Annotated in this window: 50 protein-coding genes (1 of these 50 running past the window's edge); 17 read left to right on the forward strand and 33 right to left on the reverse strand. The window is 69.6% G+C overall.

Annotation, left to right across the window (positions count from 1 at the left end; genetic code table 11):
• Positions 1–175: 175 nt before the first annotated feature.
• From ACWDTS_RS14720 to ACWDTS_RS14790, 15 genes are all read right to left on the reverse strand, one after another.
• On the reverse strand, positions 176–1717 hold the full coding sequence (locus tag ACWDTS_RS14720; protein ID WP_450118480.1) for an acyl-CoA carboxylase subunit beta: 1542 nt from the start codon (positions 1715–1717) through the stop codon (positions 176–178).
• Positions 1718–1724: 7 nt separating this feature from the next.
• Positions 1725–6698: a polyketide synthase Pks13 gene (pks13, locus tag ACWDTS_RS14725; protein ID WP_450118529.1), complete on the reverse strand. Its 4974-nt coding sequence runs from the start codon at positions 6696–6698 to the stop codon at positions 1725–1727.
• Between the two features lie 50 nt (positions 6699–6748).
• A complete protein-coding gene (gene fadD32, locus ACWDTS_RS14730; RefSeq protein ID WP_197251577.1) occupies positions 6749–8638 on the reverse strand; it encodes a long-chain-fatty-acid--AMP ligase FadD32 in 1890 nt (629 codons plus the stop codon).
• Between the two features lie 188 nt (positions 8639–8826).
• On the reverse strand, positions 8827–9828 hold the full coding sequence (locus tag ACWDTS_RS14735) for an LLM class F420-dependent oxidoreductase (RefSeq protein ID WP_197251576.1): 1002 nt from the start codon (positions 9826–9828) through the stop codon (positions 8827–8829).
• Positions 9829–9975: 147 nt separating this feature from the next.
• Positions 9976–10935, reverse strand: coding sequence for a cutinase family protein (locus ACWDTS_RS14740; RefSeq protein ID WP_197251609.1), 960 nt, complete (start codon positions 10933–10935; stop codon positions 9976–9978).
• 18 nt (positions 10936–10953) lie between these two features.
• Positions 10954–11523 (reverse strand): DUF732 domain-containing protein, encoded by a 570-nt coding sequence (locus ACWDTS_RS14745; RefSeq protein WP_197251575.1) that lies wholly within the window; start codon positions 11521–11523, stop codon positions 10954–10956.
• Positions 11524–11715: 192 nt separating this feature from the next.
• Positions 11716–13578: an alpha/beta hydrolase-fold protein gene (locus tag ACWDTS_RS14750; protein WP_450109064.1), complete on the reverse strand. Its 1863-nt coding sequence runs from the start codon at positions 13576–13578 to the stop codon at positions 11716–11718.
• A gap of 250 nt (positions 13579–13828) precedes the next feature.
• Complete coding sequence (locus tag ACWDTS_RS14755) at positions 13829–14839, reverse strand: alpha/beta hydrolase (RefSeq protein WP_420751719.1); 1011 nt, start codon at positions 14837–14839, stop codon at positions 13829–13831.
• Between the two features lie 281 nt (positions 14840–15120).
• Entirely contained in the window at positions 15121–16932 is a 1812-nt protein-coding gene (gene zomB, locus ACWDTS_RS14760; RefSeq protein ID WP_450118530.1) for a flagellar motor control protein ZomB, read from the reverse strand.
• A 118-nt stretch (positions 16933–17050) separates the two neighbouring features.
• On the reverse strand, positions 17051–17956 hold the full coding sequence (locus ACWDTS_RS14765) for a decaprenyl-phosphate phosphoribosyltransferase (RefSeq protein WP_197252612.1): 906 nt from the start codon (positions 17954–17956) through the stop codon (positions 17051–17053).
• Positions 17953–18450 (reverse strand): phosphatase PAP2 family protein, encoded by a 498-nt coding sequence (locus ACWDTS_RS14770; protein WP_450118531.1) that lies wholly within the window; start codon positions 18448–18450, stop codon positions 17953–17955. Before ACWDTS_RS14770 ends, ACWDTS_RS14765 begins: the two co-directional genes overlap by 4 nt.
• 46 nt (positions 18451–18496) lie before the next feature.
• A complete protein-coding gene (locus ACWDTS_RS14775; protein WP_450118532.1) occupies positions 18497–20425 on the reverse strand; it encodes a glycosyltransferase in 1929 nt (642 codons plus the stop codon).
• A 2-nt stretch (positions 20426–20427) separates the two neighbouring features.
• A complete protein-coding gene (glf, locus tag ACWDTS_RS14780; RefSeq protein ID WP_450118481.1) occupies positions 20428–21648 on the reverse strand; it encodes a UDP-galactopyranose mutase in 1221 nt (406 codons plus the stop codon).
• A 71-nt stretch (positions 21649–21719) separates the two neighbouring features.
• Positions 21720–22514: a MerR family transcriptional regulator gene (locus ACWDTS_RS14785; RefSeq protein WP_450118482.1), complete on the reverse strand. Its 795-nt coding sequence runs from the start codon at positions 22512–22514 to the stop codon at positions 21720–21722.
• 137 nt (positions 22515–22651) lie between these two features.
• A complete protein-coding gene (locus ACWDTS_RS14790) occupies positions 22652–24208 on the reverse strand; it encodes a SpoIID/LytB domain-containing protein (protein WP_450118483.1) in 1557 nt (518 codons plus the stop codon).
• A 309-nt stretch (positions 24209–24517) separates the two neighbouring features.
• Here ACWDTS_RS14790 and ACWDTS_RS14795 point away from each other — a divergent pair, with 309 nt between their 5' ends.
• Positions 24518–26587, forward strand: coding sequence for an N-acetylmuramoyl-L-alanine amidase (locus tag ACWDTS_RS14795; RefSeq protein WP_450118484.1), 2070 nt, complete (start codon positions 24518–24520; stop codon positions 26585–26587).
• Positions 26588–26597: 10 nt separating this feature from the next.
• On the opposite strand, the gene ACWDTS_RS14800 is transcribed toward ACWDTS_RS14795, so the two are convergent.
• Complete coding sequence (locus ACWDTS_RS14800; RefSeq protein ID WP_248673828.1) at positions 26598–27422, reverse strand: HAD family hydrolase; 825 nt, start codon at positions 27420–27422, stop codon at positions 26598–26600.
• A 4-nt stretch (positions 27423–27426) separates the two neighbouring features.
• Positions 27427–28230 carry a lysophospholipid acyltransferase family protein gene (locus tag ACWDTS_RS14805; RefSeq protein ID WP_197250642.1) on the reverse strand — a complete coding sequence of 268 codons (804 nt, stop codon included), beginning with the start codon at positions 28228–28230 and terminating at the stop codon, positions 27427–27429.
• 155 nt (positions 28231–28385) lie between these two features.
• On the opposite strand from ACWDTS_RS14805, the gene ACWDTS_RS14810 reads away from it, so the two are divergent.
• Positions 28386–29936: a Rieske 2Fe-2S domain-containing protein gene (locus ACWDTS_RS14810; protein WP_450108984.1), complete on the forward strand. Its 1551-nt coding sequence runs from the start codon at positions 28386–28388 to the stop codon at positions 29934–29936.
• A gap of 21 nt (positions 29937–29957) precedes the next feature.
• Here ACWDTS_RS14810 and ACWDTS_RS14815 read toward each other — a convergent pair whose 3' ends face one another.
• The gene (locus tag ACWDTS_RS14815) at positions 29958–31178 is read right to left on the reverse strand and encodes an MFS transporter (protein ID WP_450118485.1); all 1221 of its coding nucleotides are present in this window, start codon (positions 31176–31178) and stop codon (positions 29958–29960) included.
• Between the two features lie 199 nt (positions 31179–31377).
• Between ACWDTS_RS14815 and ACWDTS_RS14820 the strand changes: the two genes are divergently transcribed.
• On the forward strand, positions 31378–31794 hold the full coding sequence (locus tag ACWDTS_RS14820) for a PaaI family thioesterase (RefSeq protein ID WP_450109067.1): 417 nt from the start codon (positions 31378–31380) through the stop codon (positions 31792–31794).
• Between the two features lie 133 nt (positions 31795–31927).
• Here ACWDTS_RS14820 and serS read toward each other — a convergent pair whose 3' ends face one another.
• Complete coding sequence (gene serS, locus ACWDTS_RS14825; protein ID WP_450118486.1) at positions 31928–33190, reverse strand: serine--tRNA ligase; 1263 nt, start codon at positions 33188–33190, stop codon at positions 31928–31930.
• A gap of 11 nt (positions 33191–33201) precedes the next feature.
• Positions 33202–33546, reverse strand: a complete 345-nt coding sequence (locus ACWDTS_RS14830; RefSeq protein ID WP_197250643.1) for an ankyrin repeat domain-containing protein — start codon at positions 33544–33546, stop codon at positions 33202–33204.
• Positions 33547–33642: 96 nt separating this feature from the next.
• Here ACWDTS_RS14830 and ACWDTS_RS14835 point away from each other — a divergent pair, with 96 nt between their 5' ends.
• Together ACWDTS_RS14835 and ACWDTS_RS14840 are read left to right on the forward strand one after the other, a co-directional pair.
• Positions 33643–34722 carry a septum formation family protein gene (locus tag ACWDTS_RS14835; protein ID WP_450118487.1) on the forward strand — a complete coding sequence of 360 codons (1080 nt, stop codon included), beginning with the start codon at positions 33643–33645 and terminating at the stop codon, positions 34720–34722.
• A gap of 8 nt (positions 34723–34730) precedes the next feature.
• Positions 34731–35069, forward strand: a complete 339-nt coding sequence (locus ACWDTS_RS14840; protein ID WP_450118488.1) for a metallopeptidase family protein — start codon at positions 34731–34733, stop codon at positions 35067–35069.
• A 109-nt stretch (positions 35070–35178) separates the two neighbouring features.
• On the opposite strand, the gene ACWDTS_RS14845 is transcribed toward ACWDTS_RS14840, so the two are convergent.
• Positions 35179–35307 carry a hypothetical protein gene (locus tag ACWDTS_RS14845; RefSeq protein WP_269437518.1) on the reverse strand — a complete coding sequence of 43 codons (129 nt, stop codon included), beginning with the start codon at positions 35305–35307 and terminating at the stop codon, positions 35179–35181.
• A 173-nt stretch (positions 35308–35480) separates the two neighbouring features.
• On the opposite strand from ACWDTS_RS14845, the gene ACWDTS_RS14850 reads away from it, so the two are divergent.
• Positions 35481–35882, forward strand: a complete 402-nt coding sequence (locus ACWDTS_RS14850) for a nuclear transport factor 2 family protein (protein WP_248673832.1) — start codon at positions 35481–35483, stop codon at positions 35880–35882.
• A 25-nt stretch (positions 35883–35907) separates the two neighbouring features.
• On the forward strand, positions 35908–36885 hold the full coding sequence (locus ACWDTS_RS14855; RefSeq protein WP_197250634.1) for an NAD(P)H-dependent flavin oxidoreductase: 978 nt from the start codon (positions 35908–35910) through the stop codon (positions 36883–36885).
• A gap of 59 nt (positions 36886–36944) precedes the next feature.
• Here the strand turns inward: ACWDTS_RS14855 and ACWDTS_RS14860 are convergent, their stop codons facing one another.
• Positions 36945–37232 carry a putative quinol monooxygenase gene (locus ACWDTS_RS14860; RefSeq protein WP_197250633.1) on the reverse strand — a complete coding sequence of 96 codons (288 nt, stop codon included), beginning with the start codon at positions 37230–37232 and terminating at the stop codon, positions 36945–36947.
• Between the two features lie 130 nt (positions 37233–37362).
• Here ACWDTS_RS14860 and ACWDTS_RS14865 point away from each other — a divergent pair, with 130 nt between their 5' ends.
• Positions 37363–38424, forward strand: a complete 1062-nt coding sequence (locus ACWDTS_RS14865; protein WP_450118489.1) for a phosphotransferase family protein — start codon at positions 37363–37365, stop codon at positions 38422–38424.
• A gap of 21 nt (positions 38425–38445) precedes the next feature.
• Here the strand turns inward: ACWDTS_RS14865 and ACWDTS_RS14870 are convergent, their stop codons facing one another.
• From ACWDTS_RS14870 to ACWDTS_RS14900, 7 genes are all read right to left on the reverse strand, one after another.
• Positions 38446–39204, reverse strand: a complete 759-nt coding sequence (locus ACWDTS_RS14870; protein WP_450118490.1) for an SDR family NAD(P)-dependent oxidoreductase — start codon at positions 39202–39204, stop codon at positions 38446–38448.
• A 64-nt stretch (positions 39205–39268) separates the two neighbouring features.
• Entirely contained in the window at positions 39269–40426 is a 1158-nt protein-coding gene (locus tag ACWDTS_RS14875; RefSeq protein ID WP_197250630.1) for an acyl-CoA dehydrogenase family protein, read from the reverse strand.
• 23 nt (positions 40427–40449) lie between these two features.
• On the reverse strand, positions 40450–41433 hold the full coding sequence (locus tag ACWDTS_RS14880) for an NAD(P)H-dependent flavin oxidoreductase (protein WP_450108992.1): 984 nt from the start codon (positions 41431–41433) through the stop codon (positions 40450–40452).
• A 16-nt stretch (positions 41434–41449) separates the two neighbouring features.
• Positions 41450–42076 carry a TetR/AcrR family transcriptional regulator gene (locus tag ACWDTS_RS14885; RefSeq protein WP_450118491.1) on the reverse strand — a complete coding sequence of 209 codons (627 nt, stop codon included), beginning with the start codon at positions 42074–42076 and terminating at the stop codon, positions 41450–41452.
• A gap of 26 nt (positions 42077–42102) precedes the next feature.
• Positions 42103–42864: a 3-hydroxyacyl-CoA dehydrogenase gene (locus ACWDTS_RS14890; RefSeq protein WP_450108994.1), complete on the reverse strand. Its 762-nt coding sequence runs from the start codon at positions 42862–42864 to the stop codon at positions 42103–42105.
• Positions 42865–42892: 28 nt separating this feature from the next.
• Positions 42893–44086, reverse strand: a complete 1194-nt coding sequence (locus ACWDTS_RS14895; protein ID WP_450108995.1) for a thiolase family protein — start codon at positions 44084–44086, stop codon at positions 42893–42895.
• Between the two features lie 78 nt (positions 44087–44164).
• Positions 44165–44965, reverse strand: a complete 801-nt coding sequence (locus tag ACWDTS_RS14900; RefSeq protein ID WP_450118492.1) for a crotonase/enoyl-CoA hydratase family protein — start codon at positions 44963–44965, stop codon at positions 44165–44167.
• A gap of 176 nt (positions 44966–45141) precedes the next feature.
• On the opposite strand from ACWDTS_RS14900, the gene ACWDTS_RS14905 reads away from it, so the two are divergent.
• Positions 45142–46113 carry an NADPH:quinone oxidoreductase family protein gene (locus ACWDTS_RS14905; protein ID WP_450118493.1) on the forward strand — a complete coding sequence of 324 codons (972 nt, stop codon included), beginning with the start codon at positions 45142–45144 and terminating at the stop codon, positions 46111–46113.
• Between the two features lie 16 nt (positions 46114–46129).
• Positions 46130–46912 (forward strand): enoyl-CoA hydratase, encoded by a 783-nt coding sequence (locus tag ACWDTS_RS14910; RefSeq protein ID WP_450118494.1) that lies wholly within the window; start codon positions 46130–46132, stop codon positions 46910–46912.
• A 39-nt stretch (positions 46913–46951) separates the two neighbouring features.
• Here the strand turns inward: ACWDTS_RS14910 and ACWDTS_RS14915 are convergent, their stop codons facing one another.
• Positions 46952–47584, reverse strand: a complete 633-nt coding sequence (locus tag ACWDTS_RS14915) for a TetR/AcrR family transcriptional regulator (RefSeq protein ID WP_450118495.1) — start codon at positions 47582–47584, stop codon at positions 46952–46954.
• 162 nt (positions 47585–47746) lie between these two features.
• Here ACWDTS_RS14915 and ACWDTS_RS14920 point away from each other — a divergent pair, with 162 nt between their 5' ends.
• Genes ACWDTS_RS14920 through ACWDTS_RS14930 form a run of 3 tightly spaced genes read left to right on the forward strand, consistent with a single transcriptional unit; the run spans position 47747 to position 50209 of the window.
• A complete protein-coding gene (locus tag ACWDTS_RS14920) occupies positions 47747–48055 on the forward strand; it encodes a PE family protein (protein WP_450108998.1) in 309 nt (102 codons plus the stop codon).
• A gap of 40 nt (positions 48056–48095) precedes the next feature.
• Complete coding sequence (locus ACWDTS_RS14925; RefSeq protein WP_450118496.1) at positions 48096–49361, forward strand: PPE domain-containing protein; 1266 nt, start codon at positions 48096–48098, stop codon at positions 49359–49361.
• Positions 49358–50209 (forward strand): ESX secretion-associated protein EspG, encoded by an 852-nt coding sequence (locus ACWDTS_RS14930; RefSeq protein ID WP_450118497.1) that lies wholly within the window; start codon positions 49358–49360, stop codon positions 50207–50209. The genes ACWDTS_RS14925 and ACWDTS_RS14930 overlap by 4 nt, the downstream gene beginning before the upstream one ends.
• 1 nt (position 50210) lies before the next feature.
• Here the strand turns inward: ACWDTS_RS14930 and ACWDTS_RS14935 are convergent, their stop codons facing one another.
• The 3 genes from ACWDTS_RS14935 to ACWDTS_RS14945 all read right to left on the reverse strand — a co-directional run bounded on the left by ACWDTS_RS14935 (position 50211) and on the right by ACWDTS_RS14945 (position 52520).
• On the reverse strand, positions 50211–50873 hold the full coding sequence (locus tag ACWDTS_RS14935) for a histidine phosphatase family protein (RefSeq protein ID WP_450109001.1): 663 nt from the start codon (positions 50871–50873) through the stop codon (positions 50211–50213).
• On the reverse strand, positions 50870–51784 hold the full coding sequence (gene pheA / locus ACWDTS_RS14940) for a prephenate dehydratase (protein ID WP_450118498.1): 915 nt from the start codon (positions 51782–51784) through the stop codon (positions 50870–50872). Before pheA ends, ACWDTS_RS14935 begins: the two co-directional genes overlap by 4 nt.
• Positions 51785–51857: 73 nt before the next feature.
• The gene (locus ACWDTS_RS14945) at positions 51858–52520 is read right to left on the reverse strand and encodes a hypothetical protein (RefSeq protein WP_450109003.1); all 663 of its coding nucleotides are present in this window, start codon (positions 52518–52520) and stop codon (positions 51858–51860) included.
• 84 nt (positions 52521–52604) lie between these two features.
• On the opposite strand from ACWDTS_RS14945, the gene ACWDTS_RS14950 reads away from it, so the two are divergent.
• The 4 genes from ACWDTS_RS14950 to ACWDTS_RS14965 form a co-directional block, all read left to right on the forward strand.
• Positions 52605–53369, forward strand: a complete 765-nt coding sequence (locus ACWDTS_RS14950) for a DUF2470 domain-containing protein (protein ID WP_450109004.1) — start codon at positions 52605–52607, stop codon at positions 53367–53369.
• A gap of 80 nt (positions 53370–53449) precedes the next feature.
• Positions 53450–56494 carry a Kelch repeat-containing protein gene (locus tag ACWDTS_RS14955; RefSeq protein WP_450109005.1) on the forward strand — a complete coding sequence of 1015 codons (3045 nt, stop codon included), beginning with the start codon at positions 53450–53452 and terminating at the stop codon, positions 56492–56494.
• 34 nt (positions 56495–56528) lie between these two features.
• Positions 56529–57338, forward strand: coding sequence for a CPBP family intramembrane glutamic endopeptidase (locus ACWDTS_RS14960; protein WP_450118499.1), 810 nt, complete (start codon positions 56529–56531; stop codon positions 57336–57338).
• Between the two features lie 235 nt (positions 57339–57573).
• A protein-coding gene (locus ACWDTS_RS14965; protein WP_450118533.1) for an LCP family protein crosses the window boundary here: on the forward strand, positions 57574–57671 show its 5' end (the start). It continues 1165 nt past the right edge of the window; only the first 98 of its 1263 coding nucleotides appear in the window; its start codon is at positions 57574–57576; its stop codon lies off the right edge, out of view.

Here is a 57671-nt window from a genome sequence, read left to right on the forward strand (position 1 = left end):
CGGTAGCAGTCCGTCCGATCGGGATGTCGATCATCTCTGTGTCCGTTCCCCGCGTTGGTTGCCGGGTGTCTCACGACCATCCTGGCAACCAACGTGTAGCGCAGGCGAATTCCGAATCCGTGGGCGCATCCACCGGTGACGGAACCTTCCGCGAAGGTTCCGTCACCGGGGAGCGTCAGAGCGGGAGGAGGTGGTGCTTGCGCGGGTTCTTGAAGACCTTCTTGTCGCGCAGCAGGTTGAGCGCGCGACGGATCTCGAGGCGGGTCGTCGACGGCTCGATCACCGCATCGACGTAGCCGCGCTCGGCCGCGATGTACGGCGTCGCCACGTGCTCGTTGTAGAAGTTGATGAGCTGCTGGCGCACGGCCGGGGCGTTGTCGCCGGCGGCCTCGATCTGACGGCGGCCGATCACCGCGACCGCGCTCTCCGCACCCATCACGGCGATGCGGGCCGTCGGCCACGCCAGGTTGATGTCCGCGCCGAGCTGCTTGGAACCCATCACCGCGTAACCACCGCCGTACGACTTGCGCACGACCACGGTCACCTTGGGCACCGACGCCTCGACGTACGAGAACAGGAAGCGACCGCCGCGCTTGATGACGCCGATCTTCTCCTGCTCGACACCCGGCAGGAAGCCGGGGGTGTCGACGACGAACACGAGCGGAATGTCGTAGGCGTCGCAGACCCGCACGAAGTGCGCCGCCTTGTCGGCGGCCGCCGCGTCGAGCGCACCGGACAGGAACATCGGCTGGTTCGCGACGACACCGACCGGACGTCCGTCGACGCGTGCGTAGCCGGTGATGATGTTCGGCGCGACCTGCGACCGGATCTCGAAGAACTCGCCGTCGTCGAAGATCTTCAGCAGGACGTCGTGCATGTCGTAGCCGGCGTTGTCGGCGTCGGGCATGAACGTGTCGAGCTCGAGATCGTCGGGGGTGATCTCCGGTTCGAGACCCGGGTTGATGACCGGCGGCTTCTCCTGCGCGTTCGACGGCATGTAGCTCAGGTACTGCCGCACCCACTCGAACGCCGCCTTCTCGTCGGGGGCGATGTGGTGCACGTTGCCGTATTCGGCCTGCTTGCGGGCACTTCCGAGCTCTTCGAGGCTGACGTCCTCACCGGTGACGGCCTTGATGACGTCGGGGCCGGTGACGAACATGTACGCGTCCTCGGTCGCCACGACGACGTCGGTGTTGATCGGCGCGTACACGGCACCACCGGCGCACTTGCCGACGATGACCGAGATCTGCGGGACCAGCCCGGACAGCGGTTCGCTGCGCTTGCCGATCTCGCCGTACCACGCGAGAGAGGTCACCGCGTCCTGGACGCGGGCTCCACCGGAGTCGTTGATGCCGACGACCGGGCAGCCGACCTTCAGGGCGTGCTCGAGAACCGCCGACACCTTGCGTCCGAACATCTCACCGACGCTGCCACCCAGGACGGTCTGGTCGTGGGAGAACACAGCGACGGGCCGCCCGTCGACGGTCCCGTGGCCGACGACGACGGCGTCGCCGTAGAACGCGTCCGGGTTCCCGGGCGTCCGCATGAGCGCACCGATCTCGATGAAGCTGCCCTTGTCGAGCAGCATGTCGATGCGTTCCCGTGCGCTCGGGATGCCCTTCTTCGCGCGCTTCGCAATCGCGGCCTCGCCCGCAGGCTCCTTCGCGATTTCGAGTTTTTTGCGCAGGTCGGCCAGCTTTTCTGCCGTGGTGGTCACTACTCGTTCAGCTCCTCGTGGCCGCGATCTCGGCCAGCTTCCGGGTCAGGTCGGCCCCCACCTTCGCGATGTACGGCTCGTCCACGATCTGCAGGTGGTCACCACCGACGTGGATCACCTCCAGGTTGCGGACGACCTCGCCCCACCCCCCGTCGGGCTGCCGGGTTCCGAACGCCGGCTCGAGGTCTATCGCGTCATCGTGATACTTGTCGGCCATGTACAGCACCACGTTCCCGTCGTAGGGCTCGAGCCTCGCGGTCTGGATGGCACGGTTGTCGAGCCAGGACGTGCGCTGGTGTTCGATGATCCCGCCCGGGATCTTCGCGCCGCTGAGCTTGAGCAGGTCCATGAGGATGCGGACCTGGCCCTCGTCGTCGGCCTGGGCGAGCTGCTCGTACGGCAGCGGCGCATCGACCCCGTAGGTCTTCTTCGCGAACTTCGCGTACCGCTGCCAGCGCTTGGTGATCTCCTCCGGCGTGTCCTCGACCTTCTCGCCCGCCATGACGGTGTCGATGAGGCCGACGTACCGCACGTCCTTGCCCTCGGCGCGGAGCATCCGCGCGACCGCGTAGGCGAGCACGCCACCGAGGGACCAGCCGTACAGCACGTACGGGCCGTCGCCCTGGATCTCCTTGATCAACGGCAGGTACTCGGCGGCACGCTGCTCGATCGGGCCTTCGGTCCGCTCGAACCCGTACATCGGGGTGTCGGCGGGCAGACGCTTGAGCAGCGGCTCGTAGGCCACGGTGGATCCGCCCGCGGGGTGGAACACGAACACCGGCACGGCGTCGGAACCCTCGGGGCGGGGCCGCAGCGTACGGACCAGGCCGTCGATGCGGTCGGCGGATTCGAGGTGCTGCCGCACGGTCTCGGCGAGCTGCTCGATGGTCTCGGCGTCGAGCACGTCGTCGACGGTGATCTCGCCGTTGGATCGCTCGGTCAGGCGCGCGGCGAGCCGCTCGGCGGTCTCGTCGTCGAGGATCGGCAGCGTGTCGAAGATGCCCTTGGCCGATTCGCCGGTGATCACCGCCCAGGACGCGAACGTCAGACGCTCGGCGGCGTCGCGCGGCGGCACGTGCTGACCGGACGCCTCCGCGACGGCCTGCTGATCGGTGATGTCGGTCCGGGCCGCCTCAGCCGGTGACGCTTCGGCCTTCGCAGCCTCGGCTTCGGCCTCGGCGAGGATCGCTTCGGCCTCGGCGATGACGGTGGTGTCCTCGACCGGCGGCACCGTGACCGCGTTCGCGGCGTCCTCGGCGTCCTCCGCTGCCCGTTCGGCGGCCTTCTCGGCGGCCTGCTGCGCGGCGAGCGCGGCGACCTCCTCGCGGTTCTCGACCGCGTACCGCAGGTACTTGGCGACGTCACGCAGGCTCGCGTCCTTGACGGCGGACAGCTGCAGCTGCGGAATGTCGAACTCGTACTCGACGCGGTTCTTGATGCGGACCGCCATCAGCGAGTCCAGGCCCAGGTCGATGAGCGGGATCTCGACCGGCAGATCCTCCGGGGCGTAGCCCATCGACTCGGCGACGATCACCGCGAGCCGGTCCTCGAGGCTCTCCGAACCTTCCGGATCCCACCTGTCGCCGAAGGATTCGACGACCTCGGGCAGTTCCTCGACGGTGTCGGCCGCACGTTCGACGGGCGCGACGACCGGTTCCGGCAGCACCTCGCCGGAGGACACGACGGCCTCGTGGACGAGCGTGAACCCGGAGGCATCCTTCGCGTGGACCTGCAGGGAGGCGCCACCGGGGTGCGGGGTGAGGGTCGTGGTGAGCGTGCCGGAGGCCGGGACCGACGCGTGCGGGACGCTCGCGACGAGCGTGACGTCGGCATACACCTGCGCGGCCGCGGCGGTCGCGAGGGCCGCGGGATCGGTGACGGCCGAAGCCTGCACCTCCCACGCGAAGCGGCCGTCGGGCAGGGCGACGCGGGCGCCGGGGACCCGGCCGTTGCCGCCGGAACCGATGCGCGTCTTCAGCCAGAACTCCTTGCGCAGGAACGCGGTCCGCGGCAGGTCCGCGTACTCGCCGTCCGGCAGCAGGCTGCGCAGATCCACCGCGTGCCCGTACGTGTAGAGCTGCGCGAGCGCGGTGAGCACGCCGAGCGACTCGTCTTCCTTGCGCTTGAGCGTCTGGATGAACTTGCCGTCCTGCACGCCCGCGTCGAACGCGGTGGCGGCGACGGACATGAGGGTCGCGGGGTTGGCGTTGAGCTCGAGGAACGTGGTGTATCCGTCGGCCAGCGCCTGCCGCACGGCCTGCGTGAAGTACACGCTGTGCCGCAGGCCCTTGGTCCAGTACTCGACCGGGTGGATGCCCTCGTGGCCCGCGCGGTACAGGGTCTCCTGATCGACGGACGAGTACACGTCCACCTTCAGGCGGTGCGGTTCGATGCCGGCGAGTTCGGCGGCGAGCTCGCCGAGCAGCGGATCGACCTGCGAGGTGTGGCTCGCGCCCTTGGTCTGCAGGACGCGCGCGAACTTCTCCTCGGACTCGGCCCGCGCGACGATCGCGTTGACCTCGTCCTGCGGTCCGCCGATGACGGTGTGCGTGGGCGCCGCGTAGACGCAGACCTCGAGGTGCGGGAAGTCCGTGAGCACGGCGGAGATCTCGTCGGCGCTGTATTCGACGAGCGCCATGAGACGGATGTCGTCGCCCTCGAGGCCGGCCTCGGCCTCGCCCATCAGCCGCGAGCGCGCGCAGATGACGCGCACGGCGTCCTCGAGCGACAGGCCGCCGGAGATGTACGCGCCGGCCGCCTCACCCATCGAGTGCCCGATGATCGCGGCGGGCTCGGCGCCGTGGTGGCGCAGCAACGCGGCCAGGCCGATCTGGATGGTGAAGATGCCGACCTGGGCGGTCTCGACGTCGTAGTCCTGCGCGTCGTCGAGGAACTTCTCCTTCATGGAGTAGCCCGACTCGTCGTAGATCAGTTCGTCGACCTCGTCGACGGCGGCGGCGAACACCGGGTTCTCGAGGTAGAGCTGCTTGGCCATCTTGCGGTGCTGGGCACCGAAGCCCGACAGCACCCAGACGGGTCCCTTGGTGTCGGGGGTGTCCGAGCTGAAGACGCCCTGGGCGGGCTTGCCGGCCGCGACCGCGCGCAGTCCGGCGATGGCCTCGGCGCGGTCGTTCGCGATGATGACGGCACGCGAGCGGCCGTGGTTGCGGCGCGAGAGGGTGCGTGCGACGTCGGCGAGCGGCGTGGTGCTGCCGACCTCGGTCTCGAGCCAGTCCGCGAGGTCCGCGGCGGCCCGGCGGCGACGCGACGGCAGCGCCGCGGACACCGGGAGCAGCACGGGCAGTTCGCGGGCCGGCGCCTCGGCGGCGGGAGTCTCGGCGGCGGGGGTCTCGACCTCTTCCGGCAGGACCTCGACCTCGGCCTCGGACTCCTCGAGTCCGGCGTGCCCGGTGTATTCGCGCACCACGACGTGCGCGTTGGTGCCGCCGAACCCGAAGCCGGAGACACCCGCGACGGCGGCGCCGGTGTAGCGCGGCCAGTCGGCGCCCTCCGCGACCACCTTCAGGCGGGCCTGCTCGAACGGGATGTACGGGTTGGGGGCGGTGTAGTTCAGGGACGCGGGCAGGTGGTTCTCCTGCATCGCGAGGACGACCTTGATCAGGCCCGCGGCACCGGCGGCGGCCTCGAGGTGCCCGAAGTTGGTCTTGGCCGAGCCCAGCAGGACCGGCTTGTCGGCGTCGCGGCCGCGGCCGACGACCTTGCCGAGCGCCTCGGCCTCGATCGGGTCGCCGAGCACCGTGCCGGTGCCGTGCGCCTCGATGTAGTCGACCCCGGACGGCAGGATCTGCGCGTCGCGGTAGGCGCGGCGCAGCACGTCGACCTGCGCCTCCGGGTTGGGGGCGACCAGCCCGTTGGAACGTCCGTCCTGGTTGACGGCCGTCCCGGCGATGACGGCGAGGATGTTGTCGCCGTCGCGTTCGGCGTCCTCGAGCCGCTTGAGGACGACGAGCCCGCCGCCCTCGGACCGCACGATGCCGTTGGCGTCGGCGGAGAAGGCCTTGATCTTGCCGTCGGCGGTGAGCATGCCGGTCTCGTCGAAGCCGAGGGTGCCCGCGGGCGCGAGCAGCATGTTCACGCCGCCGGCGAGGGCAACGTCGGCTTCGCCGCCGCGCAGGGCACGCACGGCCTGGTGCACCGCGACGAGCGACGACGAGCACGCGGTGTCGATGGTGACCGACGGGCCGCGGAAGTCGAAGAAGTACGACACCCGGTTCGCGACGATCGCGGTGGACGTGCCGGTGATCGCGTACGGGTCGGCCGCGGACGGGTCGGCGACCGCGAGCAGCTGGTAGTCGTTGGCCGAGCTGCCGATGAACACGCCGACGGAGCCGCCCTTGAGCTCGTTCGCCGGGATGTGGGCGTGCTCGAGCGCTTCCCACGCGAGTTCGAGCGCGAGCCGCTGCTGCGGGTCGACCATCTCGACCTCGCGGGGAGACATCGCGAAGAACTCGGCGTCGAAGCCCTTGACGTCGTCGAGGTAACCGCCGCGCGTGTTGGCGTTCGCGATGGCCTCGGCGACGACCGGGTCGCCCTCGAATTCGGACCAGCGGCCCTCGGGCAGGTCGGTGATGCCGCTGCGGCCTTCGGCGAGCAGCTCCCACATCTGCGCGGGGGTGTCCACGTGCCCGGGCAGCCGGGCGGACATGCCGACGATCGCGATGTCCTTGGCGCCGGTGACGCCGCCGACCGCGTAGAACGCGTCGTCGGCGGCGGCGGGCATCTCGGGTTCGCCCTCGATGATGCGGGTGGCCAGCGACGCGATGGTCGGGTGCTGGTACGCGATCGTCGCGGTGAGCGTGACGCCGAGCAGGTCTTCGATCTCGCCGCTGAGGGCCACGGCGTCTCTCGACGAGAGGCCGAACTCCTCCATCGGACGATCGTCGGAGATCTGTGACGCCGGTTGCCCGGTCGCGTCGGCGATCCAGTTCCGCAGCCACTCGCGCAGCTGCGCGACGGTCATTTCAGTGTCAGCCATCAACCCACCACGCTACCCGGGAAAGAGAACAATTGTTACACGCTATCGGGGAATGCTTGCTGCTGATACCCCCCGCGCAGCGTTCCCTCGATGTAGGCGGCCTTGCAGGCCCGGCGCGCGATCTTGCCGCTGGACGTGCGCGGGATGGACCCGGCCGGAACCAGCAGGATGTCGCGTGCCGTCACACCGTGGCGGCTCGAGATCGCCGCGCGGACCGCGTCGGCGATCGGCTGCGGATCGGCCTTGCCGGCGCCCGGGCCGCGCTCGGCGACGATGACCAGCTGTTCGGAAGCGTCGTCGGCGTCGAACTTCAGGCCGGAGGCCTCGTTCTCGAACACGTCGACGGGAAGCTGGTTGGCCGGGACCGCGAAGGCCGCGATGAAGCCGGGGCGCAGCGACGAGCTGGCCTCCTGCGCAGAGAACTCGAGGTCCTGCGGGTAGTGGTTGCGGCCGTCGACGATCACCAGGTCCTTGACGCGACCGGTGATGTACAGCTCGCCGTCGATGTAGACGCCGTAGTCGCCGGTGCGCAGCCAGTTGGCGTCCGGCGCGGTGCCCTCGGCGTGGCTGTTCTCCTCGAGACGGGACGTGATCCGGTTGTGGAAGGTCTCGTCGGTCTCGTCCTTGCGACCCCAGTAGCCGATGCCGATGTTGTCGCCGTGCAGCCAGATCTCGCCGACGTGCTCGTCGGGGACCTCGGCGCCGGTCTCGGCGTCGACGATCGCGGCCCACTGGCTGCGGGCGACGTAGCCGCAGGACACCTGGGCGATCGCGCCCGGTGCTTCGCGGTCCACCTTCACGATGCGGCCCGCGTTCAGCTCGCTGCGGTCGACGTAGATGACCTTCGCTTCGTCGGTGCTCTTGGTGGAGGACACGAACAGGGTCGCCTCCGCCATGCCGTAGGACGGCTTGATGGCCGTCTTCGGCAGGCCGTACGGGGCGAACGCCTCGTTGAACTTGCGCATCGACGACGTGGTGACCGGCTCGCTGCCGTTGATCAGCCCGATCACGTTGGACAGATCGAGGGTCTCCCCCGGCTTCGGCAGGCCGCGCGCGGCGGCGTGCTCGAACGCGAAGTTCGGGGCCGCGGCGAACGTGCCGGCACCGTCGGAGACGGCGGCGAGTTCGCGGATCCAGCGGCCGGGCCGCGCCACGAACGCGCGCGGGCTCATGATGGTGATGTACTTGCCGCCGATCGCGGGCAGGATCACCGTGAGCAGACCCATGTCGTGGAACAGCGGAAGCCAGGTCACGCCGCGGGAGGACTCGTTGAGCTCGATCGAGTCGGCCATCTGCACGACGTTGGTGAGCACGGACCGGTGGGTGATCTCCACGCCGGCCGGAACCCGGGTCGAACCCGAGGTGTACTGCAGGTAGGCGATGTCGTCGGTCCCGATCTCCGGGCGCGTCCAGGTGTCGGCGACCGAATCGGGGATGGCGTCGACCGCGATGACCCGGGGGCGCTGCGCGGCCGGCAGCGGACGGAAGAACTGGCGGACGCCCGCAGCGGACGACGTCGTCGTCAGGATCGCGCTGGGCGTGCAGTCGCCGAGCACGGCGTGCAGGCGGTCGGTGTGGCCCGGCTCGTCCGGGTCGAACAGGGGCACCGCGATGGCGCCGGCGTAGATGGCCGCGAAGAACGACACGACGTAGTCCAGGCCCTGGGGCGCCAGGATCGCGACACGATCGCCCGGCTTGGTGACCTGCTGGAGACGGGACGCGATCGCTCGCATCCGCACACCGAACTGACGCCAGGTCAGCTCGTGCACCTCTCCGTCGCGCTCGCGGGAGTAATCGATGTAGCGGTAGGCGAGATCGTCGCCGTTACCGTTCGTGTGCTGTTCGAGGTGATCGAGCAGCGTGTTGCCCTCGGGCAGAACGATATGACCGTTCTCATCGATGAACTCTTCGAAACCGACGCTCAATTCCTTCTCCCTGTCGAAGCGATCCCACAACCACCCGACATGGTTGCGCCCCGTTCATTACTTCGCGATTCGTTGGCCCGCGTAACACGGACCGTCGCACATTCGCTGCCGAGTGGCCTGCGAACGTGCAACCCGTCGGACCAGTTCATCGGTCCGAGATCACGAATATGTTACAGATCCTCACTACGTCATTCCCCCGCGAGCAGGGGAATCACCGGCGCGAACGCCTCCATCTGAGTCGGGAAGACGCCCACGTACGACATGCCGGTCTTGGCGCGCACCGCACGGATCCGATCGGCGATCTCCTCGTGCGAACCGATTGCCAGATACGGGGATTCGAGGATGTCGTCGACCGTCAGGCGGGTGTCGACCTCGATGTTCGGAGGGAACCCCTGATCGAGCGCACCCAGCGCCATCTCCGCGGCCTGCTGCTTGTCGTCGGTGACGAGGATCATGGTGATGGTCCAGTTCAACTCGATGTCGGCGAAACGATCACCGGCGGCCTTCCGGATCGTCTCCACCCGCTCGATCGTGCTTGCCATCGTGATGCCGGACAGCAACAACTTGCCGTCGCTGTTGGTCGGGGGCGCCACCGAGATGATGTCGGCGTACCGGGCGGCCAGGGCGAGCATGCGCGGACCACCCCCGCCGACCGCGATCGGTGGCCGCGGGCCCTGACGTGGCCGCGGGCTGCCCTTGAGGCCGTCGATGCGGTAGTGCTTGCCCTCGAAGGTGCATTCCCGGCCGCGCAGCAGCACGTCGAGGATCTGCAGCGTCTCCTCGAGCTTCTCGATCCGCACACCGGGACGGTCGTAGGCGATGCCCGCCTTGTCGAATTCGTCCTTCATCCAACCGGCCCCGAGCCCGAGTTCGAGGCGGCCGCCGGAGAGCACGTCGATGGTGGCGGCGTCCTTGGCGAGGATCGCGGGGTGGCGGAATCCGTTCGCGAGCATCGCGGTGCCGATCCGGATGCGGTCGGTCGCCACGGCGAGGGCGCCGAGCGCGGCGATCGGTCCGACCTGGTTGCCCAGGTGATCCGGGATCATGAAGCTGTCGTAGCCGAGCTCCTCGGCCCGCTGCGCGAGCTCGACGAAACGCCTGGCCCCGCCTTCCTCGGCGTTGCCCTCCCCACCCGCGGCGAAGCGGAACTTCCGCGGCTGAAGTGCTGCGGAGCCGTCGGTCGCACTCATCGAACCTTCTCTCCAGTGTGCTGTGTCCGTGCGCCACGGCCCGGACACTCCGGACGCAGCCCGATTGTCGAGTCTAAGTGCCGACGGTGGAGAGATTGTAACGGGTCGTGACGCCCGACACTACCGCCCGGTAACCAGACCCTCGGATCACTCTTCCGGAGGCGTCGGCGCCGCGTTGATCTTGTCCGCGGCCCAGCTCGCGACCCACTGCGTCGCCGTGGTGCCGGCGTCGTCGACGACGAACGTGTTGTACATCGCATGCACCGGGTTGTTGTAGTACTCGAGCAGCCGCGGCGCACTCGCGAGCAGATTGCCGGGATTGAGCGCGTCCGGCGGGGCGTCGCAGATGCCGTCGCTGGGCGCGCAGATCTGCACGGTCCGGTCGGCGAGTTCACCGAACCCACCCGGCCGGGGACCGGTCAGGGTGATACCCGGTAGCCGGAGCCCGGCCAGCGCCAGCTCGGCGCCCACCCCGGACACCGGGGGGCCGATCGTCGGGGCCGCGTCGGGGTCGCGCCGGCCGTCGGCGATGAGCGCGACACCGAGCACGCGATCCGCGGGCACCGGCCCGTTCCCTGCCCCGATCTTCGCCGCGACGTCACCGGTGATCACCGCGCCCTGGGAGAAGCCCGTGAGGATGTACGACGTGAGCGGGCACTCGGCGAAGCGGCGCGTCAGGATGTCCTCCATCGCCGCGGTGCCCGCGGTGCGGCTGTTGTTGTACGACTGCTGACCGTCCGGCGGCAGCGCGATCGGATTGGAGAACTGCGCGACGTACGGCACGGTGTAGACGTCCGCGCGCTGCGGATCGAACTGCTGCTGCAACGGCCGGGTCACGTTCAACATCAACGACAGCGGATTGGCGGTCGGGTTGTACGGATCGTCGCCGACCGCGGACTCCCACGTGCCGGGCACCGACACCACCTGGACGTCGGGGCACTCCGCGGGTTGCGACTGCGGCTGCTCCGGCGTCGGCGGGATCGGCGGGACCGGCGTGGGCAGCCGCCCGGCGAAGATGTACCACAGCGCCAGCACGACGACCAGGACGAGAAGCGCAACGATCACGACGAGGACGCGTCCGCGCCGCCTCGTCTTCGTCCTGGCCATCATGCTGTGGATCCTCCCCTAGCTGCAGTAGGTCGACTTGGCGGTCGCGATGTAGACGTTCGCGGTCTCGGCGGCCTGCTCCTCGGTGATCTCGATCCCCGAGGCGACGGCGTCGCTGCCGACCAGGGCCGTGACGATCGTCTTGATCTCGTCCTCGCTGCCGCCCTGGGCGATCGCACCGCAGATGTAGTTGGCGGTGTTGATCGCGCTGCTGCCATCGCCGGACGGCTCGACCCCCTCCGCGCGCAACGCGTCGAGGAACGCCGCGTCCCGCGAATCGGTGGGGACCTCGGTCGGGCCGGGGAAGCCCGGTGCGGTCTGGGGTTCGGCCGGCGGCGCGGTCGCGGCCTCGCCGGGGCTGGTCACGGGTGCTTCGACGGCGGGAGATTCCGCTGCGGTGCCCTCGGCGCCCGTCGTCGCCGTCGCGGATGCCGACGTGGTCGCGGCCGTCGCGGACGTCGTCGCCGACGGGGTGCTCGTCGCGGTGGAATCGTCGCTTCCGCAGGCGCCCAGCACAGCGGCGGCGGTCAGTGCGGCAACGCAGGCGCCGACCACGCGGGTCGAACGCGAACGGGTCCGTGCAGGCATGTGGTGGTGTCCTCGCATCCGGTTTCGTGAGCAAACGGTCTGACGGGCGAACAGTGTCGTGGGGCCGGACGGGCCGGCCCCGCCCCAGGCTACAGAGAGCTTCGGGCGGTGATCGAAGCCGTCGCTCCGATCACCGCCCGACGATAGGTGCCCCCGACCGCGCGGTCGAGACCGGTCCTGGAGGGTCGTGGCCTAGGGACTCACCGCGGTGACGTCACCGACCCGGGTGACGAACCCGCCCTGGAAGTTCTGCCGGACCCCGCCCTCGATCGGGAACTCGTCGCTGATCGGGAAGCCCAGTCGGCCGTTCTCGTAGCCGGCGTCCCTCCAGGCGTCGAAGATCGGGCCGTTGCGCACCGGCCAGGCGCCGCTCAGCGGGCTCCAGTAGATGTTGCCGCCCTCGAACGCGTTGAAGCGGCCACCGTCCTTGACGGGGATCTCGCTGGTCTTCGGGAAGCCGAGCCAGCTGTTCTCGTACCCCATCTCGGCGTACTTGCCCATGATCAGGCCCTGCACGGCGTGGGCGCCGGTGGGTTCGCTCCAGTACAGCGAGCCGATCTCGAAGCCCTGGACCAGACCCGGCTTGTTCGGCGTCACGATCTCGTCGAACACGGGGTAGCCGAGCGGGCCGCCCTCCCAGCCCTGTCGCGCCCATTCGTCGAGGAGTACACCGCGGATCGCGTGGGCGCCGGTCTGCGGCGTCCAGTAGATCGAACCGTGCTGGAAGTGGTTGAATCGGCCGCGCCCGTCGGGGGTGCCGTTCTCCCCGGTCTTCGGGAAGCCGAGCGGGCCCGCCGGACCGCCACTGCCCTGGTAGGCGCCGCCGATGGCACCGGCGACCGGGAAGGTACCCGCGTCGGATGCGAAAACCCGGCCGAACCGGAAGTCCTGGACCCGTCCGCCCGCCACCGGGTACTCGGCGGTGAGGCAGTCGCCGAGCCACGGGTTGGCCGCGGCGGTGTCGCCGATCGACCCGGCCGCCGAGCACGACGGCTTGTCCACCGGCACCCCGAGCGTGTTCGCGAGCTGCGGCCACAGCTGGTGCAGCTCGAACTCCCAGTACGGCCACGAGTGGGTGCCGGACGGGCGGTACACGACCTGCGCGGGGATTCCGATCTTGTTGAGCTTGGTGGCGAACGCCTGCGAGGTCAGCCGCGACAAGATCTCGAGGCCCATGCCCGCGTAGTTGGTGCTGACGCCGGGCACGCCCGAGGGCTGGTCGTACGGCCCGGTGCTGCCGCTGCCGCTGGAGACGTACAGGCTCACGCCGCGCAGCTTGTCGGCGAGCAGATACGGATCGTGCGATTCCCAGTTCTCGCTACCGGCCGGACCCCACATGGCATCGACGTCGAAGCCGCCCGCGTCCTGCATGGCGTACTTGATGGCCTCGGGCATGCCGAGGGTCGTGGTGGTGAGGATGCCCGACAGCGACGCCGCGAACTGGAAGAAGCCGGGATTGCGGGCGGGCAGGAACATCGCGGCGGTACCGCCCATGGACAGGCCGACCACACCGCGGGTGCTCGTGGCCCGCCAGTCGCGTTCGAGGACCTGCGGCAGTTCCTTGGTCAGGAACGTCTCCCACTTGTAGTTCTGCCCGTTGTTCTGGTCCACCCAGTCCGCGTAGAAGCTGGACTGGCCACCGATGGGCAGCACGGCGGTGACGTTCTTGTCCGCGAAGAACGCCTCGGCGTCCGTCTCGAGGGTCCAGCCGTTCTCGTCGTCACGGGCGCGCATCCCGTCGAGCATGTACACGACGGGGAAGCGCGCGTCGGGCCGGATGTTCCAGTCCCGGGCCAGCAGCAGCTGGACCTGGATCGGGGTGCCCATCGACGGGGATTCGATCCACACGGCGACGCGGCGATCGGTGAGCCAGTCGACGCGCCGGACGTTCACACCCGACGCCGGGGCCTGCGTGGTGGCGGGCTCGGTCCGGGCGGGTTCCGCGGATGCGACCGCGGCGGTGGTCAGTCCCGCCGCCATCGGCGCAACCAGCGTCGCGGCGAGTGCGGCCAGGATGCGTCGCTTCACTCGGGGACCACCGATCACTGTTCGCATGTGCATCGCTCACTTCCTGCGTTGCCGGGGCCGGTTCGCGGGAGCCTGTCCAACCCCTTCGTGTACGAAGGTCGCTTCCACTGCGTCCGAAGATCGTTTGTACACGGGAAAGTCCCAGGATCGGTGACGGCGCGCTGTGACTGGTGAGAAAATTGTTCACAACGACGCATGCCGCCCGGATCACCCCCTGCGGGGCGATCGGGCGGCATGGTGTCGGCAGTGTGCGCCGATTACGTGCGCGGTTGAAGCGTCAGTGCGCGTTCAGGGCGTCCAGGATCTGCGGGCGGGCCTTCCACAGCTCGTCCTCCCAGTACTTCCACGCGTGGGTACCGCGGGCCGGGAAGTCGAACGTGGCCGGGATGCCGAGCGTGGCCAGCTTCACCTGGAAGGCGCGGGTCTGGACGAGGGACAGCGCCTCGAGGCCCATCGCGTTGCCGGTGTTGTAGAAGCCGGTCAGGCCCTTCGGGTTGTCGTGCTGGCCGGGCAGACCGCTGGCCGCCGAGATGTACAGCGACAGGCCCTCGAGCTTCGGCGCGAAGACGAACGGGTCGTTGCGCAGCCAGGCCGGGCTCCACGGCGGGCCCCACATCGAGTCGACGTTGTAGCGACCGGCGTCGAGCATCGCGACGCGGATGGCCTCACGCATGCCCGGAGCGGACAGGTTCAGGTAACCCGACAGCGACGACGCGAACTTGAACTGGTCGCGGTGGTACGCGGCCAGCGTCAGAGCGGCGGAGCCACCCATCGACAGGCCGAGGATGCCGTTGTTGTTCGGCGAGACACCGCGCGTGGCGAGGTACTCGGGCAGCTGCTCGGTCAGGAAGGTCTCCCACTTGTAGGTGACGTCCTGCCCGTTGAGGTTGCTCGGGGCGTACCAGTCGGTGTAGAAGCTCGACTCACCGCCGACCGGCATGATGAGCGAGACATTGTCGTTGGCGAACTGGGTGAGCGCGTTCGTCTCGAACGTCCACGCGTTCGCGTCGTCCCGGGCACGCAGGCCGTCGAGCAGGTACAGCGCGGCGTCGCCACCACGGGCGGCCCACTGGATCTGCACCTTGATCGGGCCCATGTCGGAGTCGACGAAGACCTCCTCGAAGCCGCCGGCCGGCGCGCTGTGCGCGATCGGGGCGGACTGCGCGGGGGCGGCCAGGGCTGCGGTGGTTCCGGCGACACCGGCCGCGACCGGCAGCACGAGCGCAGCAGCGGCGGTGCCGACCACACGCTTGCGGAGGCGCTGCGACAACCTCGGGACTAAACGCATGAACAATGCTCACTTTCTCGATCTGCGGCGTACGCCTACGCGTTCCCCGTCGGATTTCGGCGGTGGCGGCCCGCGGAGCGGCGCCACAAGTCACACTGCGGTCAAGACTGTAAATGACTGCGGAAGCTGTGACAAACCCTCCGCTCCCCTGCTCACACAACGGAAGTCGCCCGCGAGGTCCGGTCGCCCATCCCTCGACCGTTATCTACTCGTAATTTGGCGTGATCCTATCGAGATCGGCCTCGGAACCCAAGCGAACGATCTAGAAGTGACCCGTCGTTTCACCCGCGCGGCGGGGGAAGCTCCAGGCCACACCGCTGGATCTCGTACTTCGGGACGCGGTCGAAGCGATACTTCGCGTACTCGAACGCATGGCTCAGATTCCGCTTGAACAGCGGCCACGTCAGCTCCGCCCGCGACGAATCGAGCACCTCCCGGGTCTGCGGGCACGTGAGCGCCACCCCGGCCTGCGCCACCCAATCCTCGTCGAGGTAACCGGGCAGCCACGGGTGCACGTTCACCATCCCGGTATCCGCGATCACCCAGTCCGGATACAGCACCTTGTCGTGCCCGATCCGGCCGTCCTCGAGCCGTTCGGTGTGCGCGGCCAGCGGGTAGGCCAGCCCCATCTGATCGATCACCCGCACGTCCAGCGGCGTATTCATGCTGGTCATCCCCAGATTGAGGAAGAACACAGTGTGCCCGGCGCCGCCCGGCGGGATCGGCTCCGGCGGCGGAACCACGTCCCATGCGTCGAACGACGGTGTCGGCAGCAGCAATCCACCGTTCGGCGTGTTCTCGATCGCCTCCACCATCGCCCGCATCCGCGGGTAGTCGAGGTAGTCCTCGGCCCGGATCGGATGCGCGTGACCGGTGTTCATGGCGTAGAACGCGCGCTCGTCGACGATGCCGGACCGGCCGACCACCGCCCCCTCGGTCATGCCCGTGGTCCCGGCGGCGAACGCCGACCACACGACCGTGCCGAGCCACAGCACCCCGACCGCACCGGCGATCGTCGTCGCCCGGCGCGGCTCGCCGCTCTCGGGCAGACGCAACGGCACGACCGCGACGGGGATCAGAAGACAGAACAACGGTGGCAGCAGCACCCGCCCGTGCATGAAGTCGCCGCCGACGCGCAACGAGTACAGCGCGAGCAGCACGCCGCTGCCCAGCACGAACACGACCACCGCGGTCGGGGTGCGCAGCGCCCGCTGTCCCCGCGCGAGCAGGGTGCGCGCGTCGCCGGAGGCCAGGCCGCGCACGCGCTCGCCGAGGGTCGTGTCGTCCCGGCGGCTCGTCGAGAACATCACCACCACGACGATCAGCAGCAGGAGCAGCGGGAACCACAGCAGATAGGGGTTCACGAGATTGCCCAGATATTCGAAACCCTGCGCCCACTTGGCGCCGCCCGCGTCCTTCGAGACGGCGGTGTTCGGGTAGGGCAGGCCGTAGTAGCCCATGCGCCAGATCTGGTAGCCCACCGGCACCGCACCCGCGACCGCGACCATCGCGACACGCACACGCCACCTCTGGTCGGCGGCGAGGAACAGCATCGCCAGCGCGATGACCGCGAGGACCGCGAGTTCGGGCCGCACCAGCGGTCCGAGGCCGGCGACGAACGCCGTCCCGAGCACCCCGGCGGTCCCCGGCGTCTCGGTCGTGGACCAGCGCACCATGAGCAACCACAGCAGCGCGATCCAGAAGATCACCAGGCAGCTCTCGAGCCCGGACGTCGCGAAGTCGCGTGCGGGCGGAACCGCGATGTAGACGAGCATGCCCGCGGGAAGCAGCAGCAGCGTGCCTCTCGCCTCGCGCAGCCGCCAGCGGTAGAGCCGGGCCGTGCCGAACATCGCGACGACCACCGCCGCGGTCGACAGGACCAGCGCCAGCCCGAGCACCACGTACTCGAGGCGCGCCCCGGTGAACCACCCGAACGCGTAGACCAGGTACGTCCACAACGTGGACGTGTTGGCCTCCACGCGCTCCCCGATGTTGAACACCGGGCCGTTGCCGGCCAGCAGGTTCCGCACCGTGCGGAGCACGATCAGGCCGTCGTCGGCGATCCAGCGGCGCTCCCACGCGCCCCAGAACATGAGCAGGCCGGTGACCACGACACCCGCCGCGAAGATCCCGCGGGCCCAGCCGGGAGTACCGGGGACGCGGTGGGCCGGTCCGCCCTGCCGCGCCGACGACTCGACGTCTGCAGCGACGTCAGAAGAGGTAGACAGCACCACCGACCACCACGATCCACACGATCGCGAGCAACTGCAGAACCCGGTCGCCGAGAGCGATTTCCTCCGGCTCCCCCGCCTCGCCGCCGTCGACGTCGACCGCGTACCGCAGGATCGCGATCACGAACGGGATCATCGAGATGGCGAACCAGTTCGACTCGGCCACCATGTCGCGCTCGAACGCCCACAGGCCGTAGCAGATGACGACCGCGGTCGCCGACAGCGTCCACACGAACCGCAGGTAGGTCTCGGTGTAGTACTCGAGCGACTTGCGGATCTTCGCGCCGGTCTTGTTGGCCAGCCGCAGCTCTGCGTACCGCTTACCGGCCGCCATGAACAGCGACCCGAACGCCATGATCAGCAGGAACCACTGCGACAGCGGGATCCCCGCCGCGACACCACCGGCGATCGCGCGGATCAGGAAGCCGGACGAGACGATGCAGATGTCGAGCACGGCCTGGTGCTTGAGCCCGAAGCAGTACGCGAGCTGGATGCCGATGTACACGGCCATCACGACCGCGAGCTGCCAGTTCGCCAGGAACGAGAGCGCGATCGACCCGACCAGCAACACCGTGGCCAGCCCGAACGCCAGGTTGACCGGGACGACACCCGCCGCGATCGGCCGGAACCGCTTGGTCGGGTGCGCCCGGTCGGCCTCGACGTCCATCGCGTCGTTGACCAGGTAGATACCCGAGGCCGCCATGCAGAACACGACGAACGCCAGCGCGACGGGCCCGAGGACGTCGAGTTCGGTGGCCGAACCCGCGGCGAGCGGCGCGGCGAGCACCAGTACGTTCTTGACCCACTGGCGCGGCCGGACGGCCTTGACGATGCCCGCAGGCAGGTTCTGGGGCGGCCGGGTGACGGTGGCCGGTTCCTCGCTCATCGTTCTCCAAACTTCTTTTCTGCCCGCACGACCGCGGCGGCCGAAACTGCGCCGAGGGCGGCGCCGGCCAGGACGTCCGTCGGGTAGTGCACACCGAGGACGAGTCGCGACAGCAACATCGGCGGGACGAGTACCGCGGGCAAGGGTAGCCCGGTCAGGCGGCCGAGCAGGACCGCGGCCGCGGTTGTCGAGGTGGCGTGCGACGACGGGAAGCTCAATCGGCTCGGCGTCGACACGTTCACCGCGACCGTCGGATCGTCGGGCCGCGGCCGGCGCACGATGCGCTTGACCACGATCGACGCCGCGTGCGCACCGACCGCTCCGACCGCGACACCCGCCCACTGCCGGCGACGACGACGGTCGACGAGGGCTCCGGCACCACCGATCGCGGCCCAGCCGAGGGCGTGCTCACCGAAGTGCGACATGCTGCGGGCGATCGCGATCGCCTGCGGCCGGGAACCGACCGTGGCCTGCACGGCCTGCAGGATCCGGATCTCCGACTCGGTGGTCGTCCAGGCTTCGGTCTTCCCGGCAGCTCGATCACTGCTCGACAGCGAAGACACGCTCCCACTCCTCCTTGCTCGTCAGGGCAGGAACCGCATCCTGGTACTGCTTCTTCAGCTCCGGGAACCGTCGTGCCAGTTCGCGCCGCAGTCGCAGCGCCTCGGACAACAGTGCCCCGGCCTGCGCTCGGTCGCGCTTACGGTAGACGACGCCGCGCCCATCCGCGGTGGTGACGGTCACACCGTCGACCTGCGACAGCAGGAACCAGCGGGCATCGATCGTCGGAACGTTCATCTGGGGCTGCTCGTGATGCCCCTCGACGGCCGGACGCAGGTTGTGCACGACGCCCTTCGCGAGCCGCGACAGCTTCCCGATCGGTCCGCGCGGCTGCCCGACCGCACCCACCCCGGCACCCGACGGCAACGGCAGCTCCGTCGACGACGGCAGCACCCGCGCGTCGGAGAAGTTCTTCCGCAGCGCGTGCACCTGGCCGAGGGCGGTCGGGAGCAGCTCGAAGAGCCGGTCCGGGCCGGCGAGGAAGTCCTCGATGGCCTTGTTCTGGATCGCGACGGTCGAGTATTCGAGGCACACGAGGTGCTTGATCGTCGCCTTGACCGTGTCGAGCACCAGGCCGCGGCCGTCGCCGGGCATGTGCAGCGCCGCCACGACGAGCCGGTTGCGCAGGTGGAAGTACGCCTGCCAGTCGATCGCGTCGTCCTTGTCGGACCAGGCCATGTGCCAGATCGCGGCACCGGGCATCGTCACCGTCGGGTAGCCGGCGGCGCGCGCCCGCAGCCCGTACTCGGCGTCGTCCCACTTGATGAACAGCGGCAGCGGCTGGCCGATCTCCTCCGCGACGACGCGCGGGATCATGCACATCCACCAGCCGTTGAAGTCGACGTCGATGCGCCGGTGCAGCAGCTTCGAGTTCTCGCGGTCGCGCAGCGGCTTCGCCGCGAAGTCGTGGTCGTATTCGACGTTCGGGGCGGCCGACCACATGAAGATCGACCGGTTCACGACCTCGCCCATCGTGTGCAGGTGACTGCGCTCCTGCAGATTGAGCATCTGGCCGCCGACGAGCATCGGGGACTTCGCGAACCGCGACAGGGCCAGCGCGCGCAGCACCGAGTCCGGTTCGATCTCGATGTCGTCGTCCATGAAGAGGATGTAAGGAGAATCGGTGGTCTTCAACGCCTCGTACATGATGCGGCTGTAGCCACCGGAACCACCGAGATTGGCCTGGTCGTGGATGACCAGCCGGTCGCCGAACGGCGCGGCGGCCTCGGCGAAGTCGTCCTCGTCGCGGACCTTGCGGGTGCCCTGGTCGGGGATGATCACGGCGTCGACGACGTCCATGACCAGCGGATCCGACGCGAGCGCCCGCAGCGCCTTCACGCAGTCGGCGGGACGGTTGAACGTCGGGATGCCGACGGCGACCGACGCCTTGCCGGGCGCCTCGACCGGCGCGTACCAACCGGCGGAGACGAGCGTGACGTCGGTGTCGGTGGTGATGTCGAACCAGATCCAGCCGCCGTCCTCGAACGGGCCGAGGTCGGTCTCGAGTTCGACGATCGTCGCGGCGTCACCGGCAGCGGTGAACTCGCGGCCCTGCACGTGGATGCGGCTCGAGTCGGCCTTGCTGCGATAGACGTCGACGCGGCCGTGCCCGGACAGTTCGAGGCGCAGCACGACGGACCCGAGCGTGCTCCAGCGTCGCCAGTAGCTCGCCGGGAACGCGTTGAAGTAGGTGCACAACGAGACCTCGGACTCCGCGCCGATGTTCAGCGTGGTCCGGCTCTGGGCGTGCGCGCGACGCACGTTGGTCGGCGATTCCTCCAGGTAGAGGGTGCGCACGTCGAGCGGCTCACCGGGTCGCGGAAGGATGATGCGCTGCAGCAGCGACTTGCCGAGCGAATTGTCCGGGCTCACGGTGTTCCCCTGCACGTTCTCCTCGAGTTCCCCCACGCTCACGATGCGTCCCCCGAGACCGGCACACCGGATTCGAAGAACGGGACGAGGGTGTTGTCGAACATGCTCAGCGCGCTGGCGATCGCCATGTGCATGTCCAGGTACTGGTAGGTACCCAGGCGGCCACCGAACAGCACATTGTTCTGCGCGGCCTCCTGCTTGGCGCGGTCGCGGTAGGCGGTGAGCTTCGCGCGGTCCTCCGGCGTGTTGATCGGGTAGTACGGTTCGTCGTCGTCACCGGCGAACCGCGAGTACTCGCGCATGATCACGGTCTTGTCGGTCGGGTACGTGTCCCGCTCCGGGTGGAAGTGCCGGAACTCGTGGATGCGGGTGTAGGGGACGTCCGCGTCGTTGTAGTTCATGACCGGCGTGCCCTGGAAGTCGCCGGTGGGCAGCACCTCGGTCTCGAAATCGAGGGTGCGCCAGCCGAGCTTGCCCTCGGCGTAGTCGAAGTAGCGGTCCAGCGGACCGGTGTAGACGACGGGGGCGTCCGGGCTGGCGGCGCGGATCTCGTCGCGCACCTCGAACCAGTCGGTGTTCAGCCGGACCTCGATCCGCTCGTCCTTCGCCATGTTCTCGAGCCACGCGGTGTAGCCCTCGACGGGCAGACCCTCGTAGGTGTCGTTGAAGTAGCGGTTGTCGAAGTTGTACCGGACCGGCAGGCGGGTGATGTTGCCGGCGGGCAGGTCCTTCGGGTCGGTCTGCCACTGCTTGGCGGTGTAGTCCCGCACGAACGCCTCGTAGAGGGGACGGCCGATCAGGGAGATCGCCTTCTCCTCGAGATTCTTCGCCTGCGACGACTCGATCTCGGCCGACTGCTCCTTGATCAGGGCGCGGGCCTCGTCCGGCGTGAAGTAGCGGCCGAAGAACTGCGAGACCAGACCCAGACCCATCGGGAACTGGTAGGCCTGGCCCTTGTGCATCGCGAAGACGCGGTGCTGGTAGTTGGTGAACTCGGTGAACTGGTTCACGTAGTCCCAGACCCGCTTGTTCGACGTGTGGAACAGGTGGGCGCCGTACTTGTGGACCTCGATACCCGTCGCGGGTTCGGGCTCCGAATAGGCGTTGCCACCGAGGTGGTGGCGACGCTCGACGACCAGTACTCGCTTCCCGAGCTGCGTTGCGGCGCGCTCGGCGATCGTCAGTCCGAAAAATCCGGATCCGACGACGATCAGGTCGTAGTCACCGGTGGAGGGCTGGGGCGCTGATGCAGCAGTCACGGAAGACCAGGGTAGGCGACCGCTGTCCTCGTGCGTGTTTCCGGTAGCCGCAGCTACCGGAAACACGCACGTCAGGCGAGCAGTGCGCGCAGCGCCGCACGGACGAATTCGGCTCCGGCGGTGCCGCCGTAGTTCGCCGCGAACCGTTCGTCGGCGACGTACATGTCGGCCAGTCCCAGCACGTAGTCGCGGTCGGGTTCGGTCTTGCCGTAGCCCGGCGTCCCCGGAAGCGATCCGAGCCACTCGACGTGCCGTCGCGCGAGCTCGAGTCCGCGGTCGCCGGCCGGGTCGAGACCGGCCTGCACGGCGGCCGTCCAGTCGGCGCCGAGCCTCGCCGCGACCGCCTGCCAGTCGCGACGCTGTTCGTCCGTCATCTCCCGCCACCAGCGGTCGCTGCTGTCGTAGGCGTCGCGGCCCCACCGTTCGATCACTTCGTCGCGGTACTGCGTGTGGTCGAAACCGTCGAACATTTCCTCTGCCATCAGTTCCTCACCTGCCTCCGTCTTGCGGATGGTCGTGCGCACCGCCTCGATGCGGCGCCCCAGCTGGCGCTGCTCGAGTTCGAGCAGCTCGAGGTGGGTGCGCAACGCCTCGGTGGTGTCGGCCTGCCCGGCGATCACCTCGCGGATCGCGGGCAGGCCGAGGCCGAGTTCCCGCAGCAGCAGGATGCGTTGCAGCTGCACCAGCGCGTCGCGGTCGTAGAACCGCATGCCGTTCGCCCCTGTCCGGCTCGGCGGGAGCACGCCCACGTCGCCGTAGTGCCGCAGGGTTCGGCTGGTGACCCCGGCCGCGCGGGCCAGTTCCTGAATGGACCATTCACGCTGTGTCGTCTGTTCACGCTGTGTCGTTTGTTCACGCTGTGTCACGGCGTTCCCTTCCTCGTGACATCCAGCGTGCATCTTGACGTTGCGTCAATGTCAACAGCGAGAACCGGACGACGAAAACGGCCGCCGGCGGGTGGAACCCGTCGGCGGCCGCCTCGTCCCCGTGATGGGTGGCTGTGTTATTCGGCGCTACCGGTTCCCGGCAGCCACTGCCGCAGGATGGAGGCGTCGAACACCTGGGCCCCGAACTCCGGTGTCCACAGGATGACCCCGTTGGTGAAGACCTGGAACTTGCCGCGCTCGTCGGGCAGCATCAGCTCGGGTCCGACGGGAGAACCGAGTTCGCCCGAGACCCCGCCCAGCTCGTTGTACTTCTCCTGGATCGCCGGGCTCTGGTCGGTGCCGAACGGGGTGATGGCGACCTCCGGGCCCGTCTCGGGGGCCGGGGTGCTCGGCGGGACGGTCGATTCCGCGCCCTCGTTGACGGTGAACCAGTCGGACCGCAGCCCCAGCTTGGCGCGGGCCTCGGCGCCCGTGGTCTCGATGCTGCGGTCGGAGCCGACCACCCGGACCCGGGTGACGCGACCACCGTCGGCACCGAGGTTGTTGCGGGTCAGCACCTCGAAGTTCTGCAGTTCCCCGACTCCGAACGCGTTGCCGATCTCGCCGGCGGTGAGGGTCTTGGCCCACTGCTGGTTCGGTGCCACCTTGTCGCCGAGGTCCTCGACGGACGGGAAGTCGCCGCCCGCGCTGTAGCCGCCGGTCGACGCCGAGAACTCGGTGCGCACGACCTTGCCGTCCCGCATCAGCACCATGCCGCGGGTGGTGCGCACGGCATCGTCGGTGCGCGGGTCCTCCTTCGCCGATCCGCCGTAGACCTGGCAGCTCTGCGTGTCGCAGGTCTGCCACTTCTCGTGGCGCTGCTCGGCGAGGGCATAGGAGCGGGCCGCGATGGCCTGGGCGCGCAGCGCCTCGGCGCCGCCGGTGTCGGCCCAGCCGGGCAGCGACTCGACGGGCACGACCGCGCGCAGGTAGTCCTCGACGGAGAGACGGTTGACGGTGCGGGCGGCGTTGCCGTCGAGCACCACCCCGATGGCGCCGCGGTAGGAAGTGCCGTCGGCGCACAGCTTGAGGTGTTCGTTCACGGGCCGGTCCTCACCGAGGTCGACGGGGTCGACCCAGGGCAGATCGGCGCGGCCCTGCCACCGCACCTCACCGGAGCAGCCGGCGGTGACGACGACGTCGGCGCCGCCGTCCGCGGTCGGCGTCAGGTGCGCGGCATCACCGGGCGCGACCTGCTGACCTGCGACGACGAGCCCGGCGTCGGAGAACACCGCGAGGGGAACGTCGTCCTGGCCGACGAGTCGCACGGCGATCGGCGTGACGTCGACGGTGCCGAGCGTGGTGCCGCCGTAGTAGTGCCCGACGATCCGTTCCGCGGTCCACCCGTCCTGCGCGTATCCGTAGGCACCCCACTGGCCCATGCCGCGGCCGTGGCCGTGGCCGTAACCGGTGAACGTGAACGGGGTGTCGGCGGAGACGGCCTGCTCGACCGTGGGTGCGCCGGACCGCACGTGCACGATGCCGCCGATCGTGGCGCCGATCAGGAGTGCGGGCGCGAGACCGAGCGTGGCGGCACGCGCGACCGCGGGCTTCCAACCGCTGCGCAGGGGCCGACCGACGATGATGCGACTTCTGCGGATTCGTCCCCTGCGGCGGTTCGGCTGTCGTGACATGCGCTGCGCTCCCTCGTTGTCTCACTCCGGGGTGCCGCGCGAACGGACAGTTCGCACGATCGGACTCGAACAAATCCTCAAGCTCAGGTTGAGGCTTAAGGTTTAATGCGACTAGTGTTGCAAGAGTGACTGAACAAGGCAACAACAGACACACCAGTCACATGAGAATCACAAGTTGCACAAAATGAGACCGAAATGCCTCAGGGAGTCGGGCTTGTAACGGAGTATTCGGTCCGTTGAGACCTGCCCCCGAACAACCGACACAGGAACGCCGAACACGAACGCAGAACACACAAGGGGAGAGCAACAGTGCCGCATCGCCGCCCGAAGCCGTCGATCGTCCTGGGTGCCGTCGCAGCCCTTGCGGTGGCCACGCCGTTCGCCGTGTCCGGCCTGACGAACGGAACGTCCGACGTCCGCACCGCGAACGAGACCACGGATGCGATCGCCGCGATCGCACCGCAGATCGCCGAGGTCGTCCTCGCGAACGCGCCCGACGTCGTCATTCCGCTCCAGGATCTGACCGGACTCAACCTTCCGGACCTGAGCATCAAGGAACTCGTCGAGGGTCTGCCCGCCATCACGCCCGCACCGAACCCCGACGCGACCGGGCTCGTCGATCGCATCGGCGCCACGGTCAAGGAGATCACCCGCGACAGCCCGTTCAGCATGGTCGCGCTGGCCGCGCGCGACGTGGCGGCAACCGACGCCCTGATCCGCTCCCGGAACGAGGACGGCAGCTGGAGCCCGTGGACGGCCACCGAGCCGATCGAGTCGACCCGGCGGGACAACGTCGCCGACAGCCGCGGCGGAACCGAACCGATCTATGTCGGTCTCACGCGCGCGGTGCAGGTGCTGCTCACGCCGCGTCCGGGACCCGAACCGACGCTCGCGGGCGCCGAGGCCCCCGCACCCGCCGAAGCTCCCGCGCCTGCCGAAGTTCCCGTGGCCGCACCGCAGGATCCGGCCCCCGAGCTCGGGTACGTCCCGGCGTCGTCGTCGCGCCCGCTGCGCGCGCAGGAGCCTGCCGCCGCGCCCACCGACGATGTCACCGCGGTGCTCATCAACCCGGGCAGCGGCGCCGCCGATGCATACCTCTCGGACGTCGCCGAGCCCATCGCGGGGAGCGGACTGAAGGTCATCACCCGCGCCCAGTGGGGTGCCGACGAGTCGCTGCGCTGCGACGAACCCACCTACGACGACTCCCTCGGCGGTGCCACCGTCCACCACACGGCCGGCAGCAACGACTACTCGAAGGCCGAGTCCGCCGAGATCGTCCGGGCCATCTACGCGTACCACGCGCAGACCCTCGGCTGGTGCGACGTCGGATACAACGTGATCGTCGACCGCTACGGGCAGATCTTCGAAGGCCGCGCCGGCGGTCTCGACCGTCCGGTCCAGGGCGCGCACGCCGGTGGGTTCAACGAGAACACCGTGGGTATCGCCATGATGGGCGACTTCTCGAGCGTGACGCCTCCGCAGGTGACGCTGGACGCGGTGGGCAAGTTCCTCGGGTGGCGGCTGAAGAAGGCCGGTCTGGATCCCAAGGGCCGCACCACCATGTACTCGGAGGGCACGTCGTTCACGCCCTACCCGCAGGGAGCCGCGGTCGATCTGCCGATCATCTTCGCGCACCGCGACGTCGGCAGCACCAGCTGCCCGGGCGACGCCGGATACGCCCAGATGAGCAAGATCCGCGACATCGCCGCCGCCGCGGCGGCGGGAGCCGGACTGTCGGTGCCGTCGAAGCCGTCGTCGCCGTCGACTTCCGAGCCCGACACCGCCGTGCTCGCAGGTGACAGCTCGACCCCGATCCCGCCGAACTCCGCCGGAGCCCCGTCGACCGGATCGGCGGACAACGCTCAGGGCCTGATCACCGAGCTGCTGCGGCTGACCGACAACTCCCCGCTCGCGCAGAAGTGGATCGCCGAAGGCGGCGAACTCGGCCGACTGGGCGCCGCGCTCACGGGTGTCCTGCTGGCGAAGGGCGGATTCGAGCACGCGGAGTTCGTCAACGGTGCGATCTACACCTCACCGAACGGCGGGGTGTGGACGGTGCTCGGCGAGATCTACAACGCGTGGAAGCAGTACGGGCTCGACGAGGGCGAACTCGGCCTGCCGATCAGCGACGAATACCGGGTACCGGACGGCTGGCGCTCGGACTTCGAGAACGGGTCGCTGATCTTCAACGAGATCACCGGCGCGGTCACGAAGGTGCTGCGCGCCTACAACGACGCCTACGAGGAGTCGCTGCGGACCGCTCCCCCGGTCGAGGCAGCGTCCGCGAATGCGGCGCCCGCCCCGGAAGCGGCCCCGGCGCCCGCCCCGGAGGCGGCTCCGGCGCCCGAGCCGGCACCGGCTCCCGCTCCCGCTCCCTGAGCGAAGAAGTTCACGGCCGCCACCAGCGCTCGAGGACACGGGCAACCCCGTCCTCGGCGTTGGTGGCGGTCACTTCGTCTGCGGCGGCCTTCGCGTCGGGATGGGCGTTCTCGACCGCCACCCCGTACCGGGCCATCGTCAGCATCGGAATGTCGTTGGGCATGTCCCCGAACGCCACGATGCCGTCCTCGGGCACCCCGAGCAGCTCGGCCGCCGCCCGGAGACCCGACGCCTTCGTCACGCCCGACGCCGAGATCTCGATCAGGCCGTTGTCCGTCGAATAGGTCACGTCCACCAGGCCCGCGAGCGCGGGCACGAGCGCGTCGGCCATCTCCCGGCTCGTCGCCGTCGCCATCCGGATGAGCAGCTTGATGGCGGGTTCGGCGATCACCTCGTGCTCGGCGAGCTCGGTGTTGTCCGGGTTCAACCACGCATGTTCGTAACCCGGGGCACTGACGAACTGGGGGCTCGCCGCGTCGTGAGCGCTCGCCGCGACCCGCTCGGCGGCCAGCCCGGCGCCCGGCAACGCGAGGCGGGCGACGTCCGCGATCCACGCCAGCTCCTCGGCGGACAGCAGCGTCGTGTGGAGAACGCGGTCGGTCGCACTGTCGTAGATCACCGCGCCGTTCGCGCACACCGACAGCGGGGCGTATCCGAGTTCCTCGACGACCGGAGGAATCCACCGCGGCGGCCGGCCCGTGGCCAGCACGAACGGCGTCCCCGACTCCACGACCGCGTGCACGGCGGCACGGGTCCGCTCCGACACGCGGTTCGCGTCGTCGATCAGGGTGCCGTCGACATCGGTGGCGACGAGGCTCGGAACGGGAGAACTCACCAAGTCACTGTCCCGGAGTCCCGGAGTCGGTGCCCGGTCCGGCCGCGCGGCCTTCCCGTTCGGCGCGTTCGCGTTCCTTGCGGGCGCGACGTTCCGCGGCGACGCGGGCGTCCTCGGCGTCGGCCTCCTCGCGACCGGGCGCCGATCCGCCGAGCCGGCGCGGCACCCAGTAGGCACCCGGCTCGTGCTCGTAGCCCTGCTGCACCTCGTGCAGCATCTTCTCCATCACCGCGTGCAGTTCCGCGGTGGTCTCCGAGGCCGGCTCGTGCGGGACGACGGGGGCGCCGACCTTGATGACGATCGGCGTGTTGGTGCGGCCCAGACGCTTGGGATGCCCCTTCGTCCACACGCGCTGCGAGCCCCAGATGATCATCGGCACGATCGGCACACCCGCCTCGAGTGCCATGCGCGCGGCACCGGACCGGAAGTCCTTCAGCTCGAAGCTGCGGCTGATCGTCTCCTCGGGGAACACGCCGACGAGTTCCCCGGAGCGGAGCGCCTCAACCGCGCGGCGGTAGGACTCACCGGCGTCGCCGCGGTCGACGGGGATGTGCTTCATCGCGCGCATCATCGGGCCGGAGATCTTGTTGTCGAAGACCTCCTTCTTCGCCATGAAGCGGATATACCGCTTGGTGGCGCGCGCCGGGATGCCCGCGTAGGTGAAGTCCATGTATCCGGTGTGGTTCATCGCGATGACCGCGCCGCCGGTCGCCGGGATGTGTTCCTCCCCGGTGATGGTGAACTTCAGGCCCTGCGCAGCGAAGAGCGTGCGCGCCACGCCGATGATGGTCCGGTAGAAGGGTTCCACGACGGCCAGAGTAGCCGGAACCGCCGGATCTGCACCGACCACGACACCCGAATCGACCCCGCTCGGGACAGTGCCGAACTGCCTGGCCGAAGTGAGCCGAACGGCGCCGCCTACCCTGGTAGGCACGCCGGTCGCCAGTTCAGGAGGGCAACGTAGTGCAGATCACCAGCGTCGGACACGCCGGGTTCCACATCCAGACCGAGGCGGGATCGATCCTGTGCGACCCGTGGGTCAACCCCGCGTACTTCGCATCGTGGGTGCCCTTCCCGGACAACACGCAGCTCGACTGGGACACCCTCGGCGACGTCGACTACCTGTACGTTTCGCACCTGCACAAGGACCACTTCGACCCGGGAACGCTGAGCAAGCACGTCAACAAGGACGCGACCGTGCTGCTGCCGGACTACCCGGTCCCGGACCTGAAGCGTGAGCTCGAGGCCCTCGGTTTCACGAAGTTCTTCGAGACCACCGACTCCGTCAAGCACACCGTGACGGGACCCAAGGGTTCGCTCGACGTCATGATCATCGCGCTGCGCGCGCCCGCCGACGGCCCGATCGGCGACTCCGGTCTCGTGGTGTCCGACGGCACGACGACCGTCTTCAACATGAACGACGCGCGGCCGATCGACATGGATCCGATGCTCGAGGCGTTCGGGCACATCGACATCCACCTGCTGCAGTACTCCGGTGCCATCTGGTACCCGATGGTCTACGACATCCCGGCCGGCACGAAGCGCAACTTCGGCAAGCAGAAGCGCCAGCGCGGCATGGACCGCTGCCGCTCCTACATCGAGCAGGTCGGGGCGACGTGGATCGTGCCGTCCGCGGGCCCGCCGGTGTTCCTCGATCCAGAGCTGCGCGACCTCAACGACGACCACGGCGACGTCGGCAACATCTTCCCGGACCAGCAGGTGTTCCTCGAGCAGCTGCGGATCCACGGCCGCGACGGCGGCCTGCTGATGATTCCGGGTTCGGTCGTGGATCTGACCGGCAGCGATCGGATGACCCTCACGCATCCGATCCCGGACGAGCAGGTCGATCGGATCTTCACCGACAAGGCCGCCTACATCGAGGAGATGGCGCAGCGGTTCGCGCCGATCATCGAAGCCGAGAAGGCGACGTGGGCGCCGGCCGAGGGCGAGCCGCTGCTCGGGGCACTCAAGGCGAAGTTCGAGCCGATCATGGCGCAGTCCGATCTGATCTGCGACGGCATCGGGTACCCGGTCGGGCTCGTGATGGGTGACGAGACCGTCGTGCTCGACTTCCCGAAGCGGGTCGTCCGCGAACCGATCGAGGGCGAGGGCAAGTACCGCTACGGCTTCCGCATCGCGCCGGAACTCGTGCGCACCGTGCTGCGCGACGACGAGCCGGACTGGGTCAACACCATCTTCCTGTCCACCCGGTTCACGGCGTGGCGCGTGGGCGGCTACAACGAGTTCCTCTACACGTTCTTCAAGTGCCTGACCGACGAGCGCATCGCGTACGCGGACGGCTGGTTCGCCGAGGCGCACGACGATTCGGCGTCGATCGAGATCGGGGGCTACGAGGTCCAGCGTCGCTGCCCGCACCTGAAGGCCGACCTGTCGAAGTTCGGTGTCGTCGACGGCACCACTCTGACCTGCAACCTGCACGGCTGGCAGTGGGACCTCGAGACGGGCCGCTGCAAGACGTCCAAGGGCCACGAGCTGCGCTGCACCAAGCTCTGATCCTGTCCCGCCCCTGCCCCGTCACCCGGTGGGGCGGGGGCGGCGGGGCAGCATGCGCGGTGCCGCGACCGCGGTCAGCAGCACCGGCACCGCGACCGCGGCGACGAGGATCGACAGCGACAGCCACGCGGACCCCACCGCGAAGCCCGCGAACAGGGCGAGCGACGCGACCTCGCTGGTCAGACCGGCCACCGACGTGACGGTCGCGCGGGCCGATCCGGACATCGCGTCCTGCATCCGCACCTCGGCGACGATCCCCGCGTTGTGCAGGGTGCCGTATCCGATGCCGATCGCGACGAATCCCGCGACTCCCCCGGCGACCGCCCCGACCGCGAGCAGCGCCGCGGCCGCGCACAGCACGACGGCCATGGTCCGCCCGGTCATGACGGCGGTCCGTCCGGCGACCGCGGCACCGACGATCTGCCCGACGACCGTGATCGACACCAGCAGCGGCGCCTGCGCGGTCGACGCACCGCCGTCACGGGCGAGCAGGCCGAAGTACTCCTCGAGCGCCAGGAACGACATCAGCACTGCCGTGAGCAGCACCGCCCGCCGGACGACCACGTCGGTGCGGATCTCGTGCGTCCCGGCGCGCAGCACCCCCACGTAGCGCGCGACGAAGGTGCCACCGTCGCTAGCGACGAAAGTGTCACCGTCGCGAGCGACGAAAGTGTCACCGTCGCGAGCGACGAAAGTGTCACCGTCGTCGGGTGCAGGTTCGGTGCTGTCGACCCGAACCGTCCGGGGTGCCGCCGGGAGCGTGAACACCAGCAGTCCGTCGACGACGGTGATCACGATCGACACCCACCCGACCAGGGCATAGCCGCCGAGGGCGTAGAGCGGACCGGCCGACGCGGTCGCGACGAACACGCTCGTCACCTCGGCGGAGTTCACGTAACCCTGGACGGTCGCGTACCGGTCCCGCGCGCCGAGTGCCGCCAGTTCCTCGTACAGCAACGCCTCGAACGTGCCGGACTTCATGGACTCGGCCAGCCCCCACAACGCGAAGCCGGCCGCGAAGCCCCAGTAGCTCGGCACCAGCATCCACAGGGCGAACGACGCGGTGAGAAGGACGGCGCTACCGAACAGCAGGGTCCGGCGCGGCACGATGTCGGCCCACGCCCCGGACGGCACCTCGGTCACGAACGCCGCGATCGACCACACCGCGAACAGCGAGGAGATCTGTGCCGTCGACAGGCCGTTGTCCTCGAACAGCAGGCCGTACACGCCGTAGAGCGGCACCAGTTCGCGCGTCGCGGAGTACGCGACGGCGCGGACGGTCAGCGATGTGGTCGGTGCAAGTCAACATCGACGGGACATGCACAGCATCGTCCCACCTCGGCGCCGCCTCATCCAGTGATTTACGGTCGACGTTGTGACCGATCGCAAACGTACCTACACGTGGGACGACCCCGCCCCCACCTCGGCTGCCAACCGTGACATGCACGGCCTCGACTTCCTGCGCGGCCTCATCGACGGCAGCATCCCGCACCACCCGACCTCGCGCACGCTCGGCTTCACGGTCACGGATGCGCGGGAGGGATTCGCCGAGGTGACGCTGGAGGTGCAGGAGTTCCACTGCAACGCCGTGGGCAGCGTGCACGGTGGGGTCGTCGCGACACTGTTCGACACCGCGATGGGCTTCTCCGTGGCGAGCACCCTCGCCCCGGGCGTCGGCTACACCACCCTCGACCTGCAGGTGCGCTACCTGCGGGCGGTGCAGCCCGGACACATCATCCGGGTGCAGGGCTTCTGCGAGCATTCGGGACGCCGGACCGCGACGTCGCGCGGCGAGGCCCGTGACGAGCAGGGCAGGCTCGTGGCGAGCGGTTCGACCACCTGCATGATCCTGGGCTGACCCGGAGGGCCACCCCAGTTCGTACCCCACCTTCGACCGAGCGAGTGGCACACCCGGTCGGTCGAAGGAGACGAGGGATACATTCGCTCGCCCAAGGCGGCCGGCACGTCGGCTCGCCGAAGGCGGCGCGACCTCAGCCGATCGGCTCGAGCACCTCACGCCCGACGAACGGAACGAGCGCTGCCGGCACCTTCACGGAGCCGTCGGCCTGCTGGTGGTTCTCGAGGATCGCGACGAGCCAGCGCGTGGTGGCGAGGGTGCCGTTGAGGGTCGCGGCGATCTGCGGCTTGCCGTTCTCGTCCCGGTAGCGGACACCGAGGCGGCGGGCCTGGAAGGTCGTGCAGTTCGACGTCGACGACAGTTCGCGGTAGCGCTCCTGCGTCGGCACCCACGCCTCGCAGTCGAACTTGCGGGCGGCGGACGAACCGAGGTCGCCGCCGGCGACGTCGATGACCCGGTAGGGCACGTCGATCGCGGCGAGCATCTCGCGTTCCCACGCCAGCAGGCGCTGGTGCTCGTCGGTGGCGTCCTCGGGCTTGCAGTAGACGAACATCTCCACCTTGTCGAACTGGTGGACGCGGATGATGCCGCGGGTGTCCTTGCCGTAGCTGCCCGCTTCGCGGCGGAAGCACGACGACCAGCCGGCGTACCGCTTCGGGCCCGCGGACAGGTCGAGGATCTCGCCCGAGTGGTAGCCGGCGAGAGGCACCTCGGAGGTGCCGACGAGGTACAGGTCGTCCTCTTCGAGGTGGTACACCTCGTCGGCGTGCTGACCGAGGAACCCGGTTCCCTGCATGATCTCGGGACGCACGAGCACCGGCGGGATCATCATCGTGAAGCCGTTGGCGGTGGCCTTCTGCGCGGCGAGCTGCAGCATCCCGAGCTGCAGCAGCGCGCCGTAGCCGGTGAGGAAGTAGAAGCGCGCACCGGACACCTTCGCGCCGCGTTCCATGTCGATCAGGCCCAGCGACTCCCCGAGCGTCAGGTGGTCCTTCGGCTCGAAGTCGAAGGTGGGCAGTTCACCGACCGTCTCGAGGGTGACGAAGTCGTCCTCACCGCCGGCCGGGGCACCCTCCTGCACGACGTTGGAGATCGCCATGTGCGCGCGGTCGAGGGCTTCCTGCGCGGCGTGCTGCTGGGCCTCGAGTTCCTTGACCTTCGCAGCGAGTTCCTTCGCTCCGGCGAGCAGGGCGGGACGTTCCTCGGGGGACGCCTGACCGACCTTCTTACCCAGCGCCTTCTGCTCGGCGCGGATGTTGTCGCCGGCGAGCACCGCGGCGCGGCGGGTCTCGTCGGCCTCGAGCAGGGCGTCGACGAGACCGGGGTCCTCACCTCGGGTGCGCTGCGAGGCACGGACGGCATCGGGATTCTCGCGGAGGAACTTGAGGTCGATCACGAGAGGGAAGCCTACCGGTGCCAGAGTTGCTGGTAGTCGTCCCTCCCGAACATCCGCGCGGCATCGTCCGCGGTGGGATAGCCGACGTAGGGGTCCGCACCGGCCGCCACGAGCGCCCGCACCACCTCTTCCGCCCCCTTGAACACCGCGCCCGCGAGGGGCGACTGCCCGCGATCGTTGAGCCGGTCGACGTCGGCACCCCGCTCGATCAGGAGATTCACGGCCCCGGGATGCGCGTGATAGGCGGCGAGCATGAGCAGGGTGTCGCCGGTGCCGTTGGTGAGATTCACCGGGCCGCCCGCATCGAGAAAGGCGGCGAGCGTGTCCGCGTCACCGGCCCGCGCCGCGTCGAACATCCGCTGGGCGATTTCCTGGACTTCGGGATCGATCGGATCGTCCGTCACGAACACCGAAATTACTCCCCACACCGGCGCCAGGCATGATGGATGACGATGGCCGAGGAGAAAGAACAGCAGTCCACGCGGCGCCCGCCGTCCGCGAAGCTGACCCGTCGCGCACCGTCAGCGCAGCTGACCCGTCGCGCATTGATACTGGTCGCCGCGGGCGCGGTTCTCGCCGCCGTCGCGACCGCCGTGTTCGCCGGGTTCGGCGACTCCGACGACGAGACCCCCACGGGCAGCGCGCTGCGCACGACCGGGGCGGTGGCCGGTGAAGCGTTCGGTACCGCGGTCGCCGGGGACTGCCTGACCTGGTCGGCGATCGACGCCAGCGATCTGGAGAAGGTCGACTGCGCACAGACCCACCTGTTCGAGGTGGTCGAGGACATCGACCTGAGCGTGTTCCCGGGCGCGGAGTGGGGTCCGGGCTCGCGATTCCCGTCGGTCCTGCGGTTCACGGAACTGCGCGACGAACATTGCGCGCCCGCCGCCATGGATTACCTGCAGGGTCGTTTCGACCCGCACGGCAAGTTCAGCGTCGGCCTCATCAATCCGGGTGAAGCCGGCTGGGAAGCCGGCGAACGCACCCTGCGATGCGGGCTGCAGTTCTCGTCGACGACCGGCAATCTGCTGCCGATCGAGGGTCGCGTCGCCGATCAGGACCAGTCCCGCGCGTGGGAGGTCGGCACCTGCATCGGCATCAACAACGGGGTGCCCGCCGATCCGGTGGACTGCGCGCAACCGCACGCGTTCGAGGTCGCCGCGGTGGTGGACATGTCCGCCCAGTTCCCCGGCGGGGTGCCGAGCACGGAGGACCAGGACAAGTACCTCGAGGCGACGTGCACCGAGACCACCAACGCCTACCTGGGCGATCCGGAGGCACTGCGCAACAAGACGCTGACGCTGTTCTGGGACAACCTGGACTTCGACAGCTGGCTCGCGGGCAGCCGCAAGGTGAACTGCTCGGTCGGCAAGCAGGTCGACGGGGGTGGATTCGCGTCGATCACCGGTTCGGCGAAGGGCGACATCCTGATCGACGGCCAGCCGCCGGTCCCGCCGCCGCCGGTGCCGGAGGGGCGGTCGCTGCCGACCCCGCTGCCGGGTGCGGCTCCGCTCCCGGGCGGCACGCGATGAGTGTCCGGATGGACGAGGAACGCTTCGAGGAACTGGTCTCCGAGGCGTTGGACCTGATTCCGCAGCAGCTCGCCGAGGCGATCGACAACGTGGTGGTGCTCGTCGATGCGCGGCACGACGAGGAGCCGGACCTGCTGGGCCTCTACCACGGGATTGCGCTGACGGAACGCGACTCGCACTATGCCGGGTCGCTGCCGGACACGATCATCGTCTACCGGGACGCGATCCTCGACATCTGCGAGTCCGAGGACGATGTGGTGCACGAAGTGGCGGTCACCGTGATCCACGAGATAGCGCACTACTTCGGAATCGAGGAGGACCGCCTCCACGAACTGGGCTGGGGCTGACCGGACCGGCCGCCCCAGCGCGTGTTCTACAAGCCTGTTGTTCTACGAGCTCAGTTGTTCTACGAGCTCGGTTGTTCTACGAGCTCGGTTGTTCTACGAGCTCAGCGCGTCACTTGTTGCGCTGCATGAAGTGCGGGTTGACCGTCGAGATCCACAGCAGTGCCAGCGATCCCAAGATCACCTGCAGCACCACGATGATCACCACAGCCACGCCCACGATTTCGAGAATGTCACCCATGCCGTAGGACCTTACATTGTCGGGTCTGCGGCCCCTCGGGCTGCACTCGCGAACGGCCCTTCGAGGACCGACCATCGACCCGCAGCCTGCAACCCCGATGAACGGTCACCATTGACTGTTTAATGGTGAGGGCCCTACGCTCGGCAGCATCCCGCGACCGAGAGGCGACCACCGTGACGAACACCGAGCGCCCTGCTGTTGTCGAACGTTGGCACCGCGTGACCGAGACGAAGGACCTCGCCGCGCTCGACGCGCTGATCGCCGACGACGCCGTCTTCCGGTCTCCGGTCGTCTTCACCCCGCAGGAAGGCAAGGCCGCGACGCTCGCCTACCTCCGTGCGGCGGTGACCGTGTTCGGCGACGGCACCGGATTCCACTTCGTCGGCGAGTGGTACGCCCCGAACTCGGCGGTGCTCGAGTTCGTCGCCGATCTCGACGGGGTCCAGGTCAACGGGGTGGACATGATCGAGTGGGACGAACACGACCGCATCACCCGATTCACGGTCATGGTCCGCCCGATCAAGGGCCTGCAGGCACTGATCCCCCGCATGGCCGCCCAACTCGGCCAAGCCTGACCCCCCTACCCTCAGGAGAAAATCGATGAGTCTGCCGCCCGTCCTGCGCGACCGCCTGCGCCTGCCCGTCGTCGCCTCGCCGATGTTCATCGTGTCCAACCCGGACCTGGTGATCGCGCAGTGCAAGGCAGGGATCGTCGGTTCGTTCCCGACGCTCAACGCGCGCCCACAGTCGCAGCTGCGCGAATGGCTGATGCGGATCACCGAGGAACTGGCCAAGCACGACGCCAACAATCCCGATTCGCCGGCGGCCCCGTTCGCGGTGAATCTCATCGTCCACAAGTCGAACGACCGGCTCGCCGAGGACCTCGCGACCGTCGTCGAGTTCGAGGTGCCGATCGTCATCACCTCGCTCGGCGCCCGGCAGGACGTCAACGACGCCGTGCACTCCTACGGCGGCATCGTGCTGCACGACGTCATCGACAACCGGTTCGCGAAGAAGGCGATCGAGAAGGGCGCGGACGGTCTGATCGCGGTCGCCGCCGGGGCGGGCGGTCACGCCGGCACCCAGTCGCCGTTCGCGCTGATCCAGGAGATCCGCACCTGGTTCGACGGTCCGCTGCTGCTGTCCGGGTCGATCGCGCACGGCAACTCGATCCTGGCCGCGCAGGCCGCCGGCGCCGACCTCGCGTACGTCGGCTCGGCGTTCATCGCGACCACCGAGGCCAACGCGTCGGACGCCTACAAGCAGATGCTGGTCGATTCGACCGCGTCCGACATCGTCTACACGAACCTGTTCAGCGGCGTTCACGCCAACTACCTGCGCGGCAGCATCGCCGCGGCGGGCATGGACCCGGACAATCTCGAGACCTCGGATCCGTCGAAGATGAACCTGGGGGCCGAGACCGCCACGGACGGCGGCGCGCGCGGTCCGAAGGCGTGGCGGGACATCTGGGGCGCCGGGCACGGCGTCGGATCGATCGAGGCCGTCACGTCCGTCGCGGATGTCGTCGACCGCTTCCGCGCCGAATACGCCGACGCTCGCGCGCGCCTGGCCCTGTAAACGCCGGAAGAAGACAGACCGCGGGCGTGGGACGGTGACGTCCCACGCCCGCGTGACTGTCAGAGTTCGTTGTAGTGCGTGAGTTTCGGCGCACCGGCCAGCAGCGGACCGAGATCGGTGATCGCTCCGGGGCCGGCGCGGAACTTGCGGTAGGCGGTGTCGTGCTCCTCCGACTGCCACTTCTCGACGATGACCCAGCGGGCCTCGTTGCCCTTGTCGACCAGGATCTCGATGCCGAGGCAGCCGTCGAATTCACGCGTCTCGCCGAGCACCCGCTCCATGACCTTCTTCGCGTCGTCGAGGGCGTCGGGCTTGAACTCGAGTTCCAGCAGGGCAGTGAGTGACATGTTCATCCTTTTCGGGGAGAGTGTGTCCGGTGTCACCGGTTTACCCAACAATTACCGAAGACCTTTGCTCACGCAATGGGTCTGCCCGCTTTTTCCCACCACGTGGCGCGCGGCCGCTAAGGTCACGGCGATGAGCGACACCACGACCGATTCGCCACTGGCCGGTGACGAGATCACCGCGCTCGACGACTGGATGAGCGCCCGCGGCTTCGGACCCGGCCCGGTCACCGACCTCGAGCAGCTGACCGGCGGAACCCAGAACCTGATGGTCCGGTTCACCCGCGGCGACCGCTCGTTCGTGGTGCGGCGCGGCCCGCGCCATCTGCGACCGCGCACGAACGACGTGCTGCGCCGGGAGATGCGGATACTGGACGCCCTGTCCGGCACCGACGTTCCGCATCCGCGTCTGATCGCGGCGTGCCCCGAGGAGGACGTCTGGCCCGGTGCCGCGTTCTACCTCGTCGAACCGGTCGACGGCTTCAACGCGTTCGTGGCGCTACCCGAACCGCACGCCTCCGATCCGGAGATCCGGCACCGAATGGGCCTGTCTATGATCGACGCCCTCGCGACCCTCGCGTCCGTCGACCACACCGCCATCGGCCTGGGCGATTTCGGGCACCCGGAGGGTTTCGTCGAACGGCAGGTCCCCCGGTGGCTGCGCGAACTCGAGTCCTACACGGCGCTCGACGGGTATCCGGGTGAACCGCTGCCGGGTGTCGGCGCAATCGCGGACTGGCTGGCACGGTCGGTGCCGCAGCGGTGGACACCGGGAATTCTGCACGGCGACTACCACATCGGCAATGTGATGTTCTCGCCGTCGTCACCGGAGGTCGCGGCGATCCTCGACTGGGAGATGTGCACGATCGGCGACCCGTTGCTCGACCTCGGCTGGCTCCTCGCGACTTGGCCGGAGCACGGCAACGACGAGAGCACGATCGGCGGTGCCCTCGGCGACGCGGGCGGTCTCGCGACGCGAGACGAGCTCGTCGAACGTTATGCGGCGCAATCGGATCGGGATCTGTCCGCTCTCGACTGGTATGTGGTGCTGGCCTGTTTCAAACTCGGCATCATCCTCGAGGGCACCTACGCGCGGGCATTCGCGGGCAAGGCCGACCCCGAGGTCGGGCAGCGGTTGCATGCGACGACGCTGAGCCTGTTCCGCCGCGCTCTCGAACGGATCGGGCAGGGCTGAATCCCCGCCCGATCCTCCTCGTCAGAAAATGCTGTATCCGCCGTCGATCAATGTCGAACTGCCCGTCTGGAATCCGGACGCGTCGCTCGCGAGGTACACGGCGATGCCCTCGAAGTCCTCGGGGGTCGCCCAGCGTCCCAACGGCACCCTGGAGATGACGTGGGAGTTGAAGTTCTCGGACTCGACCAGCGGACCCGTCATGTCCGTCGCGACCCAGCCCGGCAGCACGCTGTTGACGCGAATGCCGTAGCGCGCCAACTCGACCGCGCACCCGTTGGCCAGGGCCAGGACCCCGGCCTTGGACGCGCCGTAGGCCTGGTTGCGTCCCGCGCCCTCGTGCGCACCGAGGCTCGACGTGACGATCACCGATCCGCCGACCCCCTGGGCGACCAGGTACTTGGTGGTCTCGCGCAGCGTGAAGTACGCGCCGTCGAGGTTGGTGTCCATCACCTTCCGGTAGTTCTCGGTGGTCGATTCGACGAACTTCGCCAGCGGCACACTGATTCCGGCGTTGACGACGACCACGTCCAGCCCGCCGAGTTCCTCGACGGTGGCGGCGGTCGCGTCGACGACCGCCTGCTCGTCGGCGACGTCGACCGATCGGGTGACGATCCGGCCACCGAATTCCGCGAGCCCCGACGCCGCGGCCTCGAGCTTACCTGAACTGCGGCCCCAGAGCGCCACATCCGCGCCGGCACGGGCGAGGCCGCGGGCCATTCCCAGACCGATACCGGCGGATCCGCCGGTGACCAGCGCGCGCTTACCCGTCAGGTCGAACATGCTCACTCCTCACGTGGAGGTGATGGGAACCCAGTCGGTCCCGGGCTCCCATCACCCAACGGGATCAGGCGAATTCGGACGCGATGTCGCGGCCGATGATCTCCTTCATGATCTCGGTGGTGCCGCCGTAGATCGTCTGGATGCGGGCGTCGACGTAGGCGCGCGCGATCGGGTACTCCATCATGTAGCCGTAACCACCGTGCAACTGCACACCGCGGTCGACGACACGCTTCTGCAGCTCGGTCGCCCACCACTTGGCCTTCGACGCATCCACCGCCGTGAGCTCGCCGGCGTTGAGCGCGAGCACGCACCGGTCGATGTGCGACTCGGTGACCTCGATCTCGGTGAGCATCTCGGCGAGCACGAAACGGGTGTTCTGCAGGTCGCCGATCGGCTTGCCGAATGCCTTGCGCTCGAACGCATACCGCTTGGTCCACTCGTACGCGGCGCGGGCCGACGTGATCGCGGAGACGGCGATGCCGATACGCTCGAGCGGCAGGTTCTCCATGAGGTGGAAGAACCCGCGACCCTCGCCACCGAGGAGGTTCTCCGCCGGCACCCGCGCGTCCTCGAAGACGAGCTCGGCGGTGTCCTGGGCCGCGAGGCCCACCTTGTGCAGCTTGCGTCCACGGCTGAATCCGGGGGTGTCGCGCTCGACCACGATGAGCGAGAATCCCTTGGCGCCGGCACCCGGATCCGTCCGGCACACGACGATCACCAGATCGGAGTGGATACCGTTGGTGATGAACGTCTTCTGGCCGTTGATGACCCATTCGTCACCGTCGCGCACGGCGGTGGTCTTGACGCCCTGCAGGTCCGATCCGGCGCCCGGTTCGGTCATCGCGATCGCGCCGATCACCTCGCCGGCCGCCATGCGCGGCAGCCAGCGGGCCTTCTGCTCCTCGGTACCGAGATGCAGGATGTAGGGAATGACGATGTCGTCCTGCAGTGCGAGGGTCGCGCCGAAGGACGTGGTGCCGGTGCGCGCGATCTCCTCCTGGACGACGTGCCGGAACCGGAAATCGGTGACGCCGGAGCCGCCGAACTCCTCCGGCACACCGAGACCCAGGATCCCGGACTTGCCCGCCTCCAGGTAGACGTTGCGGTCGATGAGCCGCTCTTCTTCCCAGCGTTCGTAGTTCGGCACGACCTCGCGGGCGAGGAACTCGCGCACGGTCTCCCGGTACGCCTCGTGGTCGGCTTCGAACAGTGTGCGTTTCATGGTGTCCCCCAATATTTCTGTGGTCAGGCGTTCACGCGCGACATCATGCCCGCGAGACGCTCGGAGATCAGTGCTTCGGCCTCGGCGACGATGCGCTCGACGAGCTCACCGGCCGTGGGGATGTCGTGGATGATGCCCTGGACCGTTCCGACGGTCCAGATGCCCGCCTCGGGATCACCGTTCTCGTACACGAGGCGGCCGCGGGCACCGGCGACCAGTTCGCGCACGTCCTCGAACTTCCCTCCGCGGTCGAGGATCTCGACGACCTCCCGGCTGACGGTGTTGCTCGCGACGCGCGCGGTGTTGCGCAGCGGCCGGAAGATCAGTTCCGTGTCGGTCTCGTTCGCCGCGACGATGGCTTCCTTGATGTTCCGGTGGATCGGCGATTCCTCGGTGCACATGAACCGGGTGCCCATGTTGATGCCGTCGGCACCGAGCGCGAGCGCCGCGACGAGACCGCGGCCGTCGCCGAATCCACCCGACGCGATCATGGGGATGGTGATCTGCTCGGCCGCGGCGGCGATGAGCACCAAGCCCGGCACGTCGTCCTCACCCGGGTGACCGGCGCATTCGAAACCGTCGATGCTGATGCCGTCGACACCGATGTCCTGCGCCTTGACCGCGTGCCGGACGCTGGTGCACTTGTGCAGCACCTTGACACCGGCGGCATGGAAGTCGGGCAGGTGCGGTCCCGGATTGGAACCGGCCGTCTCGACGATCTTGACACCGGATTCGATGATGACCTGGCGGTATTCGTCGTAGGGCGGCGGGGTGATCGCCGGCAGGATCGTCAGATTCACGCCGAACGGCTGGTCGGTGAGCTCGCGGGTGCGGGCGATCTCCTTCGCGAGATCCTCGGGTGTGGGCTGGGTCAGCGCGGTGATCATGCCGAGCGCGCCCGCGTTGGCGACGGCGGCGACGAGTTCGGCGCGGCCGACCCATTGCATGCCGCCCTGCACGATGGGGTGGCGGACTCCGAAGGTCTCGGTGAAGGCGGTGGACAGCACAGTGGTTCTCCTGGGATCAGGCGGGGCTGCGGTATCCGACGATGCGCAGCGCGATGTTTCGGTATCGGTCGGCGACCTCGTCCGGCGTCAGCGGCCCGTCGATCTGGTACCAGCGGGCGATGGACTGGCACATGCCGAGCAGCGCGCGCACGGTTTCCTCGATGTCGTCGACGTCGAATACCTTCTGCTCCACGCCGTCACGGACGAGGTCGAACACGATGAGCTCGAGCCGTTTCCGGGTTGCCGCGTAGGTGCGCCGGTTCTCCGGGGACACGTGCCGTAGTTCGGAATCCAGGCTGGAGCGCTTGGCGCGGTAGGTCATGTTGAGAACGATCGCCTCGACTGCGTTGGCGAAGCGGGCGACCGGGTCGGCGCCGCCGTCCTCGACCGCGGCGCGGACACGGTCGATGAGGTCGAGAACGGCGGCGTCGAGCAGCGTCACGAGAACGGCTTCCTTGTTCTCGTGGTGGTAGTACAGCGCGGGTACCGTCACGCCGACCCGGCGGGCCAGGTCGCGGACGGTGGTGCCGTGGAAGCCGTTCTCGCCGAAGGCTTCCAGGGCGTGTTCGAGGATGGGGCCGAGCTGCAACGGTTCGAACACCCGCCAGTCGGCGGAGAACTCCGGTTCGCGTTGCGCAGTCATCGGCCCCGTCCTCTCACATCGTCGATTCAGCGCGGGGCCATGCGGATGGCACCGTCGAGACGGATGGTCTCGCCGTTGAGCATCGGGTTGGCGACGATGTGCGCGGCCAGGGCACCGTACTCGGAGGGATCGCCGAGGCGGGCCGGGTGCGGAACCTGCGCGCCGAGGGACTTCTGGGCCTCCTCGGGCAGCGAGCCGAGCAGCGGGGTCTTGAACAGGCCCGGCGCGATGGTGACGACGCGGATCAGCAGCGACGCGAGGTCACGGGCGATCGGCAGGGTCATGCCGACGACGCCGCCCTTGGACGCGGAGTACGCGGCCTGGCCGATCTGGCCGTCGAAGGCCGCGACGGAGGCGGTGTTGATGATGACGCCGCGCTCGCCGTCGATCGGCTCGGTCTTGGCGATGCGCTCCGCGGCGAGACGGATGACGTTGAACGTGCCGAACAGGTTGACGTTCACGACCTTCTTGAAGTCGTCGAACGGGAACGCGCCGTTCTTGCTGACGGTCTTGATGGCGTTGCCGATGCCGGCGCAGTTCACCGCGACACGCAGCGGGCCGAGCGACTCCGCCAGGTCGAGCGCCTCGGCGACGGCAGCCTCGTCGGTGACGTCCGCGGCGGCGAAACGCACGCGGTCGCCGAGCTCCTTGGCGACGGTCTCACCGTTGGACGACGGCAGGTCGATGATGACGACCTGGGCGCCGTCGGCGACCAGAGCCTTGACGGTGGCCAGGCCGAGGCCCGAGGCACCACCGGTGACGACGGCAACGCTGTCGTTGACGATCATGTTCACACCTTTCGAATCGTGTTGCGGATCAGAGTCGTTCGATGATGGTGGCGTTGGCCATGCCCGCGCCCTCACACATCGTCTGGAGACCGTACCGGCCACCCGTGGCCTCGAGGTGATTGACCAGGGTGGAGAGCAGGCGGGTGCCCGAGGAGCCGAGGGCGTGGCCGAGCGAGATGGCCCCACCCCACGGGTTGAGCTTGGCGGGATCGGCGTTCAGCTCGTGCGCCCAGGCGAGCGGGACGGGCGCGAAGGCCTCGTTGACCTCGTAGGCGTCGATGTCGTCGATGGTCAGGCCGGCCTTGGCGAGCACCTTCTTCGTCGCCGGGATGGGCGCGGTGAGCATGAACAGCGGGTCGTCACCGATGACGGAGAACGACACGAAGCGGGCACGCGGGGTCAGGCCGAGCTTGTTCGCCATCTCCTCGCTCATGATGAGGGCGGCCGACGCGCCGTCGGTGAACGGCGAGGAGTTGCCGGGGGTGATGATCCACTGCGCCTCGGGGAACCGGGCCGCGTACTCGTCGGTGTAGAACGACGGCTTCAGGCCCGCCAGGCCCTCGACCGTGGTCGAGGCGCGCACCGTCTCGTCGACCTTGTGCTCGACCTGCTCACCCGCAGCGTTGGTGACCGTGATCGGCACGATCTCCTTGTCGAAGTGCCCGGCGGCGATCGCGGCGGCGGCGCGCTGGTGCGACTGCGCGGAGAACGCGTCGAGCGCGTCGCGGTCGAACTTCCACTTCGCGGAGATCAGCTCGGCGGAGATGCCCTGGTTGACCAGGCCTTCGGGGTAGCGGGCGGCGACACCCGGGCCGTTGGCGTCCTTGCCGATCGAGGCCGTGCCCATCGGGACGCGGCTCATCGACTCGACACCGCACGCGATCGCGATGTCGTAGGCGCCGGCGATGACGCCCTGCGCGGCGAAGTGGGCGGCCTGCTGGCTCGAGCCGCACTGGCGGTCGATCGTGGTGGCCGGGACCGACTCGGGGAAGCCCGCGGACAGCAGAGCGGAGCGCGAGATGTTCAGCGCCTGCTCGCCGACCTGCTGGACGCAGCCGCCGATGACGTCGTCGACCTGCGCGGGGTCGATGCCGTTGCGCTGCACGATCTCCCGCAGCACGTGCGCGAGGAGCTCGACGGGGTGGGTGCCGGACAGGGCGCCGCCGGGCTTACCCTTGCCGACCGCGGTGCGGACGACGTCGACGATGACAGCAGTGGTCATGGCGAATTCCTTTCGGGGGAAGTTGGTTACGGTCCGGCGCCTCGGCAGGGGACGTGACGCCGGACCGGGTTCGTGGGGTCAGCGGCCCTTCCAGACCGGTTCACGCTTCTCGGCGAAGGCGGTCGGGCCCTCCTTCGCGTCCTCGCTGGTGAAGACGACCTTCATCGAGGCGATGTTGGCGTCCCACGCGGCGGAACCCCAGTCATCGGCGTGCGCGGTCCGGTGGATCATCGCCTTCGACTCGCGCACCGACAGCGGCGCGTTCGCGGCGATCTTCTCGGCGAGCTCGAGGGCGACCTCGAGCGCGGTGCCGGCCCGAGCGATCCGGTTGACCAGGCCCAGCTCCTTGCCCTCTGCGGCCGTGATCGGTTCGCCGGTGAGGGCGAGTTCGAGCGCGATCTTGCGCGGGATCTGCTGCTGCATGCGGATGACACCGCCCGCGGCGGCGAACAGGCCGCGCTTGACCTCGGGCAGGCCGAGCTTGGCCTCCTCGTCGACGACGGCGAGATCGGACGCGAGCACCAGCTCGGTGCCGCCACCCAGCGCGAATCCGTTGACGGCGGCGATGGTCGGCTTGCTGATCCAGTGCTGGACGTAGCCGGCGAAGCCCCACTCGGGATGGCCGTCGGCGGCGGTGTTCTCGCCCGCGGCGAGCGCCTTGAGGTCCGCACCGGCGCAGAACGCGCGGCCCGCACCGGTGATCACGACGACGCGCACGTCGTCGTCCGCCTCGGCCTGCTCGAGCAGGGTGCCGACGGCGGTGGACAGCGCCGCATTGACGGCGTTGAGCGCCTTGGGGCGGTTGAGCGTGATGAGGGCGACGTTGCCGCGGCGCTCGTACAGCGCGGCGGGTTCGGTGGTGGTCGCTTCGTCGGCCATCGATTTCCTTCCCAGGCTCTACTTATCGATCGCTAAAAGGACTACCACGGATCGATCGCTCGGTCAACGGCTCCGCTTACCTAGCGCACGATCGGTGGGCTCTGGTAAGGATGAGCCTTGTGTCGCGGACCACGGTGCACGTCCGCGACGGTCGACCCATCGACGAGGAGACCCCGATGCAGGCAGTTCAACTGACCGAGACGACCGGCCCCGACGGCCTGCGCCTGGTCGACATCCCCGAACCCGACGCCTGGGCCGGCTCGGTGATCGTGGATCTGCACGCCGCGGGCGTCTCGTTCCCCGACCTGCTGCAGACCAGCGGCTCCTACCAGGTGGTGCGCCCCCTGCCGTTCGTCCTCGGCGTCGAGGGCGCCGGCATCGTGCGCTCCGCACCGGCGGACAGCGGCCTGACCGCCGGACAGCGCGTCGCCGTCCTCGCCGTCGGCGGCGCCTGGCAGCAGACCGTCGCCGTGGACGCGAATTCCGTTTTTCCCCTACCGGATTCGGTGTCGCTGACCGCCGGCGCGGGATTCCTCATGAACTACCTGACCGTCCACTTCGCGCTCGACGAACGCGCCCGCTACCGCCCCGGTGAAACCGTGCTCGTGCACGGCGCCGCGGGCGGCGTCGGCGTCGCCGCCCTCCAGGTCGCGGCGGCGCTCGGTCTCGAGACCGTCGCAGTGGTGAGCACCGAAGCGAAAGCCGAAGTGGCCCGGGCCAATCGCGCCACCCACGTCGTCCCGGCGGACGGCTTCAAGGACCGTGTCCTCGAGTTGACCGGTGGCCGCGGCGTCGACATCATCCTCGACCCCGTCGGCGGCGACCGTTTCACCGACAGCCTGCGCAGCCTCGCCCCCAACGGGCGGGCCGTCGTGCTCGGTTTCACCGGCGGGGAGATCCCGACCGTGAAGGTCAATCGTCTTCTGCTGCGCAACACGTCGGTGGTCGGCGCCGGCTGGGGCGAATACGTCCGCACGTTCCCCGACTACCCGGCCCGCCAGTGGGCGCAGCTCGAACCGCTGCTGCGATCCGGCGCACTGCAGGTCCCCGAACCCACGCTCCACTCGATGACCAGCGCAGCCGACGCACTGCTGTCCCTCGCCGACCGGACCGCGACCGGCAAGGTCGCGCTCTCCCTCCAACCCTGAACCGACAGGAGCCCTCATGAGCACCGACATCCCCGGCGTCGACAGCCTCGTCGACGACGGCGTCCTGCGCGTCACGATCAACCGCCCCGCCCGCATGAACGCGGTCACCGCCGAAACCGTCGAGGCGGTCGCCGACGCGTTCGAGAAGCACGCCGACGACGCGTCCGTGCGCGTCGCGGTCCTCACCGGCGCGGGCCGGGCATTCTGCACCGGCGCGGACCTCTCGGGCAGGGACCTCACAGGTCCTCCGAGCCCTGCGATCATCGACGCCGCGAACCGCGCGGTCGCGGCCATTCGTGCGTTCCCGCGTCCCGTGATCGGGGCCGTCAACGGACCCGCGGCCGGTGTCGGCGTCTCGCTGGCTCTGGCGTGCGATCTGACGGTCGCCGCCGAGTCGACGTACTTCCTGCTCGCGTTCACCAAGGTCGGGCTCATGCCGGACGGCGGCGCGTCGGCGCTGGTGGCCGCGTCGATCGGGCGGGCCCGCGCGCTGAAGATGGCGCTGCTGGCCGAGCGCCTGCCCGCCCCCGAGGCCGTCGCGGCCGGCCTGATCGCCGACACCTACCCCGACGAGGGATACGCCGACGCGATCGAGGCGCTGGCGCAGCGGATCGCCGACGGGCCTTCGGATGCATTCGGTTCCACGAAGGCCGCGATCAATGATGCGACGCTGACCGAACTCGACGCCGCGTTCGCCCGGGAACGTGCCGGCCAGCTGAAACTGCTCGCCGCCGAGGACTTCCGCGAGGGCGCGACCGCGTTCATGGAGAAGCGACCGGCGGTCTACCGCAAGCGCTGACCCGGCGATCGGGTCACGGGGCGGTCGGGCCGACGACGGTCAGGCCGCCCCGACCGTTTTCAAAGCGATCGTCACGTACTTCGCCGCGACCTCTTCCGGGGTGAGTGTGCCCTGGGAGTGGTACCAGCGCGGGATGGACTGGCACATACCGAGGAGCGCGCGGGTGGTCTCCGCGGGGTCGTCGACGTCGAACACGCCGGCCGCGGCCCCTTCCTCGACAATGCTGCGGACCAACTGCTCGACACCCTTGCGGACGGCGCGATAACGCTGCCGGTTCTCCGGGCTCAGATACCGCGACTCGCCCTCGAGGGCCGCGAGGCGCGCGCGCAGCGTCATCCGCAGCACGATGGCCTCGATGACGTTGGACAGCCGCTTCACCGGATCGTCGCCGCCGTCGGCGTCCGCGGCGTGCGCCCGCGCGAGCACATCGCTGGTCGACAGCTCCAGCAGCGCGATGAGGAGCCCTTCCTTGTTCTCGTGGTGGTAGTACAGGGCCGGAACCGTCACGCCCACGCGCCGCGCGATCTCGCGCACCGACGTGCCGTGGAAGCCGGTCTCGTAGAACGCGTCGAGCGCGGCGGACAGGATCGGGGTGAGCTCGGTCTCCTCGAGCTTCCGCCAATCCGGCACGGCCACCCCGTCGGTGACGGTGTCGCCGGTGGAAGTTCCCATTACCGCATCCCAACCTATCGATCGCTCTGTCACTGACGGGCTCGAGGATACCGGCACAAATCGAACGGAACCGATCCGGACCGCGGCGCGTCCAACCCTTCGACGGCGCAGGGATCGCCACCCGCGCCCACACACGCACCCGAGATGTCAGGAGAACGGCCCGTGCCCGACCACATTCGCGTCGATCCCGACGCTCTGCTCCTCGCCGCCGCCGAACTCGAGGCGCTCGCGCTGCGTCTCGAAGCGTCCGTCCAGGCCGCGGATCCGGCTCTGGATGTGCCCCCACCCGGCTCGGAAGAGGTGTCGCGGCTGATCTCGCAGCACTTCGGCGGGCTTACTGCGAGCTTCAGGCCGGCGGCCGTCCAGGGCATCGAGGAACTGCGGACCGCAGCGCTGACCATCCGCAGCCAGGCCGCGCACTACACCGATCTCGAGGCACGCCGGGTCGTCGCCCTGCACGCCACGATGTGACCGACTTCTCCGGACGCGCAGTCAGAAAGGTAGAGAACCGATGACGCTCGGAATGACCGGGGTGGTGTGGCTGCCGCGGGGCGCCACCGTGAACTCGACGAGCCTGACCACGGGGACGGGACCGCTGCCGATCGGCGCGGCCGGACCGGCCTGGGCCGCGGTCGCCGCGGCCTTCGCGGACGCGGACCTCACCCTCACCCGGGTCGCGGCGGAACTGGGTCTCGGCTGGGAGGGCACGACCGGCGGTTCCGCGATCACCTCCCTCGGCCCGTTCATCGCGTGGACGCAATCGGTCGTCGGGGAGGCCACCGCGGCGGCGCAGAAGGCCGCGGTCGGGTCGGCGGCGTACGCGACCGCGCTGATCGCGATGCCGAGCCTGCCCGAGATCGCCGCGGTCCAGGCCGCGAAGGCCACCGCCTACACGGCGGGCGGCGCGGTCAACGGTGCTGCTGCGGCCGCGGAGGCCGCGGAGAAGGCGCTCGATCTGCGGGCGGCCGCCGCGATGGAGGCCTACGAGGCGGCGACGGTGTTCGCCGCGGTCCCGGACCGGTTCACCGCCCCGCCGTCGCTGACCGCCGACGCGCCCGCATCGATCGGTGTGCAGGAACTCGCGGCGGTCGCCTCCCGTATGGGACGCACCGAGCACGTGCAGTTCTCCGATCCGGTGCAGTCCGTCGTCGACGGTGCCCACTCGGTGGCCTCGCGCGTCGGTGAAGCCCTGGGCAACGGGGATGTGCTCCGCAGCGTGGGCGGAGAGGCCGGACGGGTCGCGGCCGAGGTCGCGGCGTCCGGCGGGAGCGGTGTCGCCGGATCGGCGGCGCCGCAGGTCGCATCGCTGTTCGGGCAGGGACACGCGTCCACCGTCGCGACGTCGACGTACACGCCGGGCACCGGTCTCGGCGCCGGGTCCGCACCGGCCGCGGTGCACTCCGCGACGATCACCGGATCCGGAACGATCGCCGGTCCTTCGGGGCTCGGCGCGATTCCGACAGCAGGAGGGCTCGCCGCCGCGGGCGGAACCGCGGCCGGGATCTCCTCGATCGGAGCCACCGCCGGCGGAACCGCGACCGGCACCGCGACCGGCCCGGTCCGCGGCGACCTCCGGGTCCCCGGCGACCCGATCGGCGGCCCGGCCGCTCCCGCACACGGCATCGGATCGGCGGCCGCCCGAGCGGCGGACGGCGGCAGTGACGACGACCGAGGCGAGCAGACCCGCACCGACTTCCGTCCCACCGTCGAGCACTTCGCCGACGGCCGCACCGTGGTCCCCGCCGTGCTCGGCGCCGACCCGGAACCGGGCCGGTGATCGCCATCGACACGCTCGGCGTCCTCGCCGGATCCGCGTCACCGGGACCGGTCCCGGTCAGCGACGACGAACTGCACGTCCTGCTCGGAATGGCGGCGGTACCGGAGGTGCCGGTCGTGCTGATGCATCGTCATCACCACGACAGCGACACCGAGCGGCAGGTCGCGCGCACCCGGGCCGCCGACGGACTCGCCGCGCGCGGCCTGGTCCGGGCCGGAGTGGCACACCCGATGATCGTCGACCGGCTGCGCACCCTGGGCCGGCCGGCGTGGGAGATCGCGGTTCGGCGACTCCACGACGGCGCCGCCGACCGGTTGTGCCTCGCGCACGGCAGCGCCGAGGCCGGGGTGTCCGGCGCCGGCTCGCGGACGGTGACCGTGCGGGCCGTGCCCGGCGGTTTCGTCCTCGACGACGTCGACGCCGGTTCCGTGTCCCCGATCGTGCAGATGCTCGGCCCGGCCGAACCGGCGCGCACCGCCGGGGTCAGCCTGCCGACCGCGCGACTGTCCGCGGCACTGAACGAGGGGGCCAGGGACGGTGCGCGCACCACCCGGCTGCTGGCGGAGGCCGGGGTGCCGGCGGCGGAAGCCGCTGCCCTCGGGCCGGCGCTCGGGCGGTGCAGCACGTTCGCCGAGATCGTCGGGTTCCGGTACGGCGACGGGTCCACGGCCCCGGCCGGCGGGCCCGTCACGGTCTTCGAGACCACGGCGGGGCGGGTCGTCGGCACGTCGTCGGTGGCTCCCGACGGCACCGCGTGGACGACGCTGAGTTCCGGCACCGGCGGGTTCCTGCGGCAGGCGCTCGGCGACCTGGTGGCCCGGCTCGGACGCGACCGGGCGGACCGGTAGCTCAGCCCATCGGGTCGTCGGCGCCCGCGCCTCCGGTTTCGTGGAAGGGCGCCTGGAAGGTGCCCCACCGCACGCATTCCCAGCCGCCACCGGGACGCGGCACCAGTTCGACGGTCTGGGTGTTCGCGAGGTGGTTGCTGGTCGCGAAACTGCCCGGCACCTTGCCGAGGTACGCGGCGATCAGCCGGATCGCGGCACCGTGACTGACCACCACGACGTCGCCCGATCCGTCGCCGAGGTAGTGCTCGCGCAGGTCTTCGACGACCGGCACGTAACGGTCGATCACGTCGAGGCCGGATTCACCGCCGGGCACCCGGGAGCGCAGGTCGCCGCTGTGCCAGGCCTCGTAGACCTTCATGAACAGCTTGTGGGATTCCTCGTCGCTGCGGTCCTCGAGGTCGCCGGCCTGGACCTCGTGCAGTCCCTCGCGGACGGTCGCGGCGACCCCCGCTGCGAGTTCGATCTGGTGGGCGGTCTGCCGGGCGCGAATCGCCTGGGAGGCGACGAGCAGCGCCGGGGGCCGGTCGGCCAGGTTGGTGCCGAGCGTGTGTGCCTGGGCGATACCCAGTTCCGTCAGTTCGGCGCCGGGCAGCTTGGTGTCCAGCCGCCGCGCCACGTTCGCCACCGTCTGCCCGTGCCGGGCCAGGATCAATCTGCCGCTCACCGGTCTTCCTCTCCCCGTCGCAGCGCGTCGAGCCACTGCGCGTCCGCCTCGTCCGACACCGGGGGCACACCGTTGTCGGCGACCGCCGCCCACGACCCGAGGAACCGGACCTGCGCGAATCGGTGCAGGGCCTTGAGTGCCTCGGCGACGAGCGCGTCGTCGATGTGTCCCACGCAGTCCAAGTGGAAGAAGTAGGTGCCGTATTCCTGGCGGGTCGGGCGCGACTCGATGCGGGTGAGGTCGATGCCGCGGGTCGCGAACTCGGTCATCGCCCGTACGAGCGATCCGGGTTCGTTCGGCAGCTGCAGGATCACCGAGGTGCGGTCGCGTCCGGTGCGGGGCGGGGTCTTCGCGGGCCGGGTGAGCAGCACGAACCGGGTGCGGGCGCCGGTGAAGTCCGCGACGTTCTCGGCGAGGGCGTCGAGGCCCAGCCGCTCACCGGCGAGGGCGGTCGAGATTCCGGCGTCGGCCTTGCCGGCGGCGACGTCCTCGGCCGCGCCGGCGTTCGACGAGGCGGTGACGATCCGGGCCTGCGGCAGGTTGTCGGCGACCCACTGCCGCACCTGTGCCGCCGCGACCGGGTACGCGGCGAGGGTGCGGACCTGCTCGGCGGTGGTGCCGGGGCGCGCGACGACGGTGAACGTCACGTCGAGTTCGGTTTCCGCGACGATCTGCAGCCGGGGTCCGATGGACAGGGCGTCCATGGTCGGCGGGACGGATCCTTCGACGGAACTCTCGATCGGCACCACGGCACCGTCGACGTCGCCGTCGCGCAGCAGTTGCAGCGCGGCGGGCGGGCTGGCCGCCGCCACCCGTTCGACCGAGGCGTCGAAGATTCCGGTGTCCTCGAGGCGTGCGAGGGCCATTTCGGTGAAGGTCCCGGTCGGACCGAAGTAGGCGATGCGTGGCACGCCTACGAGGTTACGCATCGCACCTCGCGCTCCGGCCCCGTTGCGCTCGGAGTGACGGGAACCGTTATCCGCGCTAGCGGGTGAGGCCGAGGCCGGCCAGTCCCGCGACGATCGCGGCGGGGTCGTCGACCTCGACGGTGAGCAGGATCTCGCGGACCGCGGCGGCGGCCTCGGGGACGAGGGCGGCGAGGCGGGCCGCGTCGGGTTCGGCGACCGCCTGCCGCACGTCGAATCCGCTCAGTGCCGCGGCGGTCGCGGACAGCAGCGCGAGCACCTCGGCGGCGTCGCGGGCCTGCGCGACGTAGCCGGTGTCGGAGTGGGCGAGGACGGCGAGGAAATCGGCGATCTCGTCGGCGCTGCGGCCGGCGGGCAGGCCGGGGACGTGACCGGCCTCGGTGAGCCGGCGGGCGGTGTCGGCGAGGGTGTCCCCCGTGACGTACACGCACAGCGGCGCCGGCGCGGTGAACGCGAGGATGTCGTCGAGATACTCGGGGGCACAGTCGATCTGGTAGCGCAGCGGGCGGCGGCTGCCCGGGGCGGGAGCCTCGGCGCCGGCGTCGAGTTCGACGACCACGTCGCCGGCGGCCTCCGCGTCGGCGGCGGTCACGATTCTCGGCGCGAGGAAGCGGGCGGGGACGTCCGCCGGCGCGGGCGCGCGGTGGGTCAGCAGCGCGTCGAGGAGCCCGCGAGGTTCTTCACGGGAGGGCGGCATTCCGAGGGAGAGCGGGATCGACACCGATTCAGATTAGCCCCGGGAGACTCTTGCGACGCCCACCACAATGACTTAGGTTTGCCTCACCTACTTACCGAGGAGGACGGCATGCAGACTCTCACCGACGTTCCTGCCCCCAGCACCGCAGAGCGGGTGTGCACTGCCCTCGTGCGTGCCGATTCGACCGTTCTCGCCGTCGACGGCTGCGACCCGGTGACCACTGCGGTCCACCACCTCCACACCGACGGCGACATCGTCGTCACCGTTCCCGTCGACTGCCCGGCCGTCGCACTCGCCTGGCAGGCCGGCCCCGCGGGACTGCCCGCAGTCCTCGAACTCACCGACCACTCGCCGATCGCGCTGCGCAACCCGGTGCGGTCGCTGATCTGGCTCAGCGGGTCGCTACACCCCGTCGAGAACCCCCGCGAACTCGCCGCCGAGGTCGCCGAGGACCTGCCCCATCCGGAACTGCTCGACGTCGGCCACGGCACCGAACTGCTGCGTCTCGAACTGACGTCCGTGGTCGCCGCGGACACCACCGGAGCCGAATCCGTCGAGGTCGACGACGTGCTGACCGCACTGCCCGACCCGTTCGCCGCGCTCGAGACCGCGTGGCTGCAGCACCTCGAGCAGGACCACGCCGACATCGTCCTGCGCATCGCCCGCCGCATCCCGCCGGCCGCGCGGACCGGCCGCATCCGCCCCCTCGGTCTCGACCGGTACGGCCTGCGGCTGCGCATCGAATCCGGCACCGGCGACCACGACGTCCGCATTCCGTTCCACGAGCCGGTCGACGACGCCACCGGGCTGAGCCGCGCGCTGCGTCGCCTCGTCGGCTGCCCGTTCGTCAACGGTCTCCGCGCCCGCCCCTGATCTTCGTTTCCGGGTCATTTGCAGCGGTATCCTCGTCGTACACTCGCGAACCACGCTGTACACGTCGAAAGCCTGGGCCGATGGCCGATTTCGATCCGGAAGCGACCCGCCCGGCGGGTCAGGGAATCACCGCGGAGCTGGCTGCCGCGGGATTCGACGACGCGCTGGTCGTGGGACGCGGCGGTTTCGGTGTCGTCTACCGATGCAAGCAACGCTCGCTCGGACGGACGGTCGCGATCAAGGTGCTCTCCTCCGACCTCGACGTCGAGAACCGGGAGCGGTTCCTGCGCGAGGGCTACGCGATGGGCAGGCTGTCCGGCCATCCCAACATCGTCAACATCCTCCAGGTCGGGGTGACCTCGAGCGGCCGGCCGTACATCGTGATGCCCTATCACCCCAACGATTCGCTGGCGGTGAAGGTGCGGCGCGACGGGCCGTTGCCGTGGCCGGAGGTGGTGCGCGTCGGCGTCAAACTCGCCGGAGCCCTGGAAACCGCCCATCACTCGGGCACGCTGCACCGCGACGTGAAACCCGGGAACATCCTTATGACCGAGTACGGCGAGCCGCAGCTCACCGACTTCGGCATCGCGCGGATCGCCGGCGGATTCGAGACCGCGACAGGTGCGTTCACCGGATCGCTCGCGTTCACCGCCCCCGAAGTGCTCGAGGGCAAGCCTCCGACACCCAATTCCGACGTGTACGGGCTCGGGGCGGCGATGTTCGCGATGCTGACCGGCCGTGCCGCGTTCGAACGCCGCACCGGTGAGGAGATCGTCGCGCAGTTCCTGCGCATCAGCAGCCAGCCCATCCCCGACCTGCGGCCGCAGGGCATCCCCGACGACGTGTGCGCCGCGCTCGAACACGCGATGTCGGCCGATCCGGCGGCCCGCCCGTCGACCGCCGCCGAGTTCGGCCGGGAACTGCAGGAGATCCAGGCCCGGCACGGACGGCACGTCGACGAGATGGCCCTGCCCGGCGATCACCGTCAGCACGATCAGCCGACCCTGAAGGGTGCGCCGGCAGCCGACACCGCCACCGCGGTGCGCATCCGGAACGGGTCGTCGACACCACCGCCGCTACCTCCGGTCACTCCGCACCCGAGCGGCCCGAGCGGCCCGAGTGGTCCGAGCGGCCCGAGTGGCCCGAGTGGCCCGAGTGGTCCTGCCACCCCGCACCCGAGCGGCCCGGCCGCGCCTGCGCCGACCGGTGCGGACGCATCGTCGGGGCGGGTGTCGCTGCGCGCCGTGATCGCCGTGCTCGCCGTGCTGTTCCTCGCGGTCGCCGGGACCGGTCTCTACCTGGTGACGCGTCCGCCGAACGGTTCCGACACGGCCGCGGCGGGCGGCGAGAACACCCTCGAACTGCCGCCGACCGCGCAGTGGCGGGCGCTGCGCGATGCCCCGACCCCGCGTCAGCAGACCGCGACGACCGTCGCCGACGGCACCGTGTGGGTGTTCGGCGGACTCGACGACGAGGGCGCCTCGGCCGCACACGAGGGCTACGACCCGGCGATCGACACCTGGAAGACCGGCCCCGACATGCCGGTTCCGCTCAATCACGCGATGGCGGTGACCTGGGACGGCGTGCCCGTCGTGCTCGGCGGCTGGATTCCCGACGGGCCGAACCTCACCGCGACGACGTCCGATCGGGTCTTCGCGGTCCGCAACGGCCAGTGGGTCGAGATGCCACCCATGCCCCACCCGCGCGCCGCGGGAGCCGCCGTCACCATCGGCGACAAGATCTACGTCTTCGGCGGACAGGCCGACAACCAGCTCGTCGCCCCCACCGACGTCTTCGACGGCACCTCCTGGACCACCGTCGCCGACCTGCCGACCCCCCGCGAACACCTCGCCGCCACCACCGACGGCACCTACGCCTACGCCATCGGCGGCCGGAACCTCTCCTCCGACAAGAACACCGCCGCGCTCGAACGTTACGACCCCGCCACCGATACCTGGACCCGCCTGCCCGACATGCCCACCCCCCGCGGCGGCCTCGGCGCCACCTATCTCGACGGCCGCATCGTCGCCGCGGGCGGTGAAGAACCCACCCGAGTCCTCGGCCAGGTCGAGGCGTACGACGTGAGCACGGGCACGTGGGCGGAACTGCCCGAGCTGGCCACCCCGCGGCACGGCCTGGCACTCGGAGCGGTCGGGGACACGCTCTACGCGATCGACGGCGCGACCGAACCCACCCACGCCGAGTCCACCGCGGTGAACGAGGCGCTGCAGATCCCGCCGCGGCAGATTCAGCCCGGTCCGGCGTGGCGCCGGCTGCGCGACGCCCCGACCCCGCGTCAGCAGACCGCGACGACCGTCGCCGACGGCACCGTGTGGGTGCTCGGCGGGCTGGGCAACAACGGCTCCACCGGGAAGGTCGAGGGTTACGACCCGGCGATCGACACGTGGAAGGCGGGACCGGATCTGCCGGCGCCGCTGAACCATCCGATGGCCGTGGAATACAACGGCGAGCTGGTGGTGCTCGGCGGGTGGGAACCGGAGGGTCCCAATCTGACCGCGCATCCGTCGGATCGGGTGTTCGCCCTGCGCGACGGGGAATGGGTCGACCTGCCGCCCATGCCGCAAGCTCGAGCTGCGGGCGCCGCCGTGACCATCGGCGACAAGATCTACGTCTTCGGCGGACAGGCCGACAACCAGCTCGTCGCCGCCACCGACGTCTTCGACGGCAACTCCTGGACCACCGTCGCCGATCTGCCGACCCCGCGCGAACACCTCGCCGCCACCACCGACGGCACCTACGCCTACGTCATCGGCGGCCGGAACCTCTCCTCCGACAAGAACACGGCCACCGTCGAACGCTACGATCCCGCGACCGACACCTGGACCCGTCTGCCCGACATGCCCACCCCCCGCGGCGGCCTCGGCGCCGCCTACCTCGACGGCCGCATCGTCGCCATCGGCGGCGAAGAACCCACCCGCGTCCTCTCCGAGGTCGAGGCGTACGACATCGCGACCGGCATGTGGACCGAACTCGCCCCGATGGGCACCGCACGGCACGGGCTCGTCGTCGCGACCGTCGGCAACACGATCTATGCGATCGACGGCGCACAGCGGCCGACGCACGCGCAGTCCATCGCGATCGCCGAGGCGCTCGACTTCTGGTGACCGCATCCGGCGCGCGTGCGGCACAATCGCTGCGGTGACGACGACGATCCGCGACTGGCTCTCCCCCGCACCCCGGAATCCGGAGACACCGCTGAGCGCTACGGAGCGCCGGGCGCTGTGGATCGAGATCACGATCGTCCTGCTGGTCACGTTCGGGCTCAGCGGGGTGTCGTCGATCCTGTCGCTGCTCGAATCCGCGCTCGCCCCGGCGCCGTTGTCGGAGCAGACGGTCGCGCTGAACGTGCCGCGGTCGTCGCAGCAGCTCATCGATCTGGCCCGCCAGCTCCTCGGCATCGTGCGGCTGCTGGCGTGGGCGGCGCTGGGCGTCTACCTGTTGTGGCGCAGCGGAATCGGACCGAAGGTCATCGGGTTCGCGCGACCGCACGTGCGCCGCGACGTGCTGCCCGGTGTCGGGCTGGCCGCGCTGATCGGCATCCCGGGTCTGGGCCTGTATCTCGCGGCGCGCGCGATGGGCCTGAATCTGACGGTCGCGCCGAGCACCCTCGAGGACTACTGGTGGCGGCTGCCGGCGCTGGTGCTGTGGGCGATCGCCAACTCGGCGGCCGAGGAGGTGCTGGTCGTCGCGTATCTGATCACCCGGCTGCGGCAGCTCGGCTGGTCCGAGAACCGGTCCCTGGTCGCGTCGGCGCTGCTGCGCGGCAGCTACCACCTGTATCAGGGGCTCGGCGGCGGTGTCGGGAACTTCGTCATGGGTCTGATCTTCGGCCGGTTCTGGCAGAAGACGTCGCGGCTGTGGCCGCTGGTGATCGCGCACGCGCTGATCGACTCGGTCGCGTTCGTCGGGTATCAGGCGCTGCGCGGGCACGTGTCCTGGCTGCCGTGAGGCAGCCGCGCGGCGCGCAGACAGCAGCGCGCTGACCGCCGCGCGCTGCTGTCTTTCTCGTCGGCGGATCCCCGTGCCCTCGGGTTCCGGCGACCGCGGAACGTACAGTTGACGCGTGAACGGCGACCGTCCCGACCCCAGGTATCGGCCGCGGCCGCCCCAGGGGCCGCCGCTTCGCCGTCCCGCATCCCCACCCCCGCACGCGCAGCCCGGCCCGCCGCCCGAAGGCCCGCAGATCATCCGCCGCGACGGTCGTCCCGCACCGCAACAGGCCTGGTCACAGGCACCGAACCCGGCCTATCGGCAGCCCGCGGCCCGCCGCCCGACGGCCCC

The organism is Rhodococcus sp. NPDC003383, from assembly GCF_053589115.1.

Coding starts and splice junctions, on each gene's coding strand:
- pks13 (WP_450118529.1), bottom strand. CDS start 6,698: ATGACCGTCGCGCAGCTGCGCGAGTGGCTGCGGAACTGGATCGCCGAC.
- ACWDTS_RS14735 (WP_197251576.1), bottom strand. CDS start 9,828: ATGAGTGCGACCGACGGCTCCGCAGCACTTCAGCCGCGGAAGTTCCGC.
- ACWDTS_RS14740 (WP_197251609.1), bottom strand. CDS start 10,935: ATGGCCAGGACGAAGACGAGGCGGCGCGGACGCGTCCTCGTCGTGATC.
- ACWDTS_RS14745 (WP_197251575.1), bottom strand. CDS start 11,523: ATGCCTGCACGGACCCGTTCGCGTTCGACCCGCGTGGTCGGCGCCTGC.
- ACWDTS_RS14750 (WP_450109064.1), bottom strand. CDS start 13,578: ATGCGAACAGTGATCGGTGGTCCCCGAGTGAAGCGACGCATCCTGGCC.
- ACWDTS_RS14755 (WP_420751719.1), bottom strand. CDS start 14,839: ATGCGTTTAGTCCCGAGGTTGTCGCAGCGCCTCCGCAAGCGTGTGGTC.
- zomB (WP_450118530.1), bottom strand. CDS start 16,932: ATGTTCTGGGGCGCGTGGGAGCGCCGCTGGATCGCCGACGACGGCCTG.
- ACWDTS_RS14765 (WP_197252612.1), bottom strand. CDS start 17,956: ATGAGCGAGGAACCGGCCACCGTCACCCGGCCGCCCCAGAACCTGCCT.
- ACWDTS_RS14790 (WP_450118483.1), bottom strand. CDS start 24,208: ATGTCACGACAGCCGAACCGCCGCAGGGGACGAATCCGCAGAAGTCGC.
- ACWDTS_RS14820 (WP_450109067.1), top strand. CDS start 31,378: ATGCACGGCCTCGACTTCCTGCGCGGCCTCATCGACGGCAGCATCCCG.
- ACWDTS_RS14830 (WP_197250643.1), bottom strand. CDS start 33,546: ATGTTCGACGCGGCGCGGGCCGGTGACGCGGACACGCTCGCCGCCTTT.
- ACWDTS_RS14835 (WP_450118487.1), top strand. CDS start 33,643: ATGGCCGAGGAGAAAGAACAGCAGTCCACGCGGCGCCCGCCGTCCGCG.
- ACWDTS_RS14840 (WP_450118488.1), top strand. CDS start 34,731: ATGGACGAGGAACGCTTCGAGGAACTGGTCTCCGAGGCGTTGGACCTG.
- ACWDTS_RS14845 (WP_269437518.1), bottom strand. CDS start 35,307: ATGGGTGACATTCTCGAAATCGTGGGCGTGGCTGTGGTGATCATCGTG.
- ACWDTS_RS14855 (WP_197250634.1), top strand. CDS start 35,908: ATGAGTCTGCCGCCCGTCCTGCGCGACCGCCTGCGCCTGCCCGTCGTC.
- ACWDTS_RS14860 (WP_197250633.1), bottom strand. CDS start 37,232: ATGTCACTCACTGCCCTGCTGGAACTCGAGTTCAAGCCCGACGCCCTC.
- ACWDTS_RS14865 (WP_450118489.1), top strand. CDS start 37,363: ATGAGCGACACCACGACCGATTCGCCACTGGCCGGTGACGAGATCACC.
- ACWDTS_RS14870 (WP_450118490.1), bottom strand. CDS start 39,204: ATGTTCGACCTGACGGGTAAGCGCGCGCTGGTCACCGGCGGATCCGCC.
- ACWDTS_RS14875 (WP_197250630.1), bottom strand. CDS start 40,426: ATGAAACGCACACTGTTCGAAGCCGACCACGAGGCGTACCGGGAGACC.
- ACWDTS_RS14885 (WP_450118491.1), bottom strand. CDS start 42,076: ATGACTGCGCAACGCGAACCGGAGTTCTCCGCCGACTGGCGGGTGTTC.
- ACWDTS_RS14890 (WP_450108994.1), bottom strand. CDS start 42,864: ATGATCGTCAACGACAGCGTTGCCGTCGTCACCGGTGGTGCCTCGGGC.
- ACWDTS_RS14895 (WP_450108995.1), bottom strand. CDS start 44,086: ATGACCACTGCTGTCATCGTCGACGTCGTCCGCACCGCGGTCGGCAAG.
- ACWDTS_RS14900 (WP_450118492.1), bottom strand. CDS start 44,965: ATGGCCGACGAAGCGACCACCACCGAACCCGCCGCGCTGTACGAGCGC.
- ACWDTS_RS14905 (WP_450118493.1), top strand. CDS start 45,142: ATGCAGGCAGTTCAACTGACCGAGACGACCGGCCCCGACGGCCTGCGC.
- ACWDTS_RS14910 (WP_450118494.1), top strand. CDS start 46,130: ATGAGCACCGACATCCCCGGCGTCGACAGCCTCGTCGACGACGGCGTC.
- ACWDTS_RS14915 (WP_450118495.1), bottom strand. CDS start 47,584: ATGGGAACTTCCACCGGCGACACCGTCACCGACGGGGTGGCCGTGCCG.
- ACWDTS_RS14925 (WP_450118496.1), top strand. CDS start 48,096: ATGACGCTCGGAATGACCGGGGTGGTGTGGCTGCCGCGGGGCGCCACC.
- ACWDTS_RS14950 (WP_450109004.1), top strand. CDS start 52,605: ATGCAGACTCTCACCGACGTTCCTGCCCCCAGCACCGCAGAGCGGGTG.
- ACWDTS_RS14955 (WP_450109005.1), top strand. CDS start 53,450: ATGGCCGATTTCGATCCGGAAGCGACCCGCCCGGCGGGTCAGGGAATC.